This is a genomic window from Novosphingobium sp. BAM6 (assembly GCF_057784955.1).
This window is the reverse complement of sequence record NZ_JBYNTR010000008.1, coordinates 67,358-113,149: the sequence shown is the minus strand read 5'-3', so window position 1 is coordinate 113,149 and position 45,792 is coordinate 67,358. Positions and strand designations below refer to the sequence as shown.

Below are 45,792 nucleotides of genomic sequence, written 5' to 3'. Positions count from 1 at the left end.
CCAGACCTTCCAGATACGGCGCGAGCCACCGCTCAAGATCTGCCTGCCAGTCATCATCCATCGCCAGCCTCCGTCAAAGCTGGCTCCCCATGAATCACAATTCTGCCAAAGTAGTGCTAGGAGCTATTCGCAGTTTATTCATGCTCGTCGCTTGATACGCGTTCACTTCCTTGAGGCATGTGGCGAATGCGGTCTAATTGCCTGTGCAGGTGACATGCTTCAACGCCTGGCAATTCCCCCTTTGGAAGAAGGGGGAAGAGGGGAATTTCAATCGCCCAACCAATCGCATATAATCTCGCCGTTATGCCCTTCGGGGGCTAACGCTGCACGCAAAGCCTCCAGCAGTGGCGGGACTGTCTGCGTGAAAGCGTAGGGCGGATTGACGATGAAGAGGCCCGCGCCGTTATAGATGCCGGGCTGCTCGCTGTCGTACAGCCAATGCTCCACTACCAGAAATTTTGGGATGCCGAGCCTGCGCAACTGCGCCTTCCACAGCTGGTGCGTGACGTTGTCTTTCAGCGGATACCAGATCACCGTTACGCCATGGGCCCATTTGCGATGTGCGGCGGCAAGGGTGGCGGTGATGCGGGCGCGTTCGTCCGTCTGCTCATAGGGCGGGTCGACCACCACCACGCCGCGAGGCGTCCGAGGCGGCACCATGGCCAGCCATAGTTCATAGGCGTCGCGTTCATGTATGGCCGCGCCGGTGTCCCGCATCACGCCGCGCAGGGTATAGGCATCGTCCGGATGCTTCTCGTTTAGGATCAGGGCGTCCTGCGGACGCAGGAGCCGCGTCAGAAATTGCGGCGAGCCGGGGTACAGGCGAGGTTCGTCCCCCGTATTCACCGCCTGCACGGCGGCACGGTAGTCGTCCAGCAAGGGACTCGGGTCGACAAAGGCCTGCAGGATGCCCTTCGAGGCCTCACCGGTGCGTTGAGCTTCGTCACTGCCAAGATCGTACAGTCCGCAGCCGGCGTGGGTGTCGATCAGAGTCAGCGCGCCAGGCTTCTGCTGCAAGGCCCGCAGCAAAGCGATGAGGAGGCTGTGTTTGACGACATCGGCGCTATTGCCGGCATGGAAGGAATGGCGATAATTCATTGCGGTTCAAAAATCCTGACGATCGGCCTTTAAACGAACTGCTGAACCTTCTGCAAAGCGAAGTTATGATCGTGCCTTTCTTTTTAGGTGCGGAAGCGAAGCGTGATGTGATTGTAATAACCAATCCGGTTCCCGGGTGGCGTCCTGCATCGCGTTCAGGCACAAGGCTTCAAGTCTGCGTTGGCGGTCGCCATTGGAGGTGGGACGGCCCATTCGAGACGTTTGGAGCCTTATTCACGATATCAAGTACCTACGGCCAGAACTCAGCACCATGAGTCTCTGCCAAGTTCGGGACGGCTCAGACCAAATATCTGGATATCCGGCATGCGTGATGATCAAGCCCTGTGGTGCCTCCCGATAGGTCTATTCGCCAGTCAGCATTATCGTGGTTTCATCGAACAGTTCCTCTACCGCAATACGGCGAGGAATGATCTTTTGCTCGAAGGCCCAGTCGATCGCCATGGCGATACCCTTGCGGTTGGCCTCGAAGCCCATCGGCGGATAGGGATCGGGCGCGCCACCGTCGGTAAGAGCACGGCTTTCCCCGATCATGCGATAGATTTCGCGCACCACGTCGGGGTGCTCGCGTGCGATGTCGCGATGGATCACGAACATATGGTTGATCGGGACCACGCCCTCGCGCGCGAACCATGCGCGGGCGGCTGCTTCGGGATCGCGGATAAGCGTCTGGATGCGTGGATCCTTGGGCATGTCGTTACCTAGCAGCGCCGCGGCGAGCGAGCCGTCCAGCATCATGTCGGGGATGGAGGCGCTTTCGGGTAGGCGCTCGCAATTGGCCGGATCGCTATATTCGGCCAGGTGGGCATCGTCCGAGGTGCACCACGTCACCTTGTCGAGATCGACCCCGTAATCGTGCTTCAGGATGCCGCGCACCCATAGCCCCGTGGTCTGCGCATAGGTGCGCACGCCCACCCGGCGCCCTTCGATATCCTTGGGTGCCAGATCGTAGAGTTCGCGATTGAACCCGGCGCAGCGGTGCTGGAACCGCCCTGAAATCGGCGCGGGCAGCAACACGAAGGGCTTGCCGTAAGCGATGGCCTGAAGGCAGGTGACGATGGCGAGTTCGCCGCAATCGTAGGCGTTTTCGCGCAGCATCGGCTTGAAGCCGTCATGTGCCGTCTTAGGCCCGCAGAAGTCGAGTGTGACGATCGGCGAGGTGACACGGCCGTCCTTCATCGCGCGGGTAACGGGATAGTCGGCAAGGTTGGTGCGCAACGTAAGTGTCTGCGTATCGGTGGTCATGGCAGGTCTCCGGTGGGCAGCCCTCTCCCATTCCCGGCGCCGCATGAAAGCGGTGCAGGGCGACGGGAAAGCGGCCTTGGGAATGCGGTGTGAGGAGCGGGATCAACCGTCGCGCGTGTCACCGCGCCAGGGGGCGAACATCTGCTCGGCCCGCTTGGCAAGGCTGGTGAGGATCACGCCCATCGCCATCAGCAGCAGGATCGGCACGAACATCGAGGCCGTGTCATACTGGTTGCCGTACTTGACGATCAGCGCGCCGAGGCCGGTGATCGCGGTGAAGAACTCGGCGACGACCATCGCGATGATCGCGCGGCCGATGGCAAGGCGCACCCCGGTCATCATGAACGGCACGGCCGAGGGCAGGATGATCTTGCGAAACACCTGCCATTCGTTGGCGGCGAAGGCATCGCTGACCTCGATCAGCGAGCGGGGCACGTCGCGCACGCCGGCGGCGGTGTTGATGAGCATCGGGAAGATCGCCATCAGCGTGACGATGAACAGCTTGGCGGCATCACCAAGGCCGAACCACAGCGTAACAAGCGGGATCAGCGCGACCAGCGGCGTTGCATAGAGCGCGTTAACGAACCAGTCGGTCGCCGCATCGAAATAGCGATAGCGCCCGATCAGCAGGCCGAACACCACGCCAAGACCGACGGCGAGCAAGAAGCCCATCAGCAGGATCTTGAAGCTGCTCAGCAACGAGGTAAACAGTTCGCCATTCTCCGCCATGACAATGGCGGCGCGCACGATGGCGCTGGGATAGGACATGAACAGCGGGTTGATCTGGCGCCCGAACACCTCCCATGCGCCGATCACCAGCACTATCGAGGCGAGGCGCACGAAGGCGGACAGGTCGCGTTTGCGCGGGGGTGCGGCGGCAGGCGGCGGTACGAAGGCTGCGCCTGCCTCAATAGCCGGTTTGGGCTGCTCGAAGGGCGTGACGGAGGCCGGTGACATGGCAGGGCTCCTTTCGGGATCGTCGGAAGGCCGGGCGCCGGGCGCCTCGGCGCGGAAGGTGTCTTGGGTGAAGGTGGCGTCGGTCATGCCGCCACCGCCTCTCCCCGAATAAGGTTCCAGATTTCCGCGCGGATCGACTGGAACGTGGCATCGCCGCGCAGTTCGGGCAGCGGCGGGCGCGGGCTGGAGAAGGGGATCGGAATGATCTTGCGCACGCGTCCGGGGCGAGCGGCCAGCACGACGATGCGGTTGCTGAGATAGATCGCCTCGTCCAGATCGTGCGTGACGAACAGCGTGGTCTTGCCGGTCTCGGCATGGATGCGCAGCAGTTCGGCCTGCAGAACCTCGCGCGTCTGTGCATCGAGCGCGCTGAACGGCTCGTCCATCAGCAGGATCTGCGGATTGATGGCCAGCGCCCGCGCCAGGCCGATGCGTTGCTGCATACCGCCCGAAAGCTGGTGCGGCAGTTGATCGGCGGCATGGCCAAGGCCGACAAGTTCGAGCAGCTGCGTCGCGCGCGCTGCGCGTTCGGCGCGGGTCAGGCGCTCCTCGGTCTTGCCCATCAGTTCAAGGCCGAACTCCACGTTCTCGCGCGCTGAACGCCAGGGCAGGAGATTGGGCTGCTGGAACACCAGGCCGCGATCGCGACCCGGCTTCGTCACGGCCCGTCCATCAATGGCGATCTCGCCGCCGTCCTGCGCGATCAGGCCAGTGATGATACGCAGCAAGGTGGTCTTGCCGCAGCCGCTCTCGCCGATGATCGAGACGATCTCGCCTTCGGGCACATCGAAGCTGACGCCGCCCAGAATGGTGTTCACCGTTTCTGGGCGGCCACTGCGCAGCTGGGTGTGGAAGGACTTGGCGACATTGTCGACTTTGAGTTTTACCACCGTGTCTTGCATGGGTTCTCTCCGTGAAGTTCAGTCAGCAAGCCGCGCGTAGAGGCTCTGTGCAGTGCGGGCGAAGATCCACTCGCGATCGGTGGCGGAGACCGAGGACAGGCATTCGCGGGCGCGGTCCAGATTGCCTTCGAGGCTGCCTTCCGAGGTGGGGTAGTTCGATCCCCACGCCATGCGCTGCGCCCCGAAGGTCTCCACCAGTTTGGGGAACAGCGTCTCGGGCGTCGCGGCGCCCTTGATGGCATCGACGAATGTGCGCGGGGTCAGCTTGAAATGGATGTTCGCGAACGGCGCGAGGTCGAACAGGCTCTGCGCTGCCGCATAGGGCGGCCCGTCAGTGAAATCGGGCCGCGCAAGGTGGTCGAGCACAATCTTCACGTGCGGGAAGCGGGTGGCGAGTGCGCGGACCTGCGGCAGGCCTGTTGCGCCGGTCTGGATGCAGATCGGCAGGCCAAGCTCGCCGCAGGCCTCCCAGGCGGGATACATGGCCGGGTCTTCCAGTTCGGTGGGATCGAAGGCCTTGGTACTGCCGCCGGTGAAGATGCGCAGACCGACAAGACCGGCTTCGGCCCAGCTATGGATCACCTTGACGGCATCGCCTGCCCGCATATCGACCGAGCCGACCGCGACAAGCCGGTCGGGGTAGCGGTTGCAGGCATCGACGACATAGCTGTTGTCGAATCCGTACGTGGTCGAGGAATGGACGACCGCTGCCTTGTCGACACCGGCATGATCCATCGCCGCGATCAGCGTCTCGACCGTGCTGGGCCGCTCCTTCGACCAGTCCGAGCGCTTGCCGAACAGCGGGGTGGGCGGATAGGCGGTCTCGTCGTCGGAAATGACGTGCGGGTGGATGTCGATGGTGCGGGACGCCATCAGGGCTTCTCCTTGAGTGGGGGCGGAAAGGGATTGGGGGAGGCTCACGAATGCCGCTCCAGCAGGGCAATCGCATCGCGCGCGAGCGACATGTCGGTCGCCTGCTCGAACGGCACGATGCGCTTCTGCTGGCCGAATGCCATGTTGAGCTTCTGGATGTATTCGATGCGGTCCGGCCCGATGACGAGATCGGTGGCGAAGGGCTTATACGTCTGGATGAAGTGCCACTCGGCCTCGTGGTCGGCCTGGGACGCGGAGGGAAACGCTTTGCGCCGCGCACGGATGAACGCGTCCTTGTTGGCGGGATCCTGCACGAAACGGAACATCTTGGCGTAGGCGGCCATGGCCCGCACGATGGTCTCGCGCCGCTCCTTGATGGTCTTGGCCGAGGTCCACGCACCCTGATAGGTGTAGAGCGGCAGCTCCTCCGACAGGTTGCCGTGGGGCAGCGCGTGGACGTGGTACTCGTCGGCCGTGTCGATCAGCGCGGTCTGGGCAAGTCCGGCATCGACCGTGCCTGCCGAAACCGCGCGGAACACGTCCGGGCTGGAGCCGATGTTGACGAACTTGATCTTGCCTGTGTCCACCCCGTACTTGCGCAAGAGCGTGACGGTCAGCTGATAGACCAGCGCCCCGATCGAGCCGGTGCCGATTGCCTTGCCTTCCAGATCCTTCAGCGACTGGACGTTTGGCTTGCCGCTGAACATGGCGAGCGCGGGCAGCAGGATGCCGCCGCCGATGATCTTCATGTCGCTGCCGCGCTCCATCGCCGGGAACGCCTGCCCGAAGCCCGACATCAGCGAACAGTCGAGGCTCTCGCCGACGATCCCGCCCAGAATGCGCGAGCCGTCGGCGATGTTCATCAGATCGGCATCGAGCCCGAAGTGTTCGAGAAAGCGCTCCTGCTTCATCAGCTGGGTCATCACCATGGTAAGGCCGCCAGAGGCATTGGCGATGAGGATCGAATTCGGGCTTTCCAGCGTGTGGCCGCAGCCGGTCAGTCCGGCGGCAAGCAGAGCGCTTCCGCCCGCAAGAATGGTACGGCGCGAGTGCGAGGCGGTCAGGATCTGGCGGGTCTCGCCGATGAGGCTGGTCATGCGCGGGTCTTCCAACTCCTGTTCAATCGTCGGTTGCAGCGGTCGGGGGCATCCCGGCGAGCGTCGCCACGTTCACCACCAGTCGCAGGCCGAACGTCACCATGTTCTTCGGTACGAACGTGATCTTGGGCAGCTGAGAATTGTCCGGGTGAACGATGTACTGGACGTTCGGGGTCAGCCGGATCGAGCGGCCGATCTGAAGGCCGTAGCTGGCCTCGAACGCGTATTCGTTCGGGTTCTCCACGCCGCCACCGCCCAGGCGAAGGCGGGTATCGCGCAAGTACGCGACTTCCTTGGAACTGACGTGCAGGTAGCTGCCCATCAGGCCGATGCTGTCCCTGGGGCGGCTCTTGAAGGGGCCGCGCAGGACGAGCCCTGCATAGAGCTGCCGGTCGACGACTTCCTCGTTCTCCAATGGTTGGAGATAGCCGCCGAATGCGGTCAGGCTGCGCGTGGATTTGGGATCCGGGCGCCAGAAGGTCTTTTCGGCAAGCACGTAGAAACCCGAACGCAGCGTATTGGCACTGCGCTGGGCCGTGCCGGTCAGGCCCGCGGACTGTCCTTGCGCATTGTAATAGGGATCGACGCGGGTGCCCGTGCTGGCATAGCCGCCGACCTTCAGTTGGAAGGGATAGCGCGTTTTGGCCAGGCCGCCGCTGTCGTAAGCCAGCTCGAACGGCACGGTGAACCCGGTCGCATGCTTGATCGAGAAGTCCAGCCCGCGGGTATGGGCGATGAACGGATTGACCTCGAAGATACCGGTCTGGACGGAGCCGTGCGCGCCGACCTTCGCCTTGACGTTCGCGCCCCAGGTGGCCGAGGGCAGCAGCGAATATCCAGCCTCGGAATTGAGGACGGCAGGGATGCCGCAGGCGAGGCCCTGTTGGAAGAAGCAGGCGCTTTGCAGATGACCGTAGAATGCGGTGCTGCCAAGCCGTCCGGCGATGATGTCCACCCGATCATGCAGCAGCTTCTGCTCGATCGAGATTAGCCCCATGTGCCACTGGGTATAGTCGTTCTTGTAGATGCCCTGCTGCTTGATGAACGTGCCCGTCACCTGCTTGGCAAGGCTGCGGCCATAGTCATGATAGAGCGTGAAGTGCAGCGCGCCGCCCTTCCAGCCGATCAGCTTGTTCATGTCGAGGTCGGTGCCGATATAGAACTGGCCGACGTTGCCGGTGCCGCGATGGACACCGCCTGTCACGTTACCCGCAACATCGTTGGTCAACAGCGCGCGGATGCGGATACCATCGTCCGCCCAGCGGTTGCCGATGACGGAGAGCGGGCCGATGCCTTTCTTCGCATCGCCTGCATCGCTGGCTGACTGGTCATCGTCACTGGGCCTGGCGGTATCGGTGTTGCCTGTCGGACCCGACTTTGCGGAGGGCGCGCCACCGGGCAAGGCATAAGGGCCAGTGCTTTCAAGGGCGGTATCTTGGGTGGCGACCTGAGGTAATCCGGGCGATGACACGGGCGCCGTCGTCTGGGCAAAGGCCGTCTGGGCAAAGGCGGGACTTGCCGGGGCAAGCAGGATGAGGGCGAACGAACGTCGCCAAGGCGCAGCCATAAGGGGTCTCCTCCGGGCGCTGGAACACGGCACACGGGCCGTCATGCGAAGCCCGTATGGGCTCCGGTGGAAGCAGGCGCGGCGCAAACGCGCGGCCCTTCCACTCAGCGAAGGACAGGCGCGGCGGCGCGAGGCGCAAAGGGGGCTCAGGCCTTTCGTCGGGTAGACCTCGGGATGGGGAAGCCGTTCATCAGATCATTCCTCTCCGGCCGGGTAGACCCGGTCCTTGTCGCGCGGCCACCTCGTCTCGTGCGGTCCGTCGCTGCAACGAGAGATACGCGTGGCGCAGGAAGAAGGGGGCAAACATTCGGCAACAAAACCCACAAATTCTCGTTAAGGGTTTGATGAAAGAGATCCCCGCCCCCTGGTCGCAGCGCGCTACCCTGCGCCAGCTTGCCATCTTCGAGGCGACGGCAGAGGCGGGAACCGCAGGCCGTGCCGCGCGTCGCCTGCGGCTGTCGCAGCCAGCGGTCAGCCACGCGCTGGCTCGGCTGGACGAAAGTCTGGGCACGCCGCTGATCGAACGCTCCGCCCGCGGCAGTGCGCTGACAGCGGCGGGACGCATTCTCTGCATGCGGGTTGAGCGCATGCGGGCCCACTTGCGCAAGGGACTGACAGTGGCGCTTGTGGCGGAAGGCGATGGAGACGAGGACATCGTTGTCCGGGCGCTGGGGCAACTGACCAGCACGCAGGTCGCCTGTCATCTCGCGGTGGCCTCTGCAGGGTCGTTCGAGGCGGCCGCGCAGGAACTGGCAGTCTCTCCACCGGCCGTAAACCGTGCGGTGCATTCGCTGGAACTGCTGTTGGGCGCGCGGCTCTACCGCCGCAGCGGACGCCGGTTCGAGGTGACGCGCAAGGGACGCGTTCTGGCTAACCAACTGCGACTGGCGCTGGCCGAGATCGATCAGGCACAGGACGATGTCGAGGCTGAACAGGGACGAGGCAGAGGCCGCGTGCGTATTGGCGTGCTGCCGATGACGCCCAGTGCCGTGGTCGGCGCGGCGATCGGCCAGTTGATCGCGCGTCATCCCGATGTCGAACTGCGGATCGAGGAGGGGCCTTATGACTGGGTGGCACCGCAGTTGCGCGATGGCCGGATCGACTTGCTGTTCGGGGCTGTGCGGCCTGAGCGCGTTGATCCGGACTTTGCCGGACAGCCCTTGATCGAGGATCCTTACGTGATCGTGGCAAGGGCAGGGCATCCGGTAACGGCGACCGGGCAGGTCTGCGCCAGGATGCTGTCGCAACAGGTATGGGTTGTCCCCTCTGCCGCCAGCCCGCGCCGCCACGCCATCGAGGAGGTGCTTGCGGCGCTTCCCAGTCGCCCGCGCGTGGTTCTGGAAACCAGCTCCGAACCCATGCTCATGGCCACTCTGGCGGCAAGTGACTGCGTGACGCTCGGCCCTCGGTCACAGGTGCAAGGCATGGCCGCGCAACCTTTGCTGGGCGCAACGGAATTCAAGGGGTTGAAAGTTCAGCGGTCGATCGGCTTCACGGTGCGTCGCGACTGGCTACCCACCCAGATACAGCGCAGCATGATGACGTTGCTGGAAGGTTGTACGTATGGGTTGATAAGCGGATCTGATCGCGGGGCGTGATGTCGTAAGAGACCAAAGGATGCCTTGGGGAAAGCTCTGGTCAGCAAGCGCGCAATCGACCATTGTCGTCACTCAGCCGCCGGTTAAAGGGGCCGTCCGTTATTCTGGCAGTTCGCGACCAGAAGACTTTGTCAGCCCTGGTACCAGGAATGCCGGTTCGCCCCGATACCCGCAGTCCCTTTGGAGGGCTGTTCGTACACCGCTGACAAAGCCGCGATGCGCGATTATCCCTGCTTTTGCAGAAGCAGGCGTTAATTCATCTCTGCAAAGACCCGCTCATGCGCTGCTGGTAATGCTCAAGCACAGGCAAGGCCCCCTCAGGATTGAACACAGAGAGCAGGCCTTGCGCTGATGCTTCAGCGGCATCTTCCGCACGCGCGGCCATGCAGCTTTCATAGGCAGCGATGGCCGTCCACCTGCATCCGTCGCTGATGGCATCGGCCAGATCGACGGCATCGGCGAGCGCAAGATTGACCCCCTGTCCGGCAAAAGGCGACATGAGATGTGCCGCATCGCCCAGTAGCGTCAGTCCGCGACGGTTGCGCCAGCGATGGCCAATCGGCAAGGCATAAAGCGGGCGCGTGCCGATGATCTCGCCGCTTTCCACCACGTGCCTGAGCAACGGCGCCCAATCGGCAAACGCGTCGCACAAGGCCGCGCGCAATGCCTCTGCCGACATATGGCGCCAGGCCGTCGCAATCTCCTCCGGCGCCCGGACACCGGCGTAACCACGAATATGGCCCCGACCATTGCGTTGCGTGATCAGGGCGCGATTGCTCCCCACCGCAAACATCTTGCCGCTGCCGGTCAGCGCATCGATTTCGGGATGGCGGGATATGTCAAAGCCCAGTTCGACAAAAGCGACCCCTTCATAGGTAGGTCGAGCATCGCTGAGCAGAGGCCGAACGCGCGACCAGGCGCCATCAGCCCCAATCACCAGATCGAACGTCTCGCCCCACGCTTCGCCCGCAACCCGGTAACCTGCGTCATCCGGCTCGATCGAGGCAATCCGGCTGTTCCAGCGGACCACATCAGGGGGCAGCGCGTCGATCAGGATCTTGCGTAAGTCGGTGCGGTCGATCTCCGGGCGGTTATGTCCGCTGCCATCATGATCGAAGAGCAGGTGCCCACCGGCATCATAAAGCCGGTCGCCCTGATCTTCCGGGCGGGCGGCAGCGGCGAATTCCCGTTCGAGCCCGGCGCGGCGGATCGCCAGTTGGCCGGTGTCGTCGTGCAGGTCCAGCGATCCTCCTTGTGGCCGCTCCTCGACATGGGCGTCGCGCTCGAACACGACCGCCTGGATACCACGCGATCGTAGCAGTCCCGCCAGCATCAGGCCGCCCGGCCCGCCGCCGACGATTGCAATCCGCTCCATTGTCACAGCCTCCGATTCGCTATATGCATAGGCTCCTATATATAAACATAGGTACCTATGCAATGTCGGACGACCACTGGGATCCGCTAGCCAATCCCGGCCATTACTTCAGCCGGATCTCGCGTGCCCTGACCCGGATTGGCGATGCACGCCTGCGCGATCTGGGATTCGCGACAGCCCAGCTTCCCGTTCTCACCGCTCTGAAGGACGGTGGGCGCCTTTCGCAGACCGAGTTGGCGCGCTGGGCCAAGGTCGAACAACCCAGCATGGCGCAACTCTTGGCGCGCATGGAACGGGACGGCCTTGTCACAAGGGCGCCCGATCCCGGAGATCGGCGATCGAGCCTGATTTCCCTGACCGACAAGGCAATGGAAAGGCTACCGGCAGGCCGGGCTGTGCTGCATCAGGGAAACACCGAGATGACCGAAGGAATGTCAGCCGCGGAGGTCATTATGCTGGTCTCGCTTTTGCAGCGTGTTCTGGACAATGTCGAAGCGATGGAAGCATCAGCGGAATCTGAAAGAACCTGATTTATGGTGGCGGTCGCTTAATTGGATCTGAAATCGGCCGTTCCAGATCTTACTACAGGTCAGCCATGTCCGCTCGCCGGCAAGGTTGGTACACGAACGGCCGGTCCATGTGGATGCGACCGTTCGGCCAAGGTTTTCCGAATGACGGGAAAGCCCAAGTGCTGCCCCCGATCAACTCCCGAAGCTTATAACCGGCATCACATCCGTGCAGCCTTGGATACGGCGAAGCTGTCCTCCAGCATCTGGAAGCGGGCAATGACGCCATCGGCTATAGTCAGGATAATCGTGAACTGAGATACGATCACCTTGTCGGTGGCCTTTATCCGGGTCTTTAGCGCACCGATGATCGCGGCTCGGACATCGCTGGCCAGAATATCCTCGACATCGAAGGCAATCGGTTCGGTGCGCAGTCTGATCTCTCTGATGAACTCGACGAACGCCGCCCGCCCGACTTCGTGCCCGATCCATGGCAGCACCCCATCATCGCCCTGGATCTCGAACTGGAGATTGAGTGCACACAAGGTTGCAATGTCTTCAGGCGTCCGGCCATCGGCGATCCCTTCAAGAAGCGCCTGCGCAATCGTGATATTCTGCTGTTGGCTCATTCTGTTCTTCATCCTCTATGGTCGTCGTGCGTCAGGTGTATCGAACGCCCGTGCAAGGCGTTCGATTGTCGCGGAGAGGTCCGTTCATTTTCCCAGCGTCAGATTTGGGCCTGACCGCCGTCCACGAACAGTTCGATGCCGTTGATGTACGAGGCATCTTCGGAAGCAAGAAACAGCACCGCCTTGGCGATCTCTTCGGGCTGGCCGATGCGGCCTGCCGGGATCTGGCCGACCAGATAGTCCTTGATGCTCTGCGCGTCTTCGCCGCCACCGAACAGTTCGTTGAGACCAGCGGTCTCGGTCAGGCCGGGGCTGACGGCGTTCACCCGGATGCGGCGGTCCTTGAGATCCAGGATCCAGCTGCGTGCGAAGTTTCGCACTGCCGCCTTGGTCGCCGAATATACGCTGAAGGCGCCAGTGCCCTTGATGCTGGTGGTCGATGAGGTGAGAATGACCGACGCGCCATCACGCAGCAACGGCAGCGCCTTCTGCACGGTAAACAGCACGCCCTTCACATTGCTGTCGAACGTGCCTTGATAATGGGCCTCGGTAATCGCACCGAGAGGGGAGAGTTCACCACCTCCGGCATTGGCAAACACGACGTCGATCTGCGCATGCTTCTGCTGTACGGCGTCATAGAGCCTGTCGATATCCGCAAGCACCGCCATGTCGCCCTGCACACCGGTAACGCGCCCGCCGATCAGCTTTATCGCCTTGTCGAGCGCGCTTTGCCTGCGGCCGGTGATGAACACCGAGGCACCCTCCGCCGCGAACGCCGTGGCAGTGGCGAGACCGATGCCGCTGGTCCCGCCAGTGACCACTACTACTTTATTGTCGAACCTGTTTGCCATCGTCTGTCTCCTTCACGGTTCCGGCCAAGCGCCGGTGCCCTGTGTAGATGCAGCGACAACGATGATGCGTGTAGTCAGGAATTATGGCACTTAGCGTTCCACTGGAGGAACGATGAATGCGGATCGACCTGAACGACTATGCCTATTTTGCCGAGGTGGTGGCGCATGGAGGCTTCGCGGCAGCAGGACGCGCCTTGCGCGAGCCCAAGTCGAAGCTCAGCCGACGGATCGCAGGCCTTGAGGCACGGTTGGGACTGCGCCTGATCGAACGATCAAGCCGCCGCTTTCGCGTCACCGATACCGGGCAGGCCTTTTACGAGCGGTGCAAGGCCATGCTGGCCGAGGCCGAGCAGGCCGAGGCACTGGTCCTGCAGGCGCAGGCGGAGCCGCACGGCCGCATTCGGTTCAGTTGCCCGACCGGCATGCTGCAGCCGATCTCGGCTTTGATCTCCTCCTTTCTCGTCCGCTACCCTAAGGTCCGGCTCCAGCTTGTCGCCACCGACCGCGCTGTGGACCTGATCGAGGAGAGGATCGACCTTGCGCTGCGCGTACGCAGCAGCCTGACCAGTGATGCAGCGCTGACGATGCGCTCGCTTGGAAAATCGACGCGTATTCTTGTCGCATGCCCCCAGCTTGCCAGCACGATAGGACATATCGAGCAGTTGGCGTCTTCCCCCATTCTCGCGACCAGCGATTCGGCCGAGGATCTGGAATGGCACCTGGAGGCAGCGGACGGGCGTACCCAGGTCGTCCGCGTCGTGCCGAGGCTGGGATGCGAAGACATGGCAGCCGTGCGTGACGCTGCCATCGATGGGCTGGGGATCGCCATCCTGCCCGATCATGTCTGCCGTGATGCGATAGCATCGGGACGTCTGGTTCGGGTGCTGCCGTCCTGGCATGGACTGCAAGGGATCGTGCATCTGGTCTTCACGACGCGCCGCGGGCTACCTCCAGCCGTCAGAGCGCTGATCGACCATCTGGCCGAGCGCTTTCCATCTGATATCCTGACGGCGTGAGCTTGAGCCGAAACCCGGAAAAGTCATGCTCATTGCGCTTGATGAAAACCGCCCGAGGCTGTGTAAAAACGCGATCTCAGGACGTGCTATATCTGATGGAAACGGGAAGCGAGATTGGCCAATCACGCCCGGATTGCCTGGATAAACGGCTGAACGCCGTAAATCTGGATCATGCGCTTCATGTTGTAGGCAAGAACGCTCAGGCACATCTCCGTTCTCACGGCTTTCAGCGTTTTGGTGAGGAAGGGTGTATGCCCATCCAGGCTTTCAAAGTGCCGAAGACATGCTCAATCTCTATCGGTGCAAGCCCATGGTGCCAGGTAGTTTGTCTAGACGCTGTTGCATGGGATCGAAGACGGCCTCGTGGCCCCATCGTTTGACGTGCTTCACTTTTTCAGGTGTGCAACGAGGGCTGAGGTTGCAACTGTGGCATGCTTCCAGATTGCGGTGCTGGTCGATCTCGCCCTGATGATAGGAGCGGCTTTTGCCTCTGGTCAGATGGACGCCAGCCGGGCAGGTATAGTGATCGCGCTCAGCATCATAGATGCAGTCCGGTCTTGCGAAGAGACCTCGTTGGGCAGGGCCCGGCGTATCGACTTTCGGCACGCAGGGCAGGATGCCGGTGCCGCGCCCCGAAGTTGCCATCGACTGTGCGTCCGGATCGATCAGAGAGATTTGCTTGTCAGGGGCCTCCTCGACCTGGGCGGCCATTCCCTGCAGATATTGCAGCTGGCGCCGTAGCCCGGCGATCTTCTCCCGGATCTTGTCGGCCGGCACCTCGGGGACATCGCTCTCCTTTCGGTTGGCCCGGTAGAGCGTGAGCAGGTAGCGCTCGATGCTTGCTTCAATCTGCTCGATCCGTTTGGCGGCCTTGTTTGCCGTGAAGGTGCGATCCCGGTTGTTCACCGCCTTGAACTTGCTGCCACCCACCGCAACGAGCCCATTCCTCGGCATAGCGACACGAACTGCGAGCACACGCCGCGGATCGCAGCCCCATTGTCGCGCCGGAAATTGGCGATGGCCTTGAAATCGGGAGCCAGCGTGGCGGTCAACCACATCAACTCGCCTCACGCTCAAGCTGGCGGCTCGACTGTACGCTGCTGAGCTAGCCGTACAGATAGATCTTGAGCATTGTCGAAGGGTTATAGGCGGGCCGCCCTGTCGTCGTGGGCTCCATGCCATCGAAGCCCAATACGCTCAGATCCAGCTCAGCAATGAACGCTTCAACAACCCGAACCGGGTTGTCCTATGCCACATAATCGGCAAGCGAGGGCGGAAGTAGACACTCTTGTCGGCGGTCTTCACCTTCAACGAAACGCCCCATTCCAAAGCCTTCCGATATCTTGGGAAATTATACCATAATCCGCCGTTTTGACACAGCCTCCACCCTTTGCGGCCGTTCAGTGGGGGCCAATCTGTCTACGCCGTTCCGTCTATCCGTCCCTCAGCCGTGTGGTGCCACTGCCGAGGCGCGGCGGATCAGATCGGAGGGGAACTGCGAGGGTTCCTCGCCCGCGCTTGCCGGTTCGATCAGCTTCCTTGCCGCCGCGCGCGCCATGGCCTCGATCGGCCAGCGTACGGTTGTCAGCGGGGGCCAGAAATGCGCGGCGATGGCGGTATCGTCGAAGCCGATGATCGAAAGCGCGTCCGGCACGGCGATGCCGCGCGCGTGGGCGGCGTGGATCACGCCCGCCGCCATCTCGTCGTTGCTGGAGAAGATCGCGGTGGGCGGCGGATCGGCGGCGAGCAGACGGTGCCCGGCCTCCAGCCCCGATTCGAAACGGTAGTCTCCGGGGGCGCGCAAGGCAGGGTCGGGCGTGAGCCCGGCGCGCGCCATGCCCTCCACAAAGCCGCGCTCGCGCTCGTGGGCGGAGCGGAAACCGGCAGGCCCGGTGACAAGCCCGATGCGCGAATGGCCGAGCCCCGCCAGCCACTCGACCGCGCCTGCCACCGCCTCGCGGTCGTTCGAGGCGACGAGATGCGCCGGGGCATCGAGCTGCGCCGAGCCCATGCGGACCAGCGTGCAGCCGAGATCGCGGCAGACCGCGGCGAGTTCGTCGTTCTCCGAGATGGGCGGCAGCAGCATGACGCCGAACAGGCGCTGCTGTTCCACGAAGCGGCGGATATCTTCGATCAGCGTGGGTGAGTGGCGATCGACCGGGCGCACCACCAGCGCGAATTCGGTATCGCGGATGGTCTGGAGAATGCCCTCCTGCACGCCCAGCACCATCTGCGCATTGGGGTTGTCGTGGATCAGACCGATCAGGAAATTGCGGCGCAGTGCCAGCGCGCGGGCCTGCGGATTGGGGACATAGGCCAGCTGCGCGATCACAGCCTCGACCTTTTCGCGCGTGGCCTCGTTCAGCAGCGGGGACTTGTTGATGACCCGGCTGACCGTCTTCTTCGACACCCCGGCAAGGCGCGCGACGTCGTTGATCGTCGGCTTGGCATCGGGCGTGGACGGCGGCGGCATCGGCGGGGTTCCTGTTCTGCTTTTTATCGCGTGCTGACCAGAGGCTTGCCCGGTGTCGGAGCGAAAAGCAACGCAGCGACACACGAGGCGCAAGCGACTGGCGGAAAACCGTGTGATTGAGCTGAGCCTCGAAAAAGCGAGCCGAAAGCGACTTGTGTTTGACACCGGTTTCCATTAGCAGGTTCCGCAATATGGACGGATATTCCAAAAGCGATTCTGGCTCCGAGGTTACGGTGCCGCAGGGTGAAGCGCGCAAAGCTATGTCGGGGGCCGAGCAGGCCATCGCCGCCGCTTTCGTCGCCGCGCGGCGCAGCGCCTTGGCGCTTGATGCTTATCCCGGCGCGCTGCCGGAAGATCTCGCCACCGGCTATCGCATTCAGAACGCCGCCATCGCGCTCGACGGGCGCGAGGTCGTTGGCTGGAAGGTCGGGCGTATCCCGCCGCCGCGCGATGCAGCGCTGGGCGCCGACCGGCTGTGTGGGCCGATCTTCGCGGACGAGGTGGTGACTCAGGGTGCAGGTTCGAATCCTACTCGGGGAGCCAGTTTCGAGCCGGAGATGCCCGTGTTCGCAGGCGGTTTCGCCGCTGCCGAGGCCGAGTTCCTGATCCATGTCGCGCCCGGCTGGGACGGCGTGGTGCCGACCGACGATGCCGCTACCGCCGCGCTGATCGACGCGGTGCATATCGGCATAGAGATCGCCAGTTCTCCCTGGGCGCGGATCAATGTCGATGGCCCGCCGGTGACGATCTCCGACTTCGGCAACAATGCCGGGATGATCGTCGGCCCGGCCTTTGCCGATTGGCAGGAGATCGACTTCGCGCGCGTGCCGGTCTCGCTGGAGATCGACGGCGTGGTGGCGGGCGAGGGAACGACGGCGACGATGCTGGACGGGCCGCTGGGCGCTGTGCGCTTTCTCCTCGCCAACCTTGCCGCACGCGGACAGCGCACTGACAGGGGCCTGTGGGTGTCGAGCGGCGCCGTGACCGGGGTCCACGAAGTGCGCCCCGGCGCACAGGTTTGCGCGCGCTTTGCGGGGCTGGGCGAGGTGACATGCCGGATCGTTGTTGCAACGGCCACGGCACAAACTGTGGCGGAGGGCGCGCCGCCGGACTAGGACTGACAACCAAGGGCAGGCCGCAACAACGATAAGAGCGGCCGCCCCTCATACGGGAGATGATGCATGACCCCTGCTGAAGGGATCAGGGCGGACCAGGATGCGCTGGCGGGCGAGGTGCCCGCGGCGGCATCCGTTGTTCACGAGGCGTCCGTTCAGGAGACGCCTGATGCCGCGCTGTCGCCGCGCGCCGGGCGCTATCGCTGGGTGATCGTGGCGCTGCTGTTCGCCGCGACCGCGATCAACTATGTCGACCGCCAGATGATCGGCGTGCTCAAGCCCACGCTGGAGGCGCAGTTCCACTGGACCGAGAGCGACTTCGCGACGATCGTGTTCTGGTTCCAGGTCGCCTATGCGGTGGGCTATCTTTCGTTCGGCAAAGTGGTGGACGCGCTGGGGGCGCGGCTGGGCTATGCGGTGGCGCTGGTGATCTGGACGATTGCCCATGTCGCGCATGGCTTTGCGGGCGGCGTCGCCTCGTTCGCGATGGCGCGCTTTGGCCTCGGCATCGGCGAATCCGGCAATTTTCCCGCAGGCATCCGCGCCGTTACCGACTGGTTCCCCAAGCGCGAGCGGGCGCTGGCGATCGGCATCTTCAATGCAGGCGCCAATATCGGCGCGATCCTGACGCCGCTGATCGTGCCTGCGCTGGTGCTGTGGTTCGACTGGCGCATGGCGTTCTACGTTACCGGGGTGCTGGGCGCGGCGTGGCTGGTGGCATGGTGGGCGCTTTATCGCGATCCGCAGGACCATGCCCGCGTTTCGCCGGGCGAACTGGCGTGGATCCGGCAGGACCCCGAAGGCCCGGTCGAGACGATCGCGTGGACGAAGCTGCTGCGCGTGCGCGAGACATGGGCCTATGCGCTGGGCAAGCTGTTGATCGATCCGGTCTGGTGGTTCTTCCTGTTCTGGCTGCCGGGCTATCTGTTCGAGCGCTATCACCTCGATCTGAAAAACTTCGGGCTGCCGCTGGCGGCGATCTACCTGCTGTCCGACCTTGGCAGCGTGGCGGGCGGCTGGCTGTCCTCGCGCCTTATCAAGGCGGGGCGCGGCGTGAATGCCGCGCGCAAGGTGACGATGCTGGTGAGCGCGATCTGCGTGCTGCCGATCTGGTATGCGCAATCGATCGACAGCCTGTGGACGGCGGTCTTGGTGATCGGGGTGACGACGGCGGCGCATCAGGCGTTCTCGGCCAATCTCTACACGCTGCCCTCCGACGTGTTTCCGCGCAGTGCGGTCGGCTCGGTGGTCGGGATCGGCGGCACGCTGGGCGCGCTTGGCGGCATGGGCATGGCGCTGCTGGCGGGCTACATTCTGGATGCGACGCACAGCTACGGCGTGCTCTTCGCGATGTGCGCGAGCGCCTATTTCCTGGCGCTGATCGCGATCCAGCTGCTCAGCCCGCGGCTGGAACCTGCGAAAGTGTAGGGGGAGTATGGGAAGGGGGCAGAACCGGGGTTCCCCGGTTTGACGCCCCGCCGCCGCGCCGCTACCGCCAGCGTCTATGATCGCGCTGCTCTCCCCCGCCAAGACGCTCGACTACGAGCGCGAACTGCCGCCGCTTGCGGCCACCGTGCCGCACTTTTCCGAAGAGGCGATGGGGCTGGCGAAGTCCGCCTCACACCTCACGCTAAAGCGCCTGTCGGAGCTGATGCACATCTCGCCCAAGCTGGCGAAGCTCAATGCCGATCGCTATCGTGATTTTCCCGAACTGCCCGAGCGGCAGGCGCTGTTCGCCTTCGCGGGCGATGTCTACACCGGCTTCGAGGCGCATACGCTGGACGAGGCAGGGGTGACTTTCGCGCAGGACCATGTGCGGATGCTCTCGGGGCTCTACGGGTTGTTGCGCCCGCTAGACATGATCCGGCCCTACCGGCTGGAAATGGGCACGCGCTGGGCGCCGCGCCACAAGAGCCTGACCGACTGGTGGGGCACGCGCATCGCCGACCTGCTGCGCGAACAGGTGGCCGAGGAAGGCTCGGGCACCGTGCTCAACCTCGCCAGCCAGGAATACTTCGCCTCGGTTGCGGGCAAGCTCGATGGCGTGCGGGTGATTGAGGTGGAGTTCCGTGAGCCCGGCCCCAAGGGGCCGCGCTTCGTCAGCTTCAACGCCAAGCGCGCGCGCGGGATGATGGCGCGCTGGCTGGTCGAGAACCATGTGAGCGACATCGACGCGATGCGCGGTTTCGACAGCGACGGCTATCGCTTCGATGCGGCCGAGAGCGATGCCGACCGCTGGCGCTTCATGCGCGGCTGAGGCGAGGGACGTGGCTGTGAAAACCTCCGCCGTCGTCATCGGTGCCTCGGGCGGGATCGGTTCCGCTTTCGAGGCGGCGCTGGTTGAGGAAGGCGCGTTCGATGTGGTGTACGGCTTTGCCCGCTCGCGCAGCGGCGCGCAGCATCTCGATCTTACCGACGAGGACAGCATCGCCGCTGCGGCGGCGCATATCGCCAAGGGGCCGCCGCCGGGGCTCGTGATCGTCGCCACCGGGCTGCTGCATGAGGGCGAACTGGGGCCGGAAAAGGCGCTGCGCGATCTCGATCCGGCGTGGCTGGCGAAAGTCTATGCCGTGAATGCCATCGGCCCGGCGCTGGTCGCCAAGCACTTCCTGCCGGTGATGCCCAAGAGTGCCCGCGCGGTGTTCGCGGCGCTTTCGGCGCGGGTCGGATCGGTGGCGGACAACCGGATGGGCGGCTGGCACGGCTATCGCGCCTCGAAGGCCGCGCTCAACATGATCGTGCGCAACCTCGCCATCGAGGAGCGCCGCCGCAACGACCGCGCGATCGTCGTTGCGCTGCATCCCGGCACGGTCGACACCGCGCTGTCGCGCCCGTTTCAGGGCAACGTCCAGCCCGGCCGCCTGTTCGACACCGAACGCGCCGCGCTGCAATTGCTCGACGTGATCGAGGGGCTGAAAGTCACCGACAGCGGCAAGCTGTTCGATTACGAGGGGACGGAAATTCCGTTCTGACGGCACACAGTGCCGCCATCCCAGCGCCAAAAAGGGGGGCTGGGACGACGGCGTTTGAGAGAAAGGCCTATGCTTTGGGCGCCGGGCGCGAGAGCACCCATGCCGCTGCCGCGATCAGCGCCAGTGCCACGGGGACCGCGATCACCGCGCGCGGGTGGGCGAGCAGCATGAACAGCCCGAAGCCAAGGCTCATCCCGAACACCGCCGCGCGCTTGGCGTGGCGCGAGACGGCGCGCTGGTCGCGCCAGGCGCGTAAAGGGGGGCCGAAGCGCGGGTGGTTGATCAGCCACGCCTCGAACCGGGGCGAGGAGCGCGCGAAGCAGGGCAGCGCCAGCAGCATGAAGTCGGTGGTCGGCAGCAGTGGCACGAAGATGCCGACCACGCCGATGCCGACAAGCACCCAGCCCGCCACGAACCACGCCGAACGCGAGATGCGGCTGCGCGCGAGTTTCGGCGCCGGGGAAAGGCCGGATGCGTCGTTCTCCGGCGCGGGAATTACCGCGCCCGCGCCGTCGATGGTGTCGGGATCAGAGGATGTCCGCATCGGCCAGCGCCTGCACATGCGTGAAGGCGGCGCGGGCGCCCTCGATGGCGGCCTGCTCGCCCGCTTCGTCGAGCGTCACTGCGTCGAGCCCGGCGACGAAGGCGCGCCAGTGCGCGGCGGGGCCTTCCTCTGCCGGGGCCAGATGGCGGGCGCCGAACTCGTCGGTCAGGCCGATCTTCTGGACGGCCTTGCGCAGTACCGCCGCGCCCATGTTAGAGCCTTCGGCGACATAGAGCCAGCCGAGCGCCGTGGCGAGATCGGCGGGATGGCCGGGCTCGAACACGCGCGGGCGGCTCTCGGCAAGGTCTAGGCCAAGATCGGCGGCGTCGGCTTCCACGGCGGCAAGGCGTTGCCGCTTGGCGAGACCCGGCAGCAGCGTGCGCAGCACCGGGTCGGCATAGAGCGCGGCGATGTCGCGATGGAAGGCCAGCTGCATCTTGAGGAACCCGGCATAGCCCTCGCGGCTGGAGAAGCTGTCGCGCGCCATCAGCCCGGTGTCGAGCTTGTCATGCACGGCGTGCGTTTCGGCCTTCAGGCGGCGGGCGCGGGAGGGTTCGAGCAGCGCGGCGTCGGTCATCGTCGGTTCCTTGGACATAATAAGGGAGATAGATCAGTGCAGCGAAAAGGCAATCGGCAGGGTCAGCGTCAGTTCCTCGCCCATGCCTTGGGGAAGTTTGGGAAGCGGTGCGGCGCGGTTGACGGTATCGAGCGCTGCCGCGTCGAGCAGGGCCGAGCCGGAGGACTGCGCCAGCTGCGCCCACAGCACCCGGCCCTTGCGATCCATGCGGAAGCGCACGCTGGCGATGCCCTGTTCATGGCGGTGCCGGGCGTCGGCAGGATAGCGGCGATAGGCGGCAAGGCGGGCCATCAGGCGGCTCTGCCACCCGGCATCGGGGGCGCTGGGCGGCGCGGCAGGCGGCGCGCCGGGTGAGGGCACGGGCGCGGTCACGATCCTGGGCGTAACCGGCGCGGCGACGAGTGAGGGCGCGGCGGGGGCTGCGGAAAGCGGTGCGGGGGCCGGGCTCGCGACCGAGGTGGTCGGCGCCAGCACGATGCGCGGCGTTGGTGCGGCAGCCGGCTGGCGGCGCTGGTGTGCAGGCCGGGGTGGCGGGGGCGGCGCGGCCTTCGGAGCAGTCTGCTTCGGCGATGGCGGAGAAGCCAGCGTGACAACGGTCAGATGGGGCGAGCCTTGCCTTGGGTGGAAGTCCACCGAAGACCACATCAGCGTGCAGACCCCGCCCAGCAGCGCCATCGTCGTCAGCGTTCCGATCAGGCCGACGATGTGACGGCGGTGCGAAGGCCGATAGGGGCAGCGCTCGGGAAGCGGCGAGCGCGCCGGGAGTGACGGCGCGTCATTCGAGGCCACGACCAGTCGCGCAGCCGCTCTCGCGGGGGGGAACCCATGCGAAAGCGGCTGTAGGGCAGCGGGGCTGGACGACACGATTTTCACTTTCACGGGCAACGCAGGCGACACAGGTTTCCGCGCGAAGAAGGATGCGGACGGACTCTGTCTGTGTCTGTGCAAACGATAATAGAGTAAATGAGAATCACTAGCAAGAAACTTGACGCGGTTTTTATCAGTCCCTATCGAGCGTTCACCAGGGAGGGAGGGGTTCCTCGTCAACACCAGCCGACGGCATGATCGGCTCTCACACCGAACGAATGGCCTTCCCACCTCCAGGCGTGTAATGCTAATGAGAGGCATTTGCTATTATGTTGCTCAATGATTTCGCTGGCCGCGCCCAGCGTCCCGTCGCCTTTTCCGGCGCGGTCCGCAGTTCCGTCGCGCTGCTGGCGCTGACGAGCGCGCTGGGCTTTGCCCACGCCGCCTATGCCCAGCAGCAGGACGACAGCGGTTCGGTCCAGCTTGGCACACTTTCGGTCGATGGCCAGCAGGAGTCCGTCGTCGTTGCGGGCAATGGCTTCGAGCAACTCGGCAAGCCCGAGGTGCTGACCACCAGGACCGATCTCAAGACGCTCCAGCGCCTGCAGACCGACAGCGTGGAGGATTACACCCGCCGTATCGACGCGGGCGTGACGGTGAACGGCAACAATGGCTCGTTCGCGATCCGTGGCCTCGATGCTGACCGGGTGCAGACCACGGTCGACGGCGTGCGCCTGCCCTGGCTGAGCGACGGCGCGCGCGGTGTCGAGGGGGGCTCGATGGCCTTCGATTTCGACGGGCTGGTCGGCATCGATGTGGTCAAGAGCGCGGATTCGAGCGTGTTCGGCACTGGCGCCTTCGGCGGCGTGGTCGCGCTGCGCACGCTGGACCCCGAGGATCTGCTGACCGATGGCAAGACGCAGGGCGGGCTTTCGCGCGTCACCTATGACAGCGCCAGCGACAGCATCATCATGAACCAGTCGGTCGCGCTGCGCCACGGCAACACGATGCTGCTGGTGCAGGGCGGCTATCGCAATGGCGAGGAGACGAAGAACAAGGGCGATGTCGGCGGCACCGGCACCACGCGTACCGACAAGAACCCGGCGAACTACGATCAGGGCAGCCTGCTGGTGAAGCTGCGCCAGTACCTGCCGGGCGGTCATCGTCTGGGTCTGGAAGGCGAACTGTTTTCGCGCAACTACGACGAGGACACGCTGACCTCGGTGACCAGCACCTACAGTGCCTACAACACGCAGGAGAAGACCGGGCGCAAGCGCCTGTCGGGCACCTGGGACTATACCTCGGAAGGCGACAGCCTGATCGAGGACGCGCACCTGCTCGGCTACTGGCAGCGCGCGACGCTGGAAACCTACACCATGGCCGATCGCCTGACCGCACCGATGGGTGAGTACGACCGCGATTCCACGCTGCGCCAGACCACCTTCGGCGGCAAGGGATCGGTGACGGCGAAGATCGCGACCGGGGCGATCACCCAGCACCTCTCGATCGCGGGTGAGGCCTACGGCACGCGCACGCATCAGTACGCGGCGGGCGTCGATGGCTGCACGGCGACCATCGCCGCCTGCACCTTCCTGCACACCAACCAGTCCGACATGCCTAACGTCACCGGCACCGACATCGGCGTGATCGCGCAGGACCGCATCGTCATCGGCGAAAACGGCGCCTTCCGCCTGACGCCGGGCATCCGCTACGATTACTACAAGCGCACCCCGCACGACACCGCCGCCTATCAGGCGAACGCCGCCTATGAAGGCCTGCCCGATGCGTCGAGCGATTCGCACTGGTCGCCCAAGATCCTCGCCGAATACGACGTGCTGCCCAAGCTGACCGTCTACGGCCAGTGGTCCGAAGCATTCCGCGCGCCTTCGGCGACGGAACTCTATCTCGCCTACGGCGGCAGCGGCACCTATGTCAGCGTCGGCGATCCCGACCTGAAGCCCGAAACCAGCAAGGGCTGGGAAGCGGGTCTGAAGTACGGCGATGGTGAGCGGGGCATGAAGGTCAGCTACTACGACAACCGCTATCGCAACTTCATCGACACGATCACCACCACGGCAGCAGCGGCGGGTCTCGATGGCAGCTATCCCTACGGCGTGTTCCTCTACGTGAACCGCCAGCACGTGCGCATTCGCGGCGTCGAGGCCGAGGCGCACTGGGCCTTCTCGAAGGCGTGGCGCGTGTGGGGCTCGTTCGCCTATGCCGACGGCAAGGACACCGACGAGGACGTCCACCTGAACTCGGTCGCGCCGATCAAGGGCGTGCTGGGCGTGGGCTATACCGGCGACGGCTTCGGCGCGGACCTGACCGGCACCGCTGCGGGCAAGCGCGACAAGGTGGAGACGCCGACCTCCGATCTCAACAAGACGCCCAGCTATCAGGTGGTCGATCTGTCTGCCTGGTGGCAGCCGTGGTTCGCCAAGCCGGTGCGGATCACTGCCGGTGTCTACAACCTGTTCAACGAGACCTGGTACAACGCGCTCGACCTGCCCGACAGCGGCAGCATTTCGCGCTCGTATTACTCGCAGCCGGGGCGGACCTTCAAGGCGAGCATTATCGTCAATTACTGATTATCGCAGCGGTGTTTTCGGGTTCCCGGTGGAGGCAGGCCACCGGGAGGTGCGCTTGGGCCCGAACCGCCGTACCTGCCGGTTCACGATCGTGTCGTGCCCGTGGACCGGTTGCGGCGCCCTCCTTCATTCGCCTTTTGGGTAGGGTGGTGGAGGAGGGCGTTTGCATCTGGTGGATCTCAGCCGATCACCACGCCTTTTGCGTCGTGAAGAAGCGCTCCCAGAACGCGATCTTGGCCGGGCTGGCGATCGGGATCGGGCCGAAGTGGTCGCCCAGCTCCATCACTTGCGGTTTCGCGGCAGTATAGAGCGGCCACTGGGGCAGGCCGGGGCCATTCGGATTGCCGGTCTTCACGATGTTTGCCCAATAGGACGACATTGTTGCGGCGATCCGGCGGTCCTCGTCGGTCCAGGGCAGCTTCACTGCGTCCAGACTGTCGAAGGCATAGGGAATTTCCGAGCCGTGGAAGGCGCCGCGTGTGTCGTGCGTCGGCCCCGGCTGGGCGTGGGTCCAGAAGTACGTATAGACCGGCGCGGGTGTTCCCGGTGAAAACAGCCTGCCCCACAGCCAGGTCGAGATGCGCGAGTTGTCGCGTACCGAGGCGTTGTTCTGCAACGCCGCCTCGGCATCGTCTTTCGCGGGGTAGAGTTTCAGGAACTGGTCAGCGAGCGTGCCGAACTTGCGATGCGCCGCCGCCTGGAACTGCGCGAGCGTGACGCTGGTCTGCGGCATTCCGGCGCGCGGGCGTGCCTTGCTGGCGCGCAGCATGGCAAAGGCGGTTTCCGGCACCGCGCCGCTTTCGTCCTTGTTGTTGCCCGCCACCGCCATGACCGGGTTTTGGGCCTTGAGGCGATAGGTCTCGCTGTAATCATCCGGCAGCACCCAGCCGTCCACCGTCGGGCGGAACAGCGGTGGCTTGCCGTCGCTGCCGGTCTCCACCGAAGCATCGACAGTGGCGCTGCCCTTGATCAGATCCTGCCACGGCATCGCGCGCAACTGTTCCAGCGTGGTCGCGCCATGCTGCGCAGCATAGGCCTCGCCCTGCTTCTCCGCCGAGGCCAGCGGCCGCCATGAGACCGAGAGATAGCGCAGCTCCGGATCGCGCGGATCGCGGGCATGGCTTTCGAGGATTCCGGCGCGGAACAGTCCCTTGGCCAGCGGCGACATGGTGAGAAAGCCCACCGAGCCAGCGCCTGCCGACTGCCCGCCGATTGTCACCCTGTCGGGATCGCCGCCGAAGGCTGCGATGTTGCGCTTCACCCATTGCAGCGCGGCGATATCGTCGAGCAGGCCATAGTTGCCCGAGGCGTTATGGCCGCTCTCCTTGCTGAGCGCGGGCGTCGCCAGAAAGCCGAGCACGCCGACGCGGTAGTTGAAGGTCACGACGACGATGCCCTTCTTCGCCAGACCCTCGCCGTCGAATTCGGGGCTGGCGCCGGTGCCGCCGATAAAGCCGCCGCCATAGATCCACACATAGACCGGGCGCTTTTCGCCCGCGTTCGGCTTGGCGCCGGTCCACACGTTCAGTGTCAGGCAGTCCTCGCTCTGGAGCATGCCCTGCGCCATCTCGCCACCGGGCTGTGGGCAGGCGGCGCCGAACGCGGTGGCCTGACGTACGCCCTGCCAGGCCACGGGGCGTTCGGGCGCCCGCCAGCGCAGCGCTCCGACCGGGGGCCTGGCATAGGGAATGCCCTTGAACACCGAGATCGCCGGATCGCGCCCCTGTGCGCCGCTGACGAGGCCGGTCTCGATCCGCAGCGGTGCCGAAGCATCGCTGGTAGTTACGGCAGGCGGCGCCGAATAGCCCAGCACCTCGCCGCTGGCGAGGACATGGCCGCGCATCGCCGCCGTCAGCGCATCGAGCGAGAGGCCCTTGCCGTGCAGCACGGTGTCGAGCGCGAAGACCTGCCAGTGATAGGCGCGCCGCGCGCCGTCCTTGGCGTGTGGTCCGGCATAGGCGACATCCGTGCCGTGGACGTTGGGGGCGAGCACGGCACCTGCCGGTGCAGCGGCAAGCCCTTGCGGCAGTTGTGTGGTAATGGCGGACAGGTTGTACAGCGCAAAGTGGACGCTGGTGCCGTCGCCGGTGGGCAGTTCACCCTGTACGATCACCACATAGCTGCGCGTGCCCGCCGGTCCCTTGCTCCAGACAAGGCCGGGAAAGCGGTTGGCGCCGAATTGCGTGGCGCTGACCGGGATATCGCTGCCCGATGGGAAGGCCGGGCTGGTGACGGCAAGTGTGAGCCCGTTCTTCGCAGGAAGGGCGCGCAGCATGACCTGTTGTAGATGGCCGATGCTGGTGGGCATGGCGGCGTTCAGCGGGGTGCTGGCCGTGCCTGCCAGCGCCAGCGAAAGCAGTGCAGGCGCGGCCAGCAGGCGCCTATTTCGGGAAAGGGTCATCGTCTGGTCCTTCGCGCGGAAACCGTTCTATGGGGTTGGGCGGCAGATCAGTCGAACCGGCCGGGTTTCGCCAGCCAGCTGTCGATATGATCGTACGTGGTCTTCAGCGTATCGCCGAACTGGCCGGGCGTTTTTTCACAAGCCTTGCACGTCGTATAGAGGTGCGTCGCACCCTCCACGAAGGCGAGCGACTTGTCGCGGCTGTGGGCGAGGTTGAAGATCGTCTCGGCCGCCAGATATTCCCAGTGACCGGTCATGCCCATCACCAGCAGCGGGGCGTCGATCTGCTGCACGTTGCCCGGCGGGCTGGCGTAGCTGGAGGTCCAGTCCACCCCGTGAACAGACGTGGCATCATAGCCGAACTCCGGCCCGGTGCGGATCGCATAGGTGCTCAGATAGCTCTCGACCGAGGTCTTGAGCGCGCCGCGCAGATACGAAGGCGAATTATTGCTGACGTTCTCCGGCACGCGCACGGTGGAGACGATGCCGGTGGTCTCGCTGCCATCGGCATGGAGCAGCGGCCAGGCCTTGACGGTATGCGCCATCAGCGCGGTGTCCTGCGAGAACAGCTTGTTGTTGCTGCCCAGCAGGATGGCGCCCGGCACCGTGAAGGGCGCATCGTCGCGGTAGGGGCCTTTACCCGCGCTGATTGCGGCATATTCGCTTTGCGCGCGAGCGATCAGCGCGTTCGAGCGCCGCCCTTCGGCGGCAAGGAACCGCTTCACGAAAGCGGGCGAATAGTGCGATCCGCTGGCCTTGAAGCCATTGGCGGGGTTGTACATGTCGAGCGCGGGATCGAGCGACATTCCACCTGTCTCGCCCTTCACCGCCGGGTCGATGCTGAACAGCGTCATCGCGGCGAGGCCCCAGTTGGAGTCGATCATCATCAGCCCGTCGGCGGGCGGCAGGTGCCCCACGCGGTCGGGGCACTGCCAGATCTTGTCCTTGCCCCGGCACGCGGCCACGCCCTTCTCGGCGATCATCTGGTAGGCGCTCATCACCGTGCCGCCGCCGCTGTGGCCGAGCAGCACGACATGGCGCACGTTCGGCTGCGCGCGCAGCCAGGCCACGCCGCGCCCGGCCTCGACCAGCACTTCGTCAAGAATGCCGTCGTTGTAGGCGCCCGACTTGCTGGTCGAATTGTTGGCGCACAGCACGGTGTAGCCGCGCTTCGCCAGTTCGCTGCATCCTGAGAAGCTGAGATAGTCCGCCGCCGAATGCATGATGAACACCGCCGTCGCCGCCTTCGGCCCCGGCGTTTCGGGGGTGTAGAGCACGCCCGGTTCGCCACGCCCGAGGTGAACGAAGGTGGTCTTCACACCTGCCGGAAGGGCCGGGGCTGACTCTTCCTGAGCCGCGCTGTTCTGAGCCCCCCCGGCCTGCGCTAGCGCGGGCCGGGGCACGAAGGCCCCGATCCCGACAGTGGCCCCGGCTGTGACAAGAGCTGCGGCGGCCAGTCCGGTCAGCGCCATCGGCGGGCGCTTGCCGCCTGCTTTGCGTACACCTCGGATCATCGGATCACGCCTGGATCTTGAAGCCGACCATGAAGGCACGGCCGGTGGGATCGTCCGAGAACTCGTAGGCCTGTCCCGCAGCGGTGGTGCCGCTGTAGTAGCCGCTGAGCGGAGGCGTTGCATTGAACAGGTTGCTGACGCTGAAGGTCAGCTGGCTATCCGTGATCTTCCACGCCGAACCTGTGTCGAACGTGAAGGTCAGGTTGGTGGTCGCATAGCTGCGGACGCGCGGGTCGAGGTAGACCTGCGTTGCCACGCCACTGCGGCGGAAGCCGTTGCGGTAGTGCTCGAACAGGTCGACCTTGAAGTTGTCCGTGACCTGGTAGCCCAGGAACGCAGAGACCTGCACGCTGGGGCTCGGCATCAGGCCGTTCTGGCCCCAGCCGGCATCGCCCTGATCGATCGTCGCCGTACCCGGCTGGATGTAGTAGATGTGCGGCTGGTAGTTCACGAGCAGCCGCATGTTGAGCGGCTGGCCGACCAGTCGCGTGCGGTAATCCAGCTCGCCGTCGATGCCCCAGGTCTTGATCTTCGAGAGGTTGTACGGCTTGATGTAGAAGATCGGCGTCGCGCCGCTGCTGTCGATCAGCTCGCAATAGGTGCCTGTGGTGGCGCAGGCGGTCTGCGTGGCGGCGTTGAAGCCCTGCACCGTGGTGATCGCATCGTCGACGACCGTGTGGTAGTAATCGACCGTGAGCGTTACGCCCGGCAGGAAGCTGGGCTTGAGCACCGTACCGAAGGTGTAGGTGCGACCGATTTCTGCCTTCAGATCGGCGTTACCCACGTTGACCGAGGGTGCGTAGTACGTCTTGTACGTCCCGTCCGACTGGCGCAGGTTGAAGTTGCCCCACACGGTCGAGGCGGGCTGGAACAGTTCGTAGAGGTTGGGCGCGCGGATATCGCGCGAGAGCGTGCCGCGGAACTTGATGTCGTCGTTGACTTCCCACACGCCGCCCAGCTTCCAGGTCCAGTAATGGCCGCTGGTGCTGTAATCGGTGTAGCGCGCCGCGCCGTTGAAGTTGAGCGAGCGGAACAGCGGCACGTCCTTGAGCAGTGGCACTTCCACTTCGAGCGCGGCTTCCTTCACGCTCTGGCTGACCTTGCCGCTGCTGGGGAACATCACCGAATACATCGGCGTGCCACCGGCGGTGCAGTTGTAGGTCAGGTTGGTGCAGTCGGCATAGGCGGTGTTCGTCGTGCTCGACATGTCGAACGAGGTGTGGCGCCATTCGCCTGACAGCGCGACGTTGACCGGGCCTGCCCAGGTATCGACCGGCGAGCCGCTGATCGAGGCATCGGCCGAATCCATGATCGTGTGGCTGACATAGCCGACATTGCCGAGGATATAGTCCAGCGCCGAACTGCTGGGCGAGGACGAGCCGAACAGGTTGATCGGCGTGCAGTTGGCATAGGCTGAGTTCACCAGCGAGGCCGCGCATACCACATTGCCGCTGCCGTCCGTCACCGCGTCGCTGGCAGCGGCGAGGTTCTGGTAGTTGATGACGTTGTTGACCACGGTGTGCAGGCGCGAAACGCCGTGGGTATAGGTCGCATCCCAGTCCCACTTGCCAAGGCTGCCGTTAAGTCCGGCATTGGCGTAGATTTGCTGCGTGCTGCTCTGCGTCTGGATGCGCGGCGCTGCCGAGAGGATCTCGTTCATTGTGAAGGTGGACTGGCCTGCCGTTGCCAGCGCGTCCTGATACGCGGTGGGTAGATAGGCGTTATCCGCGCTGAAGGTCAGGCCCGCCAGCTGGTTCCAGCCGGTGTAGGCGGTGCTCTTCTTGAAGTTGCCCGCGCCCTGCACGTAGAAGTGGATGTCGTCGGTCAGGTCGTAATCGAACCGCCCGAAGACCTGCGTGCCCTTGGAGGCGGCCATCATCGAGGCGTTCTGGTAGGCGCCGTCGGTCGAACGGTCGAAGGCGCTCAATGTGCTGTCGGAACCGAAGGTCTGCCCGGCCAGTGCGCCGCTGGGAATGTAGCCGCCGAAGCTGTAGTTCGGCAGGCGCACGTTGGTGCCGAGGTAATAGGGATCGGCGGTAGTGCCGCTGCCCTGGATCGCGGCGAGGTTCAGCCACTTGCGGGCGCCCACGCGGTTGGGAATGCCGTCTGCCTCGCGATGCTCGACGCTCGCCTCGAAGTGGCCGCGGTCGCCGACCTTGAAGCCCACGGCGCCGCCGATGTCGCGCGTTGCGGCGTCACCATATTGCGAGATGCCCATCTCACCATGCGCGCGCAGCCCGTTGAAATTGCGGTCGAGCACATAGTTGACCACGCCCGATACGGCATCGGAACCGTAGACGGCGGAAACGCCGCCGGTAACGATATCGACGTTCTTGATCAGCTCCTGCGGGATGATATCGACATCGACGGTGCCGTTGAACAGCGTGGGCGGCACGCGGTGGCCGTCGAACAGAACCAGGGTGCGCGTGGTGCCGAGGTTGCGCAGGTTCAGCACGTTGGCATTGCCGTTGCCGCCCTGCACGCCGGTGGCGTTCGAGCCGGGGTTGCTGAACGACCCGCGGGAGCCCGAGAACACCGGCAGGTTGTTCAGCGCATCGCTGATCGTGCCGCTGGGCGCGGCGGAAACCAGCGCTTCGGTTGAGATCGTGGTCAGCGGTGTCGGGCTGGCCGAACCGTCCTTGAGCACGCGCGAGCCGGTGACGATGATTTCCTGGTTGCGGCTCTGGTTGTCCTGCGTGGCGCTGTTGTCGGTCGCGGGGGCAGGCGTTGCGGCGGGGGCGGTCTGCGTGGTTTGAGCGAAGGCAGGCTGTGCGAAGGCCAGAACGCTGGCACTGGCCAGCAGACAGCAGATACGGCTTTGCGAGTTCAAGATCGTCTCTCCCTGTATAATCGCGATGCAGGGCGGGACGGTCAACCGTTCCTCTTCGACCCCTGTGCTGGAGGGGCAGATGACATAATCTGAATTTGGCCGGGAATTGATATGCAGGCGCACGTTATTGGTTCGGCGATTTGCATCGCAACAAAGCGAAGCGCGGCATCTTTGCAAAAAGATGCCGCGCTTCTTGCCGTATTATTGGGTGCGCGGGCCTACTTGTTCGCGATCGGCGCGGCGGCCGAGGCGTCCTGCGGCAATCCGCCCAGCTGGTCGACCAGCTTGGTATAGGCATCCAGATAGGCCAGCACGATGATCTGGCCGATCTGGGTGTTCTGGTAGCCACCGCCACCCGCTGCCGCGAAGGTGCCGCCGAACCAGCCGCCTGCGCCGCTGCCGCCGAAACTGACGTCGGACTTGCGGGCATAGCCTTCGGTCAGCGCCTCTTCCACGGTGGTGCGCGCATTGACGACCGAGAGCGTGACGTTCGCCTCGCCCTTCTTGACGTTCAGACCGCCCGCGATCCGGCCTACGCCATGGCCCATCAGGCCGCCGACGCCGCCCAGCAGGCCGCCGATGCCGCCGCCGCCCGAATTGTTGTTGGTCGAGACGATATCGGGCTGGAGGAAGTAGTCTGCCGCCTTGATCTGCCCCTTGCCGATGTTCGAGCCCTTCTGCAGCTCACCGTTCTCGGCCAGCGCCCGCTCCATCGCGCTGCTCTGGAGTGACCGCCCCCGGTTCACCAGCGTGAAGCAGTGCGACTGCTGCACGAACACGCGCAGAATCGCCTCGGGACTGCCGAGGTTGAATTCGCGCCACCACTGGTTGTCCGGCTCGACGATGGAAACCGTGCCGAGGTTCTTGCGGCAGACCGGAATCTGCTGGGTGCCGCGATCCTGAAGTTTGCGGGCCGATGAGGCATCCGCCGCGTTCGCGGGCATTGCCCCCGTGACAGCCGCCCCCGCGCTCGCCAGTGCGGCGATCGCCCAAGTCCATGTCTTCATGCTGTGTTGCCTCCTGAGAACTGAACAGCTGGGAGGACTATGGGCCAGAAATCACGCTGCAATAAAGTGAAAATGAATCTTAATCGCGGAAATCTGGCTGCAATTCGGCGGAGAATTATACGCAAATTCTGTAATTGTCAGGGTTGGGCCGCAGGAGGGAAGCCTGCGAGCAGTAGCGCGCCGTCGAGCGAATCTCCCAGCGGCTCGGCCAGCCTCGCCACCGTGCGGGCGCGCAGCCAGGGGCGCATGTGCGGGGCGAGACCGCCCACCAGCGCGCAGCGTGCGGCCCCGCGCTCGAACACCGTCTCGATGAAGCGCTCGATATGCCCGGCGGCGTCTTCGACGATGGAGCGCGCGATCACGTCGCCCTGCTGGGCATGGGCCATGACTAGCGGGGCGAAGGCGCCGTAGTCGCGCGGGGTGGCGTGGTCCATCCACGCGATGGCGCGGGCGGTGTCGTGTCCGAAGCCTTCGGTTACGGCCTCGCTCAGCGCGGTGCGCCGGGTGCGTCCGTCGAGCGCGCGCAGGGCATGGCGCATGGCGGAGAGGCCCAGCGCGGCGCCGCTGCCCTCGTCCGAGATCGGAAAGCCGTAGCCACCGATAGCGAAGTCGCGCCCCTCGACGCGCAATTGTGCGATGCTGCCGGTGCCGACGATCAGCACCGCCCCATCCGCGCCGCGATGTGCGCCGAGATTGGCGATCATCGCATCGGTGGTGCAGGCGACAGGCCCCAGCCCGAAATCGTGCGCGGCAATGGCCTCGCGCACACCCGGACGCGTGATCCCGGCGATGCCCATGCCCACCTGCACCGCGCGCGCTTGTTCGCGGCCCAGTCCGGCTTCGCCAAGCGCCTGTGCGATCACGCCTTCCAGCGCCGCGAACAGCGCATCGAGCCCGATCCCGGCATTGGCAGGCCCGGCGCTGCCGCTGCCGAGCACGGTGCCGCTGGTGTCGACCAGCCGGGCGCGGCAATGGCTGCCGCCTGCATCGATGCCGAGAAAGTACGTCATGGCCGGAGGGTAGGACGGCCTTGCGTGATCCGGCCTATCGCCATCGGTCACGCCCCCATGCCCTTGCGTTATGTCCGGGCGAAGCGCTGCGATTTCCATCACTTCCGCAGGATCGCTATCGCAGGATGATCGTGACCTGAGAGGCCCGTCCGCGCATGAACACCGAATTCCCCGATCCGCGCTACCTCGACCTTGACCTGTGGCCGACGGAGCAGGCGGTCGCGGCGATGATCGAGGGGCAGATGGCCGCGCTCGCCGCCGTTCATGCGCAAGGCAATGCCATCGCACAGGCGGCGGACGCGGCGGCGGAGCGACTGGGGGAAACCGGGCGGCTGGTCTATGTCGGCGCGGGCACCTCGGGCCGGATCGCGGTGCAGGACGGGGCGGAACTGTACCCGACTTTCAACTGGCCGACCGCACGCGTGCATTTCGTGATGGCAGGCGGCCCCCGCGCGCTGATAGAGGCGGTCGAAGGTGCCGAGGACGATCCCGAAGCCGCGCATGTTGCCTTGGTCGAGGCGAATGTCGGCCTATCCGATGTGGTGATCGGCCTTGCCGCGAGTGGCCGCACGCCGTTCACCATCGCCGCGCTGGAGACTGCGCGCGCGGCTGGCGCGCTGACCATCGCGGTCGCCAACAATCCCGGCGCCAAGCTGCTGGCGGTGGCCGATCATCCGATCCTCGTCGAGACCGGCGCCGAAGTGATCGCCGGGTCCACCCGCATGAAGGCGGGCACCGCGCAGAAGGCCGTGCTCAACGCGTTGTCGAGCGCGATCATGGTCAAGCGCGGGCTGGTCTATCGCGGCCGCATGGTCAACATGCGCGTCTCCAACCACAAGCTGCGGCAGCGCGGCGAGGTGATGGTGGCCGAACTTTCCGGCACCTCGCATGCCGAGGCACAGGCCGCGCTGGACCGCGCCGACAACGACGTGCGGCTTGCCGTGCTGCTGGCACAGGGGTTTTCGTTCGAGACCGCGCGCGAACGGCTGGCGCTTAGCGGTGGCCGCCTGCGGGAAGCGCTTCGCCAGTAGCCAGCCGCTCTTCCGTCGCGCTGAAGGCGGAGTGCGCCCCCGGCGTCTCGGGTACATCGGTAGCGAAATAGGCGACGCCGGTGCCGCGTTCGGGGTCGATCCAAAGGCCTGAGCGCAGGCCATAGGCATTGCCCGCATGGCCGATGCGCGGGCGTCCGTCCCCGAAAGGATCGTCGCGGCAGCCTTGCGCCTTTGTCGCCAGCGTCTGGACCGCGAGGCCATAGGTACACAAGAAGCCCTGCCATGTATCGCCGTTGGCGCCGTCCGACACCCACTGCGGCGCCTCTATCGTCGCGATGGATCGAGCCGAAAGAATGCGCTTCCCGTCGAGCATACCGCGATTGAGCAGCATCTGCCCGACCCGCGCCAGACCCAGCGCCGAAATCCGCAGGCCGCCCTGCGGCGAAAAGATCGCGCCGTTGCGTCCGGCCTGCCAGGTATCGAGATCGCACGAGCCGTCGCTGGCGGGCGTTACCGGGCAGGCGGGGCGTGCCCCGTGATTGTCGTCGCTCACCGGCTTGCCCTGCCGGGTCAGGACCACTGCACGGGCCACCGCCGCATCGCTGCACTGCGTCCAGTTGTAGCAGGCATCGAGCTTCATCGGGCGCAGCACCAGCCGGTCCATCAGCCTGTCGAACCGTTCGCCTGTCACGCGCTCCATCACCGCGCCGATCATCGGGAAGTTGAGGTTGGTATAGCGAAAGTAGGTGCCCGGCGCGTGCTCGCTGTCCCACGCCTCGGGGGCCGCGACCGCCGCCTTCAGGCTGGCATCGAGCGGCAGCACATAGTCGATCCCGTCGCGCAGGCTCGATCGGTGCGAGAGCAGCAGGCGCAGCGTGATAGGCGTGTCCGGGAACGCCGGATTGCGTAAGGACCAGCCCAGATAGGTCGAGACATCGGCATCGAGATCGAGCTTCTTTTCCTCCACCAGCCGCATCACGCCGATGGCTGTCACCAGCTTCGAGATCGAGGCGACGCGCGCCGGATCGGAAGTCGTCACCGCTCGCCCCGTGGCCGGATCGGCGAGACCGCTCGCGCTCTCGGACAGGATGCGATAACGGTCGAAAGTCACTCGCGCCTCGGCCATAGGCTGGGGGGATGGCGGGGCACTGTCCTGCGCTTGCGTCACGACGGGAAGCACCAGTGCGAGCGCCGCCGCGCTGCTTGCGAGAAGAAGGGAAAGAGCCGCCATGGCCACAACGTGGCGCGCCTTTCGCGGCGAGGCGAGCGTTTTTGTGCGCCGATTTCGCGTATCGTGCCGGGCAAGATGCATGAGCGCCACACTATCCGGCCCATGAGGGCGCGAGGCGCCCGCCATGCTTGGCAGCGCGGCCTTGGGTGCTATCACTTGGCCTCTTTCTGGCCTCACGCCCCTCGCATTGGGACGCTGCCGACACGGACGATCCCATGAACCTGCGCCACATCGAGATATTTCACGCCGTTTACGTCAACGGCTCGGTCAGCGCGGCGGCGCGCGCGCTCAACGTCTCGCAGCCCTCGGTGTCCAAGGTGCTGCGCCATGCCGAATCGCTGCTGGGCTTTCCGCTGTTCCAGCGCACCGCCGGGCGTCTGATCCCGACCGAGGACGCGCACACGCTGTTCACCGAAGTGGGCGAGATTCAGGACCGCGTCTATGCCCTGCGCGAGGCGAGCCGGAACCTGCGGCGCGGCAGCGAGGGCGTGCTGCGCGTCTCGGCGCTGCCGTCGATCGCGCTCGATGCGCTGCCGACGACCGTCACCCAGTTCCTGCGCAGTCATGCCAAGGTGAAGTTCGACCTCCAGACGATCCACCACGAGGATCTGCTGCGCAAGCTCTACGAGCGCGAGACCGATCTCGCCGTCGCCTTCGAGGTGCCGCGCGATGCCCCCATCGGTGCGCAGTGGCTGGGCGCGGGCGAACTGGTCGTGCTCTATCGCGAGGAGGACATGCCCGACGCGCCCTCGCGCATCGATCTGGAGCAACTGGTCGGCCGCCCGTTCATCTCGCTCGCCGCTTCCGGCCCCATCGGCCTGCTGTTCAGCAAGGAAGTGCTGCGCGCAGGCGTAGAGCTGGACGAGGTGGTGCAGGCCCGCACCTTCCACATCGCGACCGCGCTGGTGCGGCAGGGCGTGGGCATGACCGTGGTGGACAACTTCACCGCGCGCGCCTCGCTGGTCCCCGGCCTGTCGATGCGCCCGCTCAAATCGCGCCTGACCTTCGACGTCCACGCGATGTACCTCACCAACCGCCCCCCGACCGTGCTGGCCACCGATTTCCTCAAGGCGCTGGCCAGAACGATAGATGCGCACTCGCGCCCGGTGCCGATGGGGTGAGGGGGGCATTGGCGAAGTCGGCCTTGCGAACATCATATGGGCGGGCTTAGAATACGATCGCACTTTTCAGAGGCATTATGCTTTCGTATTTCAATGCGGCGTTTTCGGCCCTTCTGAACATGGGGCTGGTTGTAGCGATTATCTATGGGGCTTTGTCGCGACCGTTTGGGGCAACTTTTGCGATAAGAGCTGCAATTGCCGTTCCGGCATCGCTCAACATCCTGAGCTGCCTCTTCAGGGCTTCTCTCGGGTACGAGAATCGTATTGTCGGCATCGGCACGACAGTTGCATTTGCCGTGGTTCTGGTATTCGCCTTTCGGCGCAAGCTCGCCTCAGCCCCGAAAACCGAATAGCGTTTATTTTCATCGGGTTCAGGTCTTGCCCAAACTCGCCTTCAGCTTGCGCAGCGATCCTGCGACGATGCGGCGGTGGGCGCGGCCGACCGGTAGCATATAGAGCCTCCCGTAGAGATTGTGCGTCACCACGGAAGCGGTGATCGACACATGGCCCGCGCCTGTGGTGATGCAGGTCATTACGTCGAGGTGGCGGTCTCTCGCGGTGAGCACGAGGAGGTCGGGTGCGATCTGCTCGACCAGAAAGAAGTCGAGCTTGTCGCCCACATGCACCTGCTTCGGGATCGATCCGGCGAACCCGCCCACAGGCTCGACGCCGAACGCCGACGATACGAGATCGCGCACCTTGAAAGCGAGGCGCATCGCCGTGCCGGTCTGGGCCGTAATGAGCCGCCAGGCCTCCAGCGCAGTGACATCGCGTGCGACGCGAATGGTCTGGCGGTCGTAGTAGTCGAGGGCCGCCAGCGGCGCCACGAGGACGGGGTCGGGTTCTGCATTGTGAGACATGCAAGCTATCCTGCGTAAGCCCCCTCTGCTGATCCCCCCTCAATTCCCGTCGGCGTCGACCTCGAAGACCATCGGCTTGCCGCGGGTCTCTGGTTCCCATCCGGCGGCGAGGGCGGCGCGTACGCCGCGCGCGACAATGGCGTCGCCGATCTGCAGGCGGCCGCGTTGCAGGCCCTTCAACAGGCGCTTGGGCGGCGGGAACTCCAGCACCGCGCCGCGCTTGGTGCCGTGTTGGAGGACGAAGACGGTCATGCCGCGCCAGCCCTCGATATCGCTCCAGCTCGGTTCGCGGCGCACTTCCCAGTCGTACTGGATACCGTCGACGGGGACCGTGCCCGAGAGCTTGTGCGTGTTGTTCAGCATGTCGCTGCTCTAGCAGGATGACAGAGCAACGCTACCCCGCACTCTTTTCATCCCACGTTCGCGGCGATCCAGCCGAGCACGTCGCCGGTAACGTCCTCGCGGTTGATCTCGTTGAGCATCTCGTGGCGCCCTTCGGGATAGAGCTTGAGCGTCACCCGGCGCAGGCCCGCCGCGCGATAACGTTCGGTGAGTTCGCGCACGATCGCGCCGTCCGGTCCGGCGATCGGGTCCATATCGCCCGAGAATATCAGGATCGGCAGGTCCGGGTGGAGGATTTCCAGCGCGGCGGGATCGCGCAAGTGTTCGCCCTGCGCCAGCAGCGAGGCGAAAGAGGCGGGCGTCACGGCAAAGCCGCAGAGCGGATCGGCAAGGTAGAGGTCGACCTCGTGTTCGTCGCGGCTCAGCCAGTCGGCGCCGGTGCGCATCGGCTGGAACGCGGCGTTGAAGGCCGCGAACGGGCCGCCTTCGGCCTTGGAGGCCGCCATCATCTCGCCCATGCGGTCCACCGCGGTCGAACCGCACAGGATCACCGCATCGCCCGGATCGACGGTATCGAGGATCAGCTGTTGCAGCATCATCGAGCCCATCGAATGGCCGAACAGGATCAGCGGCAGATCGCCGTAGTGCTCGCGCACCCAAAGGATCAGCGCGGCATGGTCCTGCGTCAGCGCCGGGAAGCCATCGGGGCCGAGATCGCCCAGCGTGCCGTCGTCTCGCGCGCTCGGCCCGTGGCCGCGCTGATCGGGGGCGTGGACCTCGTAGCCCGCCGCCGCCAGCACTCTGGCAAAGCGGTCATAGCGCAAGGCATGCTCGCCCATGCCGTGCGCGAGCAGCACCACGCCCTTTACCGGAACCGTGGCGCGCCAGTGATAGACGGTCGCCACGCGGCCATCGGGGCAGGCGACCTGATCGGTGGCGGCCGGATTGCTGGCGGGCGGTGTCTCGGGCATCGGGCAAGTCCTTCTGATGTCGGCTGGATCGCGTCGCAGGGAGGGGAAGATGACGAGGCTGCGGAGCGAGTTCAACGGCGCTGGTTTGCAAAGGCGGCAATCCTTCGAGCGTCTTTCGCGTGCGGCCAACGTGCCGTCGCTGTAGGGGCTCGGCCTGTCTGCTCCATCCCGCCCCATAGCGCCGGGCTATAGGGCGGCGCGACGTCGATATGAGCGTAGGGGAGCCTCTCGTAGCTAGTTTGCGCGGCATGATTGCGGCACCTTTTCTTCTCTATCTCGGCCACAGCGCCGACTTCATCGGCATCAAGACCTCGCGGGGCCTGGCGGCGTTCCGGCGGCACGATTGCGTGGGCGAATTCCGGCACGACGACAGCCCGCTGACGCTCGATCTGCCGCGCATGACGATAGCCGAGGCAGCGGCGGCAGGCGCGAAGACGCTGGTTCTGGGCATCGCCAACGCTGGCGGACGGATCGACGAGAGCATGGTCGCCGATGCGCTGGCGGCGCTCGATGCAGGGATGCATGTGGCGGCGGGGCTGCACCAGCGGTTGCGCGATGTACCTGCGCTCGTCGCGCGCGCGGCGGAGCGCGGGCTCTCGCTGATCGACGTGCGCGATCCGCCTGCGGACCTGAAAGTTGGCACCGGATATGCGCGCGAAGGTAATCGTCTGCTGACCGTCGGTACCGACTGTTCGGTCGGCAAGATGTACGCGACCATTGCGCTCGCCGAAGGGCTGCGCGCGCGCGGGCTCGACGCCGATTTCCGCGCGACCGGGCAGACCGGCATCCTGATCGCCGGGAGCGGCGTGCCGCTCGATGCCGTGGTGGCGGACTTCATCTCGGGCGCGGTGGAGCACCTCGCACCGGCCCGTCACGATGGCGGCTGGGATGTGATCGAGGGGCAGGGATCGCTGTTCCACCCCTCGTTCGCGGGGGTTTCCACCGGGCTGCTGCACGGCGCGCAGGCGCAGGCGCTGGTGCTGTGCCACGACCCTGCACGCGGCGACATGCGCGGGCTTCCCGGTCGCGCACTGCCGTCGCTGGAAGAGTGTGTCGCGGCCAACCTCGCCACCGCGCGGCTGACCAGCCCCGACGTGCGCTTCGTCGGCGTATGCCTCAACACCTCGTCGCTGGACGAGGATGCTGCCCGCGCGCTCTGTGCGCAAACGGCGGCGCGGCTGGACCTGCCCTGCACGGATCCCTATCGTTTCGGCGTGGAAACGGTCCTCGACACCTTGCTGGGCGTCCCCGCGTGAGCCTCACCCTCGACGCAAGGGCGGAGCGGTTCGCGCTGGCGCGTCCGTTCCGCATTTCGCGCGGGGTGAAGACCGAGGCGCTGGTAGTCACCGCCAGTGTCTCGCGCGATGGCCTCACCGGGCGCGGAGAGGGTGTGCCCTATGCCCGTTATGGCGAGAGCGTCGAGAGCGTGCTGGCGCAGATCGAGGAGGCACGCGGCGCCATCGAACGCGGGCTCGACCGCGCCGGACTGGCCACGCTGCTTCCCGCTGGCGCCGCGCGTAATGCGCTCGACTGTGCGCTGTGGGATCTGGAAGCGAAGGCGAGCGGGATCAGGGTCGCCGATCAGCTTGGTATCGCGACCGACCGACCCGTCGCCAGCGCGCTGACGGTAGTGATCGACGCACCCGAGGCGATGGCCGCCGAAGCCGCGAAGGTCGTCCATGCGCCGCTGCTGAAAGTGAAAGTCGATGCGCTCGACCCCGAAGCGCAGGTGCGCGCGGTGCGGGCGGCGGCGCCGGAGGCGGCCCTGATCGTCGATCCCAACGAGAGTTGGGACGAGGCGCTGGTGCGCGCGATGGCGCCGGTGCTGGCCGAATGCCGGGTGGCCGTGCTCGAACAGCCGGTGCCCGCCGAAGCCGATGACTGGTTGGCCGGATATCGCGCCCCGGTGCCGATCTGTGCCGACGAATCCCTCCACACGCTGGCCGACCTGCCGCGCGTGGCGGCGCGCTATCAGGCGATCAACGTGAAGCTCGACAAGGCAGGCGGGCTGAGCGAGGCGCTGGCGCTCGTCCATGCTGCGCGCGCGCGAAATATGGGCCTGATGGTGGGCTGCATGGTCTCTTCCTCGCTCTCGATCGTGCCTGCCCTGCATGCCGCTGCGCTGGGAGCCGACTGGGTGGACCTTGACGGACCGGTCTGGCTTCGGGAAGATCGGCTTGGCGGGGTTCGCGATGAGGGCGGCTATCTCCTTCCGCCGCAACAGGGGTTCTGGGGTTCATGAAAATCAGCAGGTTGCGCGTGAGCGTCGCATCGGCGGCGGTTCTGGGAATGGTTGCACTGGCAACTGGTTCGGGGCTGTTGGCCGCACCCGGAAAACCGCTCTCCGCCGATCTGCTGATCAAGGGCGGCACGGTCTATCCCGGCGGCGGGGCACCGTTCACCGGCGACGTTGCCATCAGGGGAGACCGGATCGTCGCGGTGGGCGCGCATCTTGCGGTGAAGGCCGCGCGCACGATCGACGCCAAGGGCCTGATCGTCGCCCCCGGCTTCGTCGATCCGCACACGCATATGGAAGCCGAGCTGACCTCGGACGATGCCAGAACCCGGCTGATCGAGGCGTTCCTGCTGCAGGGCGTGACCACCGCGTTCGTCGGCAACGATGGCGGCGGTCCGCTCGATGTCGGCGGCCTGCTCGCCAGCGTGAAGGTCAAGCCGGTCGGCATCAACTATGCCGCCTATACCGGCTTCGGCACGATCCGCTCCAAGGTGATCGGCGAGGACCGCCGCGCGCCGACGCCTGCCGAGCTTGAGGCTGAGAAGGGCCTTGTCCGTACAGCGATGTGCCAGGGCGCGCTGGGCCTCTCGACCGGACTGTTCTACGCGCCGCAGAGCTTTTCCAAGACCGACGAGGTGATCGCGCTTTCGGCGGTCGCCGGGCAGATGGGTGGCTATTACGACACCCACATGCGCGACGAATCCGATTACAACATCGGCCTGTCCGCCGCCGTCGACGAGGTGATCCGCATCGGGCGCGAGGGGCATCTGCCGGTCCACATCTCGCATATCAAGGCGCTGGGCGTGGATCTGTGGGGACAGGCCCCGGCGATCATCGCCAGGATCAATGCCGCGCGCGCATCGGGCGTGAACATCACTGCCGCGCAATATCCGTGGTCGGCCAGCGGGACGAGCCTCGTCTCCTCGCTGATGCCGCTGTGGGCGCAGGACGGCGGGCGCAAGGCGATGCTCGCGCGTTTCGACGACCCTGCCCAGCAGGCGAAGTTGCGCGCCGGAATGGCCGAGAACATGCGCCGTCGCGGCGGGGCGGACAAGCTGCTGATCGTCGAGGGCAAGTACACCAACCAGCGGCTCGATGCAGTGGCCAAGGAACTCCACGAGGACGCGGTGAGCGCGGCGATGGACGTGATCCGCACCGCCGATCCCGCGACGATCTCGTTCAACATGTCCGAAGGCGATATCGAGGCGTTCATGCGCCAGCCCTGGGTGATGACCGATTCCGACGCCTCGACCGCGCACCCGCGCGTCTATGCGACGTTCGCGCGCAAGTACGCCTACTACACGAAGCAGCGCCACGTCCTGACCGTGCAGCAGTTCATCGACCGCAGTTCGGCGACGACGGCGGACTGGTTCCACCTGGCCGGTCGCGGTCATCTGAAGGCGGGCGACTTCGCCGATGTGGTGGTGTTCGATCCCAGGACATACGCGCCGCGCGCCACCTATGAGCAGCCCAACCTGACCTCGGTGGGCGTGCGCGAGGTGCTGGTGAACGGGCAGATCGCGGTGGAGAACGGTAAGCTGACGGGCGTCGCCGCCGGTCGCGCGCTGGCGCATCCGTTACCCAAGAGCTTGCCCGCAGGCACTTGCGCCTGATGGCGCTCGTGCATCGCTGGTTCGCCATTCCACTGTGGAAGCGCGTGCTCGGCGCGCTGGCGGCGGGGCTGCTGCTGGCGCTGCTCGCCCCGCAGGCCGCGCCGTGGTTCGCGGTGTTCGGAGACCTGTTCGTGCGTGCGATCCGCATGCTGGTGGCGCCGATCGTGCTCGTCACCATCGCCAGCGGTATCACCACGCTGGCCGACCCGAAGAAGCTGGGCAGCGTGGGCGGGCGCACGGTTGGCCTCTTCGCGCTGACGACCGCAATGGCGGTGGCTGTGGGCATGCTGGTGGCGACGATCTTTCGCCCCGGCGAGAACGCGCCGCTCGGCCATGCCGCGCCGCATGCGCTGGGCACTCCGGTCAGCGCTTATGACCAGCTTGTCGGCATCGTGCCGACCAATATCGTCGAGGCGCTGGCCAAGGGCGATATGCTGGCGCTGATCTTCGTTGCGATCCTGTTCGGCGTCGGCACCGTGCTGGCGGGCGAGAGTGGCAGGCCTTTCGCAACATTGCTGCAAGGCACCTCCGCCGTGCTGCTGAAAGTCGTCGGCATCGTCATGGAGGTGACGCCGCTGGGCGTCTTCGCGCTGATCGCCAATGCGGTGGCGGCAAACGGCGCGGCGGTGTTCGTCAACGTTGCGTGGCTGGCGGTGGCGGTGGTGGCAGGCTGTGCGATCCAGATCCTCGTCGTCCATTCGCTGATGCTGCGGCTGCTGGCCAAAGTCCCGGTCGGGCGGTTCTTCCGGGGCATCACCGACGCGCTGGCGATCGCCTTCTCCACCGCATCGAGCAGCGCGACGCTGCCCGTCGCCATGCGCTGTGCAGAAGAGAACATCGGCGTCCACCGCGCCATCGCCTCGACCGTGCTGCCGCTGGGGGCGAGCATCGGCAAGGACGGCACCGCGATGTACGTCGGCCTGCTCAGCCTCTTCGCGCTACAGGCGTTCCATGTGCCGATGACCGCGACACTCTATGCGACCGTGCTGCTGACCGGCGCGCTGGCCGCTTTCGGCACCGCGCCGGTGCCGTCGGCCTCGCTGTTCATGCTCTCCGCCGTGCTCTCCGCCTGCGGGATCGAGCCTGCGCAGACCGCGCTGGTGGTCGGTTTCGTGCTGCCCTTCGACCGCCTGCTCGACATGACCCGCACGGTGCCCAGCGCCTACGCCAACCTCACCGTGGCAACCACGGTGGCGCGCTGGGAAGGCGAACTGGACGAGGGCGCGCTCAGGCATACGCCGGGAGCGTGAGGCACATTAAGGAAGAATGACGTTTGCTGTGCATTATCTCAGGGTCTTGCGCGTCCATGAACATATAGGCGCGCCCGAGTCATGCCTGTTTTCCGAACGCTGAGTAGCCCCTAGATTTCTGGACGCCTTCTATCCTAATTTTGAGGACAGGAGATGACGATGGGAGAGAGTCCAATTTCAGCGATGTGTTCAAGGCTCTCCTGAGCTTGCCCAAGGTCGTGATGCGGTGGTCCAGATCATCGAGCGAGGGTATCGGGCAGGGAGGTTTCTGAGCGGCTCGGCGTCAGTCAGCATTTGCTGCAGGCGCTGTATTTGGCGGTATGGTGACGCAAGCCTAAGCAGCGTGTTCTGATCCCTTCGGATCAAGGCGCGCAGTCACCAGCATGGACTGGGCGACCTTCATCCGGCTCACAATCTTGAGCATTCGATGAGCCGTCGCGGCAGTTGCCATGATAACGCGGTAGCCGAGAGCTTCTTTTCCTCGCTCAAGCGTGAGCGCCTCCGGCGCCGCACCTACAAAACACGCGAGGAAGCCCGGCAGGACGTGTTCGATTACATCGAGATGTTCCACAACCCCGATCCGCAAGCAGGTCAGGACCGGGATGCTGCCATCCGCCCAGTTCGAACGGCAGCAGATTTTGAAAGCAGATGGCGTCCAGAAAACTGGGGGTTGCTCACGCCGGCAGCCTGTAGGTTCAGGCACTCTCGACAAGCATGCGTCGAGCACCTTCGCATCACGCCATGCGCGTACAAGCGGCGCAGGTGCCATGTGGCGCGGCAAGACGTTGCTCGGCTACCGTCATCTGGGGAAGACGGTAGCCGGCGCGAGCATGTTCAAAGTACAGCCAATCACCTGCCATCAAAATCGATTCCGATATCGGACTGTTTTGGCATGTCCGTCTTATTTCGACGTTCGGTTCGTGTCTGCCTGCGCGGCAGGGGCGTGCCCTTCGGTCTGGCGTCCGCAAATCCCGTGCAAATGCAGCCTCACAGGTATGTGAACATAAGGGGAGTGGCATGGTTGCGCAGATCACGGATAAGGCTAGCGGCAAGACGCACGATGTTCCGGACGAGGCGATCCATCTTGATCACCCGAGTATCGTCAGACTGCACATAAATCATGCCGATGTGGCGGCGATTAGCCGTGACGGTAACGATCTGATAATCCAGCTGCGTTCCGGAAAGAGCATACGCATTGCAGGATTTTACAATGACTTTGCGGGCAATGGACAAAGTGATGTTGTTTTTGAAGATCAGGATGGACACGCTTGGGGTGTTTCTCATGATGTACATCCGCACCTTTATGAATTGCAGGATCCGAATGATTTGGGAGGGGCGGTCGCCGGGGGGGAATCAGGAGGTAACAGTCTCGGCATTCTTCTTCCGGTTCTAGGGGTACTTGGCGGCGGGGGGCTCATCGCGGGATTATCCGGTGGAGGCCATGGATCGGGAGGAAAGGAGACAAGCTCCTTGGGAACTCCCAGTCTGGCGCTGGAGAGCGATACCGGCACGTCTGCAAGCGATCACGTGACGAGCGATGGCACGGTGGTGGTCAGCGGCCTGGAAGACGGGGCGAGCTACGAGTACTCCACCGATGGCGGCACGA

Annotated in this window: 39 protein-coding genes and 2 pseudogenes; 17 read left to right on the top strand and 24 right to left on the bottom strand. The window is 65.1% G+C overall.

Features of this window, described 5'->3' with window-relative positions; genetic code table 11:
* Positions 1-267: 267 nt before the first annotated feature.
* From AC3EC3_RS16955 to AC3EC3_RS16925, 7 genes are all read right to left on the bottom strand, one after another.
* Complete coding sequence (locus AC3EC3_RS16955; RefSeq protein ID WP_488490779.1) at positions 268-1,098, bottom strand: 23S rRNA (adenine(2030)-N(6))-methyltransferase RlmJ; 831 nt, start codon at positions 1,096-1,098, stop codon at positions 268-270.
* A 363-nt stretch (positions 1,099-1,461) separates the two neighbouring features.
* Positions 1,462-2,361: a substrate-binding domain-containing protein gene (locus AC3EC3_RS16950; protein WP_488490778.1), complete on the bottom strand. Its 900-nt coding sequence runs from the start codon at positions 2,359-2,361 to the stop codon at positions 1,462-1,464.
* A gap of 102 nt (positions 2,362-2,463) precedes the next feature.
* Entirely contained in the window at positions 2,464-3,405 is a 942-nt protein-coding gene (locus AC3EC3_RS16945; RefSeq protein ID WP_488490777.1) for an ABC transporter permease, read from the bottom strand.
* The gene (locus AC3EC3_RS16940; protein ID WP_488490776.1) at positions 3,402-4,220 is read right to left on the bottom strand and encodes an ABC transporter ATP-binding protein; all 819 of its coding nucleotides are present in this window, start codon (positions 4,218-4,220) and stop codon (positions 3,402-3,404) included. Before AC3EC3_RS16940 ends, AC3EC3_RS16945 begins: the two co-directional genes overlap by 4 nt.
* An 18-nt stretch (positions 4,221-4,238) precedes the next feature.
* Positions 4,239-5,093, bottom strand: a complete 855-nt coding sequence (locus AC3EC3_RS16935; protein ID WP_488490775.1) for an amidohydrolase family protein — start codon at positions 5,091-5,093, stop codon at positions 4,239-4,241.
* A 44-nt stretch (positions 5,094-5,137) separates the two neighbouring features.
* Positions 5,138-6,190, bottom strand: a complete 1,053-nt coding sequence (locus AC3EC3_RS16930) for an ABC transporter substrate-binding protein (RefSeq protein ID WP_488490774.1) — start codon at positions 6,188-6,190, stop codon at positions 5,138-5,140.
* Between the two features lie 22 nt (positions 6,191-6,212).
* Entirely contained in the window at positions 6,213-7,757 is a 1,545-nt protein-coding gene (locus AC3EC3_RS16925; RefSeq protein WP_488490773.1) for a carbohydrate porin, read from the bottom strand.
* Positions 7,758-8,101: 344 nt separating this feature from the next.
* On the opposite strand from AC3EC3_RS16925, the gene AC3EC3_RS16920 reads away from it, so the two are divergent.
* Positions 8,102-9,355, top strand: coding sequence for a LysR substrate-binding domain-containing protein (locus AC3EC3_RS16920; RefSeq protein WP_488490772.1), 1,254 nt, complete (start codon positions 8,102-8,104; stop codon positions 9,353-9,355).
* A 256-nt stretch (positions 9,356-9,611) separates the two neighbouring features.
* Here AC3EC3_RS16920 and AC3EC3_RS16915 read toward each other — a convergent pair whose 3' ends face one another.
* Positions 9,612-10,730: an FAD-dependent oxidoreductase gene (locus AC3EC3_RS16915; protein ID WP_488490771.1), complete on the bottom strand. Its 1,119-nt coding sequence runs from the start codon at positions 10,728-10,730 to the stop codon at positions 9,612-9,614.
* A 62-nt stretch (positions 10,731-10,792) separates the two neighbouring features.
* On the opposite strand from AC3EC3_RS16915, the gene AC3EC3_RS16910 reads away from it, so the two are divergent.
* The gene (locus tag AC3EC3_RS16910) at positions 10,793-11,260 is read left to right on the top strand and encodes a MarR family winged helix-turn-helix transcriptional regulator (protein ID WP_488490770.1); all 468 of its coding nucleotides are present in this window, start codon (positions 10,793-10,795) and stop codon (positions 11,258-11,260) included.
* Positions 11,261-11,457: 197 nt separating this feature from the next.
* On the opposite strand, the gene AC3EC3_RS16905 is transcribed toward AC3EC3_RS16910, so the two are convergent.
* Both AC3EC3_RS16905 and AC3EC3_RS16900 read right to left on the bottom strand, forming a co-directional pair.
* Positions 11,458-11,865: a nuclear transport factor 2 family protein gene (locus AC3EC3_RS16905; RefSeq protein WP_488490769.1), complete on the bottom strand. Its 408-nt coding sequence runs from the start codon at positions 11,863-11,865 to the stop codon at positions 11,458-11,460.
* A 98-nt stretch (positions 11,866-11,963) separates the two neighbouring features.
* Positions 11,964-12,716, bottom strand: coding sequence for an SDR family NAD(P)-dependent oxidoreductase (locus AC3EC3_RS16900; protein WP_488490768.1), 753 nt, complete (start codon positions 12,714-12,716; stop codon positions 11,964-11,966).
* A 116-nt stretch (positions 12,717-12,832) separates the two neighbouring features.
* On the opposite strand from AC3EC3_RS16900, the gene AC3EC3_RS16895 reads away from it, so the two are divergent.
* Positions 12,833-13,732, top strand: a complete 900-nt coding sequence (locus tag AC3EC3_RS16895; protein ID WP_488490767.1) for a LysR family transcriptional regulator — start codon at positions 12,833-12,835, stop codon at positions 13,730-13,732.
* A 122-nt stretch (positions 13,733-13,854) separates the two neighbouring features.
* Here the strand turns inward: AC3EC3_RS16895 and AC3EC3_RS16890 are convergent.
* Positions 13,855-15,056, bottom strand: a pseudogene (locus AC3EC3_RS16890) (transposase).
* Positions 15,057-15,176: 120 nt separating this feature from the next.
* Positions 15,177-16,205 carry a LacI family DNA-binding transcriptional regulator gene (locus AC3EC3_RS16885; protein ID WP_488490766.1) on the bottom strand — a complete coding sequence of 343 codons (1,029 nt, stop codon included), beginning with the start codon at positions 16,203-16,205 and terminating at the stop codon, positions 15,177-15,179.
* Between the two features lie 260 nt (positions 16,206-16,465).
* On the opposite strand from AC3EC3_RS16885, the gene AC3EC3_RS16880 reads away from it, so the two are divergent.
* From AC3EC3_RS16880 to AC3EC3_RS16865, 4 genes are all read left to right on the top strand, one after another.
* The gene (locus AC3EC3_RS16880) at positions 16,466-17,320 is read left to right on the top strand and encodes a 2-keto-4-pentenoate hydratase (RefSeq protein ID WP_488490786.1); all 855 of its coding nucleotides are present in this window, start codon (positions 16,466-16,468) and stop codon (positions 17,318-17,320) included.
* 66 nt (positions 17,321-17,386) lie between these two features.
* Positions 17,387-18,748, top strand: a complete 1,362-nt coding sequence (locus AC3EC3_RS16875; protein ID WP_488490765.1) for an MFS transporter — start codon at positions 17,387-17,389, stop codon at positions 18,746-18,748.
* Positions 18,749-18,824: 76 nt separating this feature from the next.
* The gene (yaaA, locus tag AC3EC3_RS16870; protein ID WP_488490764.1) at positions 18,825-19,577 is read left to right on the top strand and encodes a peroxide stress protein YaaA; all 753 of its coding nucleotides are present in this window, start codon (positions 18,825-18,827) and stop codon (positions 19,575-19,577) included.
* A gap of 10 nt (positions 19,578-19,587) precedes the next feature.
* Entirely contained in the window at positions 19,588-20,292 is a 705-nt protein-coding gene (locus tag AC3EC3_RS16865) for an SDR family NAD(P)-dependent oxidoreductase (RefSeq protein ID WP_488490763.1), read from the top strand.
* 67 nt (positions 20,293-20,359) lie between these two features.
* On the opposite strand, the gene AC3EC3_RS16860 is transcribed toward AC3EC3_RS16865, so the two are convergent.
* Genes AC3EC3_RS16860 through AC3EC3_RS16850 form a run of 3 tightly spaced genes read right to left on the bottom strand, consistent with a single transcriptional unit; the run spans position 20,360 to position 22,202 of the window.
* Positions 20,360-20,836, bottom strand: coding sequence for a YbaN family protein (locus tag AC3EC3_RS16860; RefSeq protein WP_488490762.1), 477 nt, complete (start codon positions 20,834-20,836; stop codon positions 20,360-20,362).
* The gene (locus AC3EC3_RS16855) at positions 20,820-21,413 is read right to left on the bottom strand and encodes a biliverdin-producing heme oxygenase (protein ID WP_488490761.1); all 594 of its coding nucleotides are present in this window, start codon (positions 21,411-21,413) and stop codon (positions 20,820-20,822) included. The genes AC3EC3_RS16860 and AC3EC3_RS16855 overlap by 17 nt, the downstream gene beginning before the upstream one ends.
* 33 nt (positions 21,414-21,446) lie before the next feature.
* Positions 21,447-22,202 (bottom strand): energy transducer TonB family protein, encoded by a 756-nt coding sequence (locus AC3EC3_RS16850; RefSeq protein ID WP_488490760.1) that lies wholly within the window; start codon positions 22,200-22,202, stop codon positions 21,447-21,449.
* A 347-nt stretch (positions 22,203-22,549) separates the two neighbouring features.
* On the opposite strand from AC3EC3_RS16850, the gene AC3EC3_RS16845 reads away from it, so the two are divergent.
* Positions 22,550-24,808, top strand: a complete 2,259-nt coding sequence (locus AC3EC3_RS16845) for a TonB-dependent hemoglobin/transferrin/lactoferrin family receptor (protein WP_488490759.1) — start codon at positions 22,550-22,552, stop codon at positions 24,806-24,808.
* A 187-nt stretch (positions 24,809-24,995) separates the two neighbouring features.
* Here AC3EC3_RS16845 and AC3EC3_RS16840 read toward each other — a convergent pair whose 3' ends face one another.
* The 5 genes from AC3EC3_RS16840 to AC3EC3_RS16820 all read right to left on the bottom strand — a co-directional run bounded on the left by AC3EC3_RS16840 (position 24,996) and on the right by AC3EC3_RS16820 (position 33,570).
* The gene (locus tag AC3EC3_RS16840) at positions 24,996-27,209 is read right to left on the bottom strand and encodes a carboxylesterase family protein (protein ID WP_488490758.1); all 2,214 of its coding nucleotides are present in this window, start codon (positions 27,207-27,209) and stop codon (positions 24,996-24,998) included.
* 47 nt (positions 27,210-27,256) lie between these two features.
* The gene (locus AC3EC3_RS16835) at positions 27,257-28,723 is read right to left on the bottom strand and encodes an alpha/beta hydrolase family protein (protein WP_488490757.1); all 1,467 of its coding nucleotides are present in this window, start codon (positions 28,721-28,723) and stop codon (positions 27,257-27,259) included.
* A 4-nt stretch (positions 28,724-28,727) separates the two neighbouring features.
* Positions 28,728-31,553: a TonB-dependent receptor plug domain-containing protein gene (locus AC3EC3_RS16830; protein WP_488490756.1), complete on the bottom strand. Its 2,826-nt coding sequence runs from the start codon at positions 31,551-31,553 to the stop codon at positions 28,728-28,730.
* 218 nt (positions 31,554-31,771) lie between these two features.
* Positions 31,772-32,560 (bottom strand): CsgG/HfaB family protein, encoded by a 789-nt coding sequence (locus AC3EC3_RS16825; protein ID WP_488490755.1) that lies wholly within the window; start codon positions 32,558-32,560, stop codon positions 31,772-31,774.
* Positions 32,561-32,697: 137 nt separating this feature from the next.
* Positions 32,698-33,570, bottom strand: a complete 873-nt coding sequence (locus AC3EC3_RS16820; protein ID WP_488490754.1) for a glucosamine kinase nucleotide-binding domain-containing protein — start codon at positions 33,568-33,570, stop codon at positions 32,698-32,700.
* Between the two features lie 155 nt (positions 33,571-33,725).
* On the opposite strand from AC3EC3_RS16820, the gene AC3EC3_RS16815 reads away from it, so the two are divergent.
* Positions 33,726-34,601, top strand: a complete 876-nt coding sequence (locus AC3EC3_RS16815; protein ID WP_488490753.1) for an N-acetylmuramic acid 6-phosphate etherase — start codon at positions 33,726-33,728, stop codon at positions 34,599-34,601.
* Here AC3EC3_RS16815 and AC3EC3_RS16810 read toward each other — a convergent pair.
* Complete coding sequence (locus AC3EC3_RS16810; RefSeq protein ID WP_488490752.1) at positions 34,564-35,793, bottom strand: serine hydrolase domain-containing protein; 1,230 nt, start codon at positions 35,791-35,793, stop codon at positions 34,564-34,566. The two genes, AC3EC3_RS16815 and AC3EC3_RS16810, sit on opposite strands and share 38 nt — an antisense overlap.
* A 215-nt stretch (positions 35,794-36,008) precedes the next feature.
* On the opposite strand from AC3EC3_RS16810, the gene AC3EC3_RS16805 reads away from it, so the two are divergent.
* Both AC3EC3_RS16805 and AC3EC3_RS16800 read left to right on the top strand, forming a co-directional pair.
* The gene (locus AC3EC3_RS16805; RefSeq protein ID WP_488490751.1) at positions 36,009-36,914 is read left to right on the top strand and encodes a LysR family transcriptional regulator; all 906 of its coding nucleotides are present in this window, start codon (positions 36,009-36,011) and stop codon (positions 36,912-36,914) included.
* Positions 36,915-36,991: 77 nt separating this feature from the next.
* The gene (locus tag AC3EC3_RS16800) at positions 36,992-37,267 is read left to right on the top strand and encodes a hypothetical protein (RefSeq protein ID WP_488490750.1); all 276 of its coding nucleotides are present in this window, start codon (positions 36,992-36,994) and stop codon (positions 37,265-37,267) included.
* An 18-nt stretch (positions 37,268-37,285) separates the two neighbouring features.
* On the opposite strand, the gene AC3EC3_RS16795 is transcribed toward AC3EC3_RS16800, so the two are convergent.
* Genes AC3EC3_RS16795 through AC3EC3_RS16785 form a run of 3 tightly spaced genes read right to left on the bottom strand, consistent with a single transcriptional unit; the run spans position 37,286 to position 39,087 of the window.
* Positions 37,286-37,774, bottom strand: coding sequence for a DUF2867 domain-containing protein (locus tag AC3EC3_RS16795; RefSeq protein WP_488490749.1), 489 nt, complete (start codon positions 37,772-37,774; stop codon positions 37,286-37,288).
* 39 nt (positions 37,775-37,813) lie between these two features.
* Entirely contained in the window at positions 37,814-38,137 is a 324-nt protein-coding gene (locus AC3EC3_RS16790; protein ID WP_260928811.1) for a hypothetical protein, read from the bottom strand.
* A 47-nt stretch (positions 38,138-38,184) separates the two neighbouring features.
* Positions 38,185-39,087 (bottom strand): alpha/beta fold hydrolase, encoded by a 903-nt coding sequence (locus AC3EC3_RS16785; protein ID WP_488490748.1) that lies wholly within the window; start codon positions 39,085-39,087, stop codon positions 38,185-38,187.
* A 248-nt stretch (positions 39,088-39,335) separates the two neighbouring features.
* Here AC3EC3_RS16785 and dgcN point away from each other — a divergent pair, with 248 nt between their 5' ends.
* The 6 genes and pseudogenes from dgcN to AC3EC3_RS16755 all read left to right on the top strand — a co-directional run.
* Positions 39,336-40,343 carry an N-acetyltransferase DgcN gene (dgcN, locus tag AC3EC3_RS16780; protein WP_488490747.1) on the top strand — a complete coding sequence of 336 codons (1,008 nt, stop codon included), beginning with the start codon at positions 39,336-39,338 and terminating at the stop codon, positions 40,341-40,343.
* Positions 40,340-41,329 (top strand): N-acetyl-D-Glu racemase DgcA, encoded by a 990-nt coding sequence (gene dgcA, locus AC3EC3_RS16775; protein WP_488490746.1) that lies wholly within the window; start codon positions 40,340-40,342, stop codon positions 41,327-41,329. Before dgcN ends, dgcA begins: the two co-directional genes overlap by 4 nt.
* Before the next feature lie 17 nt (positions 41,330-41,346).
* Positions 41,347-42,936, top strand: a complete 1,590-nt coding sequence (locus AC3EC3_RS16770; protein ID WP_488490745.1) for an N-acyl-D-amino-acid deacylase family protein — start codon at positions 41,347-41,349, stop codon at positions 42,934-42,936.
* Positions 42,936-44,186, top strand: coding sequence for a dicarboxylate/amino acid:cation symporter (locus AC3EC3_RS16765; RefSeq protein ID WP_488490744.1), 1,251 nt, complete (start codon positions 42,936-42,938; stop codon positions 44,184-44,186). The genes AC3EC3_RS16770 and AC3EC3_RS16765 overlap by 1 nt, the downstream gene beginning before the upstream one ends.
* Positions 44,187-44,483: 297 nt before the next feature.
* Positions 44,484-44,842 (top strand): annotated as a pseudogene (locus AC3EC3_RS16760) (IS3 family transposase); the annotation flags it as partial.
* Between the two features lie 361 nt (positions 44,843-45,203).
* Positions 45,204-45,792: BapA/Bap/LapF family prefix-like domain-containing protein (locus AC3EC3_RS16755; RefSeq protein WP_488490743.1), on the top strand; the 589-nt coding region annotated here is incomplete at its 3' end.

What these genes read in the sequence shown, in the direction of transcription:
- AC3EC3_RS16955 (WP_488490779.1), bottom strand. Translation starts at nt 1,098, where the DNA reads ATGAATTATCGCCATTCCTTCCATGCCGGCAATAGCGCCGATGTCGTC.
- AC3EC3_RS16950 (WP_488490778.1), bottom strand. Translation starts at nt 2,361, where the DNA reads ATGACCACCGATACGCAGACACTTACGTTGCGCACCAACCTTGCCGAC.
- AC3EC3_RS16945 (WP_488490777.1), bottom strand. Translation starts at nt 3,405, where the DNA reads ATGACCGACGCCACCTTCACCCAAGACACCTTCCGCGCCGAGGCGCCC.
- AC3EC3_RS16940 (WP_488490776.1), bottom strand. Translation starts at nt 4,220, where the DNA reads ATGCAAGACACGGTGGTAAAACTCAAAGTCGACAATGTCGCCAAGTCC.
- AC3EC3_RS16935 (WP_488490775.1), bottom strand. Translation starts at nt 5,093, where the DNA reads ATGGCGTCCCGCACCATCGACATCCACCCGCACGTCATTTCCGACGAC.
- AC3EC3_RS16930 (WP_488490774.1), bottom strand. Translation starts at nt 6,190, where the DNA reads ATGACCAGCCTCATCGGCGAGACCCGCCAGATCCTGACCGCCTCGCAC.
- AC3EC3_RS16925 (WP_488490773.1), bottom strand. Translation starts at nt 7,757, where the DNA reads ATGGCTGCGCCTTGGCGACGTTCGTTCGCCCTCATCCTGCTTGCCCCG.
- AC3EC3_RS16920 (WP_488490772.1), top strand. Translation starts at nt 8,102, where the DNA reads ATGAAAGAGATCCCCGCCCCCTGGTCGCAGCGCGCTACCCTGCGCCAG.
- AC3EC3_RS16915 (WP_488490771.1), bottom strand. Translation starts at nt 10,730, where the DNA reads ATGGAGCGGATTGCAATCGTCGGCGGCGGGCCGGGCGGCCTGATGCTG.
- AC3EC3_RS16910 (WP_488490770.1), top strand. Translation starts at nt 10,793, where the DNA reads ATGTCGGACGACCACTGGGATCCGCTAGCCAATCCCGGCCATTACTTC.
- AC3EC3_RS16905 (WP_488490769.1), bottom strand. Translation starts at nt 11,865, where the DNA reads ATGAGCCAACAGCAGAATATCACGATTGCGCAGGCGCTTCTTGAAGGG.
- AC3EC3_RS16900 (WP_488490768.1), bottom strand. Translation starts at nt 12,716, where the DNA reads ATGGCAAACAGGTTCGACAATAAAGTAGTAGTGGTCACTGGCGGGACC.
- AC3EC3_RS16895 (WP_488490767.1), top strand. Translation starts at nt 12,833, where the DNA reads ATGCGGATCGACCTGAACGACTATGCCTATTTTGCCGAGGTGGTGGCG.
- AC3EC3_RS16885 (WP_488490766.1), bottom strand. Translation starts at nt 16,205, where the DNA reads ATGCCGCCGCCGTCCACGCCCGATGCCAAGCCGACGATCAACGACGTC.
- AC3EC3_RS16880 (WP_488490786.1), top strand. Translation starts at nt 16,466, where the DNA reads ATGTCGGGGGCCGAGCAGGCCATCGCCGCCGCTTTCGTCGCCGCGCGG.
- AC3EC3_RS16875 (WP_488490765.1), top strand. Translation starts at nt 17,387, where the DNA reads ATGACCCCTGCTGAAGGGATCAGGGCGGACCAGGATGCGCTGGCGGGC.
- yaaA (WP_488490764.1), top strand. Translation starts at nt 18,825, where the DNA reads ATGATCGCGCTGCTCTCCCCCGCCAAGACGCTCGACTACGAGCGCGAA.
- AC3EC3_RS16860 (WP_488490762.1), bottom strand. Translation starts at nt 20,836, where the DNA reads ATGCGGACATCCTCTGATCCCGACACCATCGACGGCGCGGGCGCGGTA.
- AC3EC3_RS16855 (WP_488490761.1), bottom strand. Translation starts at nt 21,413, where the DNA reads ATGACCGACGCCGCGCTGCTCGAACCCTCCCGCGCCCGCCGCCTGAAG.
- AC3EC3_RS16845 (WP_488490759.1), top strand. Translation starts at nt 22,550, where the DNA reads ATGTTGCTCAATGATTTCGCTGGCCGCGCCCAGCGTCCCGTCGCCTTT.
- AC3EC3_RS16840 (WP_488490758.1), bottom strand. Translation starts at nt 27,209, where the DNA reads ATGACCCTTTCCCGAAATAGGCGCCTGCTGGCCGCGCCTGCACTGCTT.
- AC3EC3_RS16835 (WP_488490757.1), bottom strand. Translation starts at nt 28,723, where the DNA reads ATGATCCGAGGTGTACGCAAAGCAGGCGGCAAGCGCCCGCCGATGGCG.
- AC3EC3_RS16825 (WP_488490755.1), bottom strand. Translation starts at nt 32,560, where the DNA reads ATGAAGACATGGACTTGGGCGATCGCCGCACTGGCGAGCGCGGGGGCG.
- AC3EC3_RS16820 (WP_488490754.1), bottom strand. Translation starts at nt 33,570, where the DNA reads ATGACGTACTTTCTCGGCATCGATGCAGGCGGCAGCCATTGCCGCGCC.
- AC3EC3_RS16815 (WP_488490753.1), top strand. Translation starts at nt 33,726, where the DNA reads ATGAACACCGAATTCCCCGATCCGCGCTACCTCGACCTTGACCTGTGG.
- AC3EC3_RS16810 (WP_488490752.1), bottom strand. Translation starts at nt 35,793, where the DNA reads ATGGCGGCTCTTTCCCTTCTTCTCGCAAGCAGCGCGGCGGCGCTCGCA.
- AC3EC3_RS16805 (WP_488490751.1), top strand. Translation starts at nt 36,009, where the DNA reads ATGAACCTGCGCCACATCGAGATATTTCACGCCGTTTACGTCAACGGC.
- AC3EC3_RS16800 (WP_488490750.1), top strand. Translation starts at nt 36,992, where the DNA reads ATGCTTTCGTATTTCAATGCGGCGTTTTCGGCCCTTCTGAACATGGGG.
- AC3EC3_RS16795 (WP_488490749.1), bottom strand. Translation starts at nt 37,774, where the DNA reads ATGTCTCACAATGCAGAACCCGACCCCGTCCTCGTGGCGCCGCTGGCG.
- AC3EC3_RS16790 (WP_260928811.1), bottom strand. Translation starts at nt 38,137, where the DNA reads ATGCTGAACAACACGCACAAGCTCTCGGGCACGGTCCCCGTCGACGGT.
- AC3EC3_RS16785 (WP_488490748.1), bottom strand. Translation starts at nt 39,087, where the DNA reads ATGCCCGAGACACCGCCCGCCAGCAATCCGGCCGCCACCGATCAGGTC.
- dgcN (WP_488490747.1), top strand. Translation starts at nt 39,336, where the DNA reads ATGATTGCGGCACCTTTTCTTCTCTATCTCGGCCACAGCGCCGACTTC.
- AC3EC3_RS16765 (WP_488490744.1), top strand. Translation starts at nt 42,936, where the DNA reads ATGGCGCTCGTGCATCGCTGGTTCGCCATTCCACTGTGGAAGCGCGTG.